Origin of the sequence: Streptomyces sp. NPDC007856, from assembly GCF_042868225.1 — a bacterium.
GTDB lineage: Bacteria > Actinomycetota > Actinomycetes > Streptomycetales > Streptomycetaceae > Streptomyces.
In genome coordinates this window covers 1-49590 of record NZ_JBIAEC010000031.1, presented here as the reverse complement: position 1 = coordinate 49590, position 49590 = coordinate 1, and the positions used below count along the sequence as shown (strand labels likewise).

The following is a 49590-nucleotide window of genomic DNA, read 5'->3' as shown; positions in this document are numbered from 1 at the left end:
AAGGCCGCAGGACATGCGGTCTCGGCCTGTGGAGACCTCGGCACCAGCCGGTCCGTGAAGCAGGAACCCGTAGGCCGGGCGACCGGCCGAACCCCTCATAGGGAAATCCCCGGGCCTCAGCCCGGGGAGGAAGTGAAGTGTCGGTGATGCTGCGAGACGGGCTGCGAACCCGCTCCCGGGCCTGGGACTTCGTGCGCTGGTTCGCCGAAGCGTGGATGGGGTGCCGGCTGCGAGGGGAAGACGGTTGTGCCGAGGACGAGTTGGCGGCTGCGGAGGCTGATCTGGGCTTCGAGCTCCCGGCTGCCTTGCGTGAGGGTTTCGCGCTCTTCGGCCGGCGGGACGACCTGACCCGGCGGCAGGATCCCCTGGTGCCGCCGTCGGGGCTCTACGTCGATGATGCCCTGAACGGTGTTCTGGTCTTCCGGCGGGAGAACCAGGACTGCGCGTACTGGGGGATTCCCCTGGACCAGATCGAGCAGCCGGATCCGCCGGTGGTGGTGGAATCGCGGGAGGGATGGATACCGTTCCTCGATCGGATGTCCCTGGCCTGGGTGGAACTCGTGCTGAGCGAGTCGCTCTTCGGGGCGGAGGCGGACAGCCTGTACGACGCCTGCGAGCTCCCGGACGCGCTGCTGCCGAACCTCCGCGCCCGCTATGCGCGGGTGGACCTGCCCGGCCATCCCATGTGGGCGAGCGCGGACGACTCGCCGGTGCGCTGGTACGCGGCGCCCGGGCGGCTGGTGCGCCGGGACGGCATCGAGGACCGGTCCTGGATCCACGCGCGTGGGCGTACGGCTGCCGATCTCGAAACGATTCGCGCAGAGCTGCCCGGTCCGTGGGTCCGCTGACCGCGCGCTCGTCGACGATGCGAACCGGTTCGGTACGCAGGTCCCGGAACGGGAGTTCTTGCGCTCTCACGCCCGGGCCCACCGACGCGCTATGAGAACGGTGGGTCGTCGAAGATCCCCAGCAGCGACTTGGAGCTCTGCTCGGCGCCGGGGCTGGTGCCCGACGGGTCGGGGAACGTGCGGCCCCAGGACGCGGCGCGGCCCAGGATGCTCAGGCGCCAGGCGAGACGGGCGGCACGGCGCAGGTCCGCGGACGTGCGGCCGGCGCCCGTCCAGGGCTCCAGGTAGGCGTCGAGGAGCCGCGCCAGGACCTGCGGCCCGTACCGTGCGCAAGCCTTCTCGGCGGGGACCCGCAGGCTGCAGAACGGATGCGAGACGACCGCGTCGCCCCAGTCGAAGAAGGTGAACCGGCCCGGCGCCGGACGGAACAGCTGGCCGTCGTGCAGGTCCGCGTGGTCGAGGGTGTCCTCGACGCCGAGGGAGGCGAGTTCGGCGCACCAGTCGGTGAGCCGGGGTCGCAGCCGCTCCAGCCGCTCGCGTGCCTCCCGGGGCAACGCGGTGCTCCGCGTGAGCAGTTCGTCGAAGGTCTCGGGCAGGTCGGGGGTCCGTGTGGCGGGCACCCCGAGCTGTTCGATCTCCCGCGCGTGCGGAGTGAGGGTCCGCTGCAGGCACGCGTACTGGCGCAGCAGTTCCTCCCAGGTCCGCGGCTCGACCGGCTCCCGGGCGAGCACATCGCGGAACAGCTCTCCTCCGTCGGGCAGCAGCACCCAGGCACGCCCGGCGTCGACGGCCAGCGGCCGCAGCACATGCTCCGGCACCCAGTGGGCCAGTGCGGCGGTCAACGGTCCCTCGAAGGCGCTGGCAGGCGGATTGGCCTTGAACCAGACGGCGTCCCGCTCCTGGACGGGCACCCGCACCAGCACGGACCACGGCCGCAGCCGCACCCGCAACTCACCGCTTGCCCGCAGGCCGTGCGCGGCGAGCTGCTCCGCCACCCAGTCGAGGGCCGAGGCCCGCCACGCTTCCTGCTTCCAGGGAGTCGGCGCGTACTGGTGGTTGCTCCGGTCCACGACGATCGAAAACTCTCGTAGCACCGTGCCATCTCAACATCACGGCCGCCGAGCCGGCCACCCATTTCGGCAGGTGACGCGCCGCACGGCGCCATCGGACGCGAACGCGCCCCCGGTCACCGACCGGGGGCGCGTCGCTGTGAGCGGGACCGCGGGATCAGGCCTGCTGCTTGCGGCGCAGCGTCAGGTACGTGCCGGTCGCACCCGCGGCCAGCAGGGCGCCCACGCCGAGACCGACCGGGAGGGTCGGGAAGCCGGAGGCGTCCGTCGTCGCGGCCGTGTTCTGCATCGCCGGGCCCGGGGTGATGCTGGTGGACACCGGAGCGACGTGCTCGATCGGGCCGACGTGCTGGACCGAGCCGTCGGAGTTCAGCAGCACCTGCTTGTTGTTCGGGTGCCGGAAGTCGAACATGCCCGCGAGGGAGCCGGCCGTGGCGTCGAAGGAGTGGTCGCCGACGCGGCCGGTGCGCCAGTTGTCCTCGATGAACCGGGTGATGGACGCCTGGTTCGTCAGGGTGTGGTCGACCTTGTTGACCTTGCTGTACGGGGAGATGACGAGCAGCGGCTGGCGGGTGCCGGGGCCGCAGCGGTCGGCGTAACCGCCGGACGCCTTCGGGCCCTCCTGGCAGGCCGGGCTGTCCGTGGCCTTGCCGTTGGAGCCGAGCGAGGTGTCCGTGGAGCCGTTGCGCGGGGCGACGTAGGCGTGGTCGTACCAGCCGTCGGAGTCGTCGTAGGCGACCACGATCGCGGTGGACTTCCACTGCGGCGAGCTCTGGATCGCGTTGATCTGGTTCACCAGGAAGTGCTGCTCGTCGGTCGGGTCGGAGTAGCCGGCGTGGCCGTCCTGGTACTCACCGGCCTTGACGAAGCTGACGGCCGGCAGCTTGCCCGCCTTCAGCGCGGCGGAGAAGTCGGTCAGGTCGTAGTTGTGGTTGGCCTGACCGTTGTGGCCGATCTCGGAGACGCTCTTCGGCGCGAGGTGGTGCGGGTTCGCCGTCGACTTGTAGTACGAGAACGGGTTGTGGTGCGGGCTGTAGTCCGCCACGGCGGCGCCGCCCAGGTTGGTGTGGGTGGTGTCGCACTTGGCGTAGGAGCCGGACGTGCCGTTCCACGCGGTCGACGGACGGAAGCCGCCCTGGAACCAGCCCCAGCTCACCTTCTTGGCGTTGAGCAGGTCACCGACGTTCTTGCCCTGCAGCGAGGCCAGCGCGTTGGTGCTGGTGTGGTCCTTGTCGGAGCAGTCGTCGTAGGCCGGGTCGGGGTCGTTGATGACCGTGCCCACGCCCTTGGCGTCGGGGGACTTCACCGTGTAGGCGTCGGGCGTCGACGTCTGCTTCGGGTTCTCCGTACCGCTGGACGGGTCCATGGAGATCACGCCGTGCGTCTGACCGGAGATCAGGTTCAGCGCGCCCGGCGTGGAGGGGCCGTAGACGGAGCTGAAGTTGCGGTCGGACAGGGAGTAGTGCTGGGCGTAGTTCCACAGCGCGGTGACGGTGTTGCCGTCGTAGTAGTCCATGACCAGGCCGGGCTCGCCGAACAGGCCGCCGCTGCACTTGTCGACCTCGGTGTTCTGCACGTACTGGTCGGCCTTGCCGCCGTTCGCGGCGTACTGCTCGGCGCCGTAGTTGTGGTTCTGGTCGCAGGTCATCGCCTGGGACGGGGACAGTCGCTTCGGCGCGTACTGGTTCGGGTTCTTCGTCAGCAGCCCGGCGTGCGCGAGGGTGTCGATGTCCTTCGGGGTGTTCTTCGACGCGGTGAACTTCGTGCCGTCGGTGTTGGCGGCCTTCGGGTACGTGGCGAAGTAGTGGTCGAAGGAGATGTTCTCGTCGAAGAGCACGACGACGTGCTTGATCGGCGTCGCGGTCGAGGAGTGCCCGCCCGGCGCCGCGGCGGGCGCCGCCGCCCAGCCGGGCGCGTTGCTGCCGAGCACGGTGAGCGCCGCGGCTCCCGCGAGTGCGCCCAGGCTCCGCATCGCGGCTCGTCTTCCTCTGCTGGCCATGGTGGTTAACCCCTCCGGACAGAACGTCTGTGCGTCGTACGAGCAGGGATGCTGCGCCCGTTGCGGGGCGCGTCGGCGGAGTCATGATGGCGCGCGGGTGAACACCGAGTCAGGGATGCTAGGGCAAAACTTGACTGTGTATTGACCCATCCGGCGGGCCGAGTTGTCCGGACAGGTTCAGCCGAACAGGGCGCGTCCGTACCAGTCCTGGGCGTCCCGTACGCCGGGCAGCGCGAAGAAGTAGCCGCCGCCGAACGGGCTGATGTAGTCGGTGAGCGGTTCGCCTGCCAGCCGGTGCTGCACCGTCTCGAACTGCCGCTTCAGGTCCTGCTGGTAGCAGGAGAACAGCAGGCCCATGTCGAGGTTGCCGTTGGCGTCCATGCCCCGGTCGTAGTTGTACGCGCGGCGCAGCAGGCGCTGGTCGGCGGTGGCCGGGGTGCGCGGGTTGGCGAGCCGTATGTGCGCGTCCAGCGGGATGACGTCACCCTTGGGGTCGTCGGCGTACTTCGGCGCGTCGTGCTCGTGGTCGCCGTCCAGGGGCGCGCCGGAGGAGCGTGCGCGGCCGAACATCCGCTCCTGCTCGCTGAGCGAGACCCGGTCCCAGAACTCCACCAGCATCCGGATCAGCCGTACGACCTGGTAGCTGCCGCCGACCGCCCAGTCCGGCTCGCCCATGCCCTTGCCCACCCACACCAGGCGGTCCATCTCGCGGGTACTGGTGGCGTCCGGGTTCGCGGTGCCGTCCTTGAACCCCATCAGGTTGCGCGGGGTGCCGGAGGGCCGGGGCGGGCTGGAGAAGCCGTCCAGGCGCCAGCGGACCTGCGCGGCGCCCCGGGTGTGCCGGGCGATGTCGCGCAGCGCGTGCAGGGCGGTGTCCGGTTCGTCGGCGTGCAGTTGGAGGCTGAGGTCGCCGTGGCACCAGTCGGGCTGGAGGTCGTCGTCGGGGAAGGCGGGCATGGCGGTCAGCCGCCGGGGCCGGAGGGCGGCGAGCCCGAACCGGTCGTCGAAGAGCGAGGCGCCGACGCCGACGGTGACGGCCAGTCGACCGGCAGGCAGCCGGTCGCCGAGGACGCCCGAGTCGGCGGGCGGGGCGGTGATGCCCACCGGGGACGGCGTACCGCCCGAGGTGAGGAAGCGGGCCCGGTCGGTGAGCGTGCGCAGCAGGTCGGTGAGTTCGGCCCGGTTCTCGGCGGTCACGTCGAGGGAGGCGAACACGCAACAGCGGCGCGGCGTCGCGATGGCCGAGGCCTGGTGGACGCCGTGGAAGGGGGCGACGGACGCCGTCGCGGCTGCCGGTGCCGCCGCCGGGGCGGCGGCACCGGTGGCGAGCCCGGCACCGGCCAGCGCGGCACCGCGCAGGAAGCCGCGCCGGCCCAGGCCGTCGGGTCGTTCGGCGGTGACTGCAGGGTCGCTCACACGGTCCTCCGCGGGTCGCACAGGGTGGCCACCGACGCCAGGCGCTCGACCAGGTCGCCGAGCACCGCGTTCACATCCTCGCGCTGGGTGCGGGTGAGACGGTCCAGCGGGGTCCAGGATCCGCCGTGACGGAACCCGTCGAGGGTGTGCTGGGCACGGTCCAACTCCTTCTGGAGTTCCGGAAGTGCGGCGTACCGGGTGGCCAGCAGGGGCCTCAGCCGGGACAGCACCTCGCGGGTGCCGTCGAGGTTGGCGCGGGCCGTGGCGAGGTTGCTGCCGCTGCCGTAGTCGGTGCGGCCGGTCAGCTCGAACTGCACGGTGTTCTCCAGGATCTCGTGCACGCGCAGCCCCAGCTGGGCGGGGTCCATACGGGTCTGCGACCAGTTGTCCCGCAGCCCGGTCACCGCCTTCACCAGCGCCGCCGCCGGGGCGCGCAGCCCGTCGGCCGGCTCACCGTGCCACAGCCCGTACTCGACACGGTGGAACCCGGCGAAGCCCTTGTCGTGCACCCCGCCCGGCAGGCCGGCGTCGGTGCCGTTGACCGCCGCGTCGGCGTCCCCGAAGGCGTCGTACGCCGCGCCCAGCCGCTCGTACTCCAGATGCGCCGGCAGCCAGGCCGACCGGGCGGCGGCGAGGTCGCCCCGGTCGATCGCGTCCTTGAGCTTCGTCGTCAGCCGGACGACCTCCCCCAGCCCGGTGCCGACCCACTCCTGGTAGGAGAGGGCGGGCGGGATCAGGTCGTGCTCCGAGACCGGCGCGGCGCCCGGGCCGCGCTGTCCGCCGGTGATGTGCACGGTGGGGCCGGTGACGGCGTCGGCGTCGTCGGGCACGCACTTGAAGGCGTACGTCCCCCGGCCGAGCCGGACCGTCAACTGCCGTGTCGTACCGGGCCCGATGCCCTCCACCTCGCCGTACACCAGCCGGCTGGCCGGGTCCTCCAGGTAGACCTCGGCGGCGCCGTCGGAGGAGTTGTGCAGGTCGAAGGTGCGCACCCCGGGCTCGGGCCGGGTCCAGCCGCGGCCGCAGTGGCTCTCCGACACGTCGATGACGACGTGCCCCGACGGGGCGCCGGCGGTCCCGCCGTGGGGCCGGCCGCCGAGCGAGTGCGCCACCAGCGTGCCCGCGAGGGCCGCGGCGAGGGCGACGAACACGGCGGGCGCCGTCCGGGGACGAGCGGACCGCGTGCCGAGGCGAGGCAACGGCATGGCGAGCCTTTCCGGGACGACGTAGTACGCAGCGGCCTCATGGTAGGCACCCCTCCGGATCCGAACAGTCGTCCCAGTACTTCGATGACCAAGATTTCCCCCGGGGTTCACCGGCGGTTGGCCGGACACGGCCGTACGGCCACGACATCGGGCGGCCGGTCACCTTCACCGACCCCGGTGTCGCTCGCGGCCTGATCGCCTTCCCGGAGAGTCCGTTCAGCGCACCGGGAAACCGAAGGAGTAGCCCTGCTGCTTGAGCCACGGCAGCAGGGTGCGCAGCGCGGCCACCGTCTGCGAGCGGTCGCCGCCCGCGTCGTGGAAGAGGATCGTCGGCCCGTTCGTCAGCTCCCGCTGGACGGTGGCGACGATGGCGCCCGTGCCCGGCCGCTCGAAGTCCTTGGAGTCCACGTTCCAGCCGAGCGGACGCATGCCGTGCGCGGCCGCCAGATGCCGGCTGTACGGGGTGAAGGCGCCGCCCGGAGCCCGGTAGTACACCGGCCGTACCCCGCCGGACGCCTGGGTGATCTGCTGCTGGGCCTCCAGGATCTGCTGCGACTGGTAGGCCTCGGACTTCTTGTCCATCGTCGTGTCGTGCGACACCGTGTGGTCGCACAGCCGGTGCCCGGCCGCCACCACCTGCCGGACCAGCTCCGGGTGCGCCTGGGCCTGCGGGCCGATCATGCAGAACGTCGCCTTCACGCCGTTCTCGCGCAGCACTTGGAGCACCTGCGGGGTCCAGACCGGGTCCGGGCCGTCGTCGATGGTGATGTTGACCGCGTGCTCGCCCGCCTCCGAGGCATGGGCGATCTCGGCGGACACGGTCACCGTCCGTGGCGCGGCGTGCCGGGCCGGGGCAGCCGCACCGGCCGAACCGCCGTCCGGCTGGCCCGCCTGCGCGCTCCACACCGACGTGGCGGCCGCCACCGCGGTGACCCCGACCGCCGCCGCAAGCATCCGGCCGTACCAACCCCGCCCATTGTGCCGCGCCATGCCCCGCCCCGTTCCGTGCCGTGTCCCTGTGCTCTTGTGCACCCGTGTTCCGTGCATCTGTCAGGACGGCCGGGGTTGATCGCGGGATCCGGCTGTTACCGATCACGGACAATTCCGGGGCGCTTCCGCGACAGATGCCACCCATGACCAACGGCGGCGGAGCGGTGAAGGACACCGCGGAGAGCGCAGTACCGCGTCCTACGACAGACGCAGTACGACGGCTCGGGCCCGAAGGGCGGGGTGATCCGGACGCCACGCATGTCGTGGATCAGCCGTTACGGGCGCCCGGGAGGGCGCTGGGGTGCCCGGATGGCCCTCTATCCGGAGACCGAACCGTACGCGCACGGCATGCTCGACGTGGGCGACGGCAACCACGTCGACTGGGAGACCTGCGGCAACCCCTACGGCAAGCCCGCCGCGTTCCGGTCCCAGGTGGCCGCCGGTGAGCGCGACGGCAACCTCGCCGCCGCCTACAGCCGGCTGCTCGAATCACCCGACCCCGAGGTGCGGGAACGGGCCGCGCGGGCCTGGACCGACTGGGAGACCGCCACGATCCCGGCGCCACCGCGTTCCGTCGCCCGTTACGAGGACCCGGTCTTCCGCATGGGCTTCGCCCACACCGTCACGCACTACTGGGGCAACGACCACTTCCTCGGCGAGGGCGACGACGGGCGAGGGCGACGACGAAGGAGTGGTGCAGCGCGACGCCCACCTGCTCAAGGGCGTCCTCGGGACCCTCGTCCAGGGAAGCCTCGACTTCGGCAATCTCCTCGGCATCGTGTGGCGCCTCCAACAGGCCTGGCCCGACAGCGAGTTGGTGATCGTGGACGACACCGGCCACAATGCCGGTGCGCCCGGCGTGGCGGAGGCGCTGGTAGCGGCAACCGACCGGTACGCGGCCCGCGGCCAGCCGCCGAAGGGGCGCGGCCGCGGGGCGGCTGCGGGGCGGCTGCGTCAGGCCGGCCGGTCGGCGGAAGCCCGCCCCGCACGGGGTGCCGTACCGGCTCGAACAGGAGTCGGCCCCTCCGGAGAGGAGTGTCCGATGACGACCACACCGCCCCGACTGGTTCCGCTGCTGGACCAGTTCGACTTCGCGGGGGAGCGGCTGCTGCGCCGGCTGGCCGGGCCGGTCATGGACAGCGGCGATGGCGGGGAGACCAGGGTCGAGCCCATGACCGACGACGAGTACTTCTGGGAACCGGTGCCGGGCTGCTGGTCGGTCAGACGACGCGCAGACGGGCCGGGACCACGGGCGGCCTTCCTGGCCGGCGGCGGCCCGTGGGGGCGGGACGCCGCGCCGTACCCGCACCCCTGGCCACCGCCCGTCACGACCCTGGCCTGGCGGCTGAGCCACCTCACCGAGACGCTGTCCCTGCGCGCCGACCACACCGTCGGCAGCCGCTCGGCGACCCGGGAGAACCACCCGGTCAGCGGGGACGCCGCCGGCGCGGTCGCGGCCTTCGAGACCGGCGCCGCCGCCTGGCGTCAGGCACTGCTGAGCGTCGACGACGCGGCGCTGGACACGGTCGGGTACTGCACCTATCCGTACGGCAGCGACGCGGAGGAGCCCTTCCTCGACATCGTGTGGTGGGTCAACCAGGAAGTGCTGCACCACGGAGCCGAGATCGCCCTGCTCCGCGACCTCTACCGGGCGCACCGGCGCACCTGACGGCCGCGTCGGCTCACTCCGCGGCCAGGGCCATTCGTACGATCGCCGCGGCCGCCGTGCCCGCGGCCCGCACCGGTTCGGCGCTGCGCGCGGCCCGCCCCAGCATGAAGGCGCCCTCCAGCAGGGCGATGACCGAGCTCGCCGTCTCCCGGGCGGCGGGCTCGCGCATGCCGCCTTGGGCGTAGTAGGCGGCGAGGTGGTCGATCCAGCTGTCGAAGACCTCCGAAGTGGCCCGCCGCAGCGTGTCGTTGGTGCCGGCGACCTCCATGGCGACCGTCGCGATGGGACAGGGGTCGGCGAAGTCCAGCTCGGCGAGGGTGTCGGCCGCGGCGGCGAAGGCGTCGGCGGTGGCCGCCACCCGGTCCTCGTACGGCGCCATGAGCGTGGTGATCAGGCCCAGATACGCGGCCCCCGAGGTACGGATCACCTCCTCGCCCAACTGGGCCTTCCCGCCGGGGAAGAAGTGGTAGATCGAGCCGAAGGGCGCCTCGGCGGCCTCGGCGATCTGCTTCATCCCGGTGCCGGTGTAGCCCGAACGCCGGAACAGCTCGGTGCCCGCGTGCACGATGCGCTGCCGGGTCTCATGCGTGCTGATGGCCTTGCCGTCGCTCACGGTGGCACCTCCGGGAAGCCGCTGTTGCCAAAGGGCGGTCGGCGCCTATTCTGTCACTAGAACGATCTATCTAAGTCGGGGCGGCCGTCCGAAAGCGGAGGCACGGGCATGCCGGAGATCGAGCTGAGCGCGGGAACCATCGACTACCAGGACACCGGAGGTGACGGGCCCGTCGTGGTCCTCGCCCACGGCCTCGGCTTCGACGACTCGGTCTGGGCCGATGTCGTCTCCGCCCTGCGCCCCGACTTCCGTGTCGTGGTCCCCGTGCTGCCCCTGGGCAGCCACCGGCGCCCCATGCGGCCGGACGCGGATCTCTCCGCGCACGGCATCGCCCGGCTGCTGGCGGAGTTCATGGACCGCCTGGACCTGCCGGACGTCACCCTCGTCCAGAACGACACCGGCACGGCCCAACTCCTCGCCGGCGTACGGGACGAACGGCTCGCCCGGCTCGTCCTGACCTCCTGCGAGGCGCTGGACAACTACCCGCCCGGCATCCAGGGCCGCATCCTGAACGCGGCCTGCAGGATCCCCGGTGGAATCTTCCTCCTCCTGCAGTCCTTCCGCTTCCCCTTCCTCGCCCGCATGCAGACCTCGCTCGGCGGCATGGCCAGGAAGCGGCTCCCGAAGGAACTCATCGCCCGCTGGTACGGCCCTTTGCTGACGGATCGTCATATCCGCCGTGACTTCGCCAAGTTCCTGCGTACGACCCGGAAGGACTGCTACCTGGAAGCGGCCCGTAACCTCCCGAAGTTCACCCGTCCGGCACTGGTCGCCTGGGGCGCCGAGGACCGCATGATGCCGCCCGCGACGGGCCGCCGCCTGGCCGAACTGCTGCCGGACGCCCGCTATGTGGAGATCCCCGACGCACGCACCCTGGTCCAGCTGGACAATCCGGTGGCGCTCACGGAGGAGATCCGCCGTTTCGTCAAGGACAACCGCCTGCCCAATGAAGGCTGACTCCGCGGGCCGGCGAGGACACGGGCTCGCCGGCCCACGGAGGTCACGCGTCCAGGGAGACGTACAGGCGTGTGCCGCCGGGCCGGAAGCCGACCCTCTCGTACACACGGCGGGAGCCCTCTCCCGAGTACTCCAGCCACACGGATCGCGCTCCCCGCCCGAACATGGTCCCGGCCAGGGTCGCGGTGACCGCGGCGGCGATGCCCCGCCCCCGGTACTCGGGAAGCGTGCCCACACCCGCCAGCTCCGCCGTGCCCTCGGCGGGCGCCGAGCAGAGCGCGCCGCCGGCGCAGCCTCCGCCGGGAGCGCGGACGAACCGGACGGCTCCGCCGCCCTCCGCGGTGCGCCGCAACCGTGCCGCACCCTCCGGGGACGGGGGCCACTCGCCGCCGAAGGCTTCGGACAGTGCGACATCGATCGCGGTGTAGTCCGCGTCCGTGACCGGTGCCGCCACCTCGACCGGGCCCCCCGAGCCAGGGCCGGAGCGGGGCATGGCCAGCATGGCGGGGGTGCAGACCAGGTATTCGTGGACCGCCTCCGTGCCGAAACCGGCCCGGAGCAGCGCGGGTTCCACGGCGGGGGCGGAGTCCGGGGCGAACTCCAGCCGGGGCTTGAGCCCGCGCTCACGGAACGCGGCGATCAGGTCGGCGACGTCCCGGTCGGTGGGCTCGGCGCCGGGGAAGGGAGTGGCGTAGTTGACGTACGGGCTGGTCGTCGAGGGGTCGAACCCCACGACGAAACCGCCGACTTCACGCGCCGCCGGGCGGCGCAGGAGGTGGGCGACGGTAAAGCTCTGGACATCGGTGCGCACGATGAAGACCTCATGGTGTGGGCCGGCACAAGGACATGGCCTCTGCGAGGAGGCGGGCGGTGTGCTGGACACCGCGTCGTCGGGCCGCCGTGAGGAGACGCGAAAGGCACTGGGCGGGGCTGCCATCGGGCAGGCGGCTCAGTACCGGCGGCGGCCGCTGGGGGACGCCGGAACCATGGACTCAGTCCTTCATGACGAGTGGTCGGATGCGCTTTCGAACTCGTTGGATCTTGCCACGGCTACGAGTGCATGACAAGTAGGGCTTTTCCCAGTGGAGTGACCACGGAACGAAGGGCGGAGAGGGCAGGATTCGAACCTGCGTGGGCCCCCTGAGGGGCCCGACCTCGAGTCGAGCTCGCCGGTCCCCGATCAACCACTCCGGGCACCTCTCCTCGTTCCCGGCTTCGCAGTCCCGCGCCGCCGTTCACAAGGAATACGGTGCCGTATCCCGCTGACACGGGCCTGACACGCCCCGGCGCGCCCCCGCCCTGGCGCCTCAGCGGCTCGAACGCTGGGCGGCCACGATCGCGTTGACTGTCGGCTCGGCCCCGGCCAGCCGCTGCACCCGCTCCGCGAACCCCGGGAACTGCGACGCGACCTTGGTGAGGAACCGCAGCTCCGGCGGCGCCACGTTGACCTCGGCGAGATCGCGTTCGATCGCCCGCGCCACGCCCTTGCAGACCTGCGCGGGCGAGACGGTACGCACACCGCCGGGTGTCGCCGAGCCGGTCTTGGCGAACATGCCCAGGTCGCGTACGAAACCCGGCTGGACGATCGAGACGCCGACGCCCGTGCCGTGCAGATCCTGGCGGAAGGCCAGCGAGAAGCCGCGCAGCCCGAACTTCGTCGCGTTGTACAGGGACGAGGACCTGGTGGCGGCCATGCCGGACAGCGACCCGACGAAGCAGATGTGGCCGCGCCCGGCGGCCACCATGCCGGGGGCGAGCAGCCGGGCGAGGATCGCCGGGGCCCGGAGGTTCACGGCCAGGGCCCGGTCGATCTGCTCCGGCGTGTAGTCGAGGACGTCGCCGCTGGAGGGCAGGGCCGCGTTCGCGATCAGGATGTCAGTGCCGGCGGCCTCCTCGGCCAGCCGCCGCACATCGTCGGGCTCGGCCAGATCGGCCGCGATCGTGCGGGCGCCGTAACGAGCGGCGAGGGGTTCGAGCGCCTCCAGCCGGCGACCGGTGAGCACGAGACGGGCGCCACGGGCGGACAGATCGGCGGCGAGGGCGCCGCCGATGCCGCCGGTGACACCGGTGAGCAGAACGGTTGACCCGGCAATGTGCACGACTACCACCCTTCGATCCTGTTCGTTCGAACGAACGATAGGGAGATCGGGCAGCCCTGTCCACCGCCTGGGCAACCCGGTGATGGAAGAATGCAGGCCATGTCGCACGCCGCCCCTTCCGCCCCGATGCGCCAGCGCATCATCACCGCCGTCCTGCAGATCATCGGCGAGGACGGAGTCGCGGCCGTCACGAACCGGCGGATCGCCAAGGAAGCGGGTGTGTCCCTCGGTTCGGTCACCTACCACTTCGAGACCCAGCACGAGCTGCTGCGGGAAAGCCTGCTGTACTTCGTGCGGGAGGAGACACGGCACTTCACCGAACTGGCCGACCAGTGCCAGACGGAGGGCCTGGACGTCGAGGACGCGGCGTCGCTGGCGGGGCAGGTGGCCTGCGGCTCGGCGCTGGACAGCGCCCATCCGGCGCCGTTCGAGCTGTACCTCCAGGCCGGTCGTGACGAGCGCCTGCGCACGGCGGCGGCCGAGGCCTTCCGGGCCTACGACCTGCTCGCCGCCCGGATCCTCACCGCGCTGGGCGTCCCCGACGCGGACCGCCTGGCCGCCACGACGGTCGCCCTGGTGATGGGCCTGCAACTGCGGCGCCTGGCCACGGGCAGCCCCGAGGACGACCTGGTCGACGCCCTCCTGCTGCTCGTGCGCGGGTCCGCCGACCGGCCGGCCACGGCCACTCCGGGAGAGCCGACGGCGCAGTAGGGCGCCGGCTGAACCCCAACTCCCTTGGAAGGGCGTGGCCTACAGCGCCCGGGCGATGAGCAGGGCCACGTCGTCGTGGTCGTCGGGGTGGCGCAGGCCGTGCAGCAGGACGTCGCAGGTCTCCTCCAGCGGCCGGCGCGGCTCGTCGAGGAGGTCCAGCAGGGCGTTCAGCCGGTCGTCGATGGCGTGCTGACGGGTCTCCACGAGACCGTCGGTGTAGAGGACCAGCACATCACCGGGGCGCAGGGTGATCGTCGTGGTCTCGAACCGGACATCGCCGACGCCGAGCGGTGCCGCGGGTGGCAGCTCCAGAAGCCTCGGCGCGTCGCCCGGCCGCGAGAGCGCAGGCGGCATGTGCCCGGCGTTGGCGACGCAGCACCGCCCGGTGCCGGGGTCGTACACCGCGTACAGGCAGGTGACGATGTAGTGCTCCAGATCGCAGGTGATCTTGTCCAGGTGCTGGAGCACCGCGCCGGGCTCGAGGTCGAGATCGGCGTAGGCGCAGGTGGCGGTGCGCAGCCGGCCCATGGTGGCGGCCGCGTCGATGCCGTTGCCCATGACGTCACCCACCACCAGCGCCGTCTTCTCGTCGGTCAGCGGGATGACGTCGTACCAGTCGCCGCCGACCTCGCTGGTGGCCTGCGCGGGCTGGTAGCGGGAGGCGAGCTCCAGGCCCGTGTGGTGCGCCGCGTGCTCGGGCAGCAGACTGCGCTGCAGGGTGAGGGCGGTGTTGCGGACGCTCTGGAACCAGCGGGCGTTGTCGATGGCCACGGCGGCCCGCCCGGCGAGTTCGGCGGCCAGGACGACATCGTCGTCGTCGAACGGCGCCGGATTGTCGGTCCGCTTGAGATCGAGGGCGCCGAGCACCTCGCCGTGGGCGATCAGCGGCACGGCCAGATACGAGTGGACCCCGGCCTCGGCGAGCAGGGTGCCGCCCTCGGCGTCCCGGGCGATGCGTGGCAGATCCTGCGGCCCGACATGACGTACGAGAACCGGCCGCCCGGTGTGGACGCACAGGGTGACCAGGCGGTCCCCGTCGTAACAGGCGACGTTGCCCGGAGGGTCGGCGGCGTGCAGCGCGACCGTGGGGTGGGCCGCCTTCAGGGCGAGGGCACGGAACAGCTCCGGGCCGTTGTCCGGTCGGCGCATACGACGGCAGGACAGGGCGGAGTCGAGGACGTCCACGGCGACCACGTCGGCCAGCGCCGGCGCCGCGATCTCCGCCAGTTCATGGGCGGTCTGCTCCACGTCCAGCGTGGTGCCGACCCGCGCGGAGGCCTCCGCGATCAGTGCCAGGCGCCGCCGCGCCCGGTCGGCCTCCGCGGCCGCGCGGTGCCGCTCGGTGACGTCCACGACCGAGACGGCCGCGCCCAGCACCCGGCCGCCCGGATCCTCCAGCCGGTAGAAGGACAGCGACCAGGCGTGCTCCTGGCCGGTGTCGGCCGGTGCACGGCCGACGTGGTACTGGTCCAGCAGGGGCGTTCCGGTGGTGAGCACCTGGCGCAGCGCGGACTCGACCGTGTCGACGTCCGGGAACGGCAGGGTCTCCCGCAGATGGCGGCCGATGTGGTCCTCGGCGGGAGTGCCGTCGATCCGCTCCAGCGCCGGGTTGACCAGGAGGTAGCGCAGATCCGGGTCCAGCAGGGCCAGACCGATGGGGGACTGGTTGATCAGCCGCTCGCACAGCGCCAGGTCGGTCTCGACGCGCTGGAGGAGGGTGTGGTCGGCCGCGATGCCCAGGGCGTAGACGTCCCCGAGGTCGTCCAGCAGCCGCATGGTCCGGAACTCGGTCAGCCGGCTGCTGCCGTCCTTGTGCCGGACCGGGAACGCGCCGGCCCAGCCCCGGCCGGTCTCCAGCACCTCGGCGAACAGACTCACCACGGCCTGCAGATGCTCCGGGTGCACCAGCAGGCGCGCCGCGGACTTGCCGAGTGCCTCCTTCGCGGAGTAGCCGAAGAGGTCCTCGGCCTGCGGGGTCCAGAAGACGATACGGCCACGGGTGTCCAGGGCCACCGCGGCCACGCTCAGCACGTCCAGCAGTCCGGTCGGCCGGGGCGTCTCGTCGCCGTGTCCCTCGTGGCCGGCTTCCAAGGAGTCCACTGCCATGCCGGTTCACCTCCGCCGGCCGGGCGGGCGCGCGCATGCTGACGGCCCGCGCATGCTGACGGCCGGTGCTTCCATGGTCCCTCCGGTCCCGGCCCCGCCCCAACCGTACGGCGCCGCATCCGGGTGGACGCCGCATCTCCCGCCTATCCCTGCACACCGGCGGACAAACAGGCTCATAGTGGTGTAAGGGTGGAACTGATGGAATCTGCGCCAGAGGGCTTCGACGCAGCCACGCCGCAGGGACCGGGTGATCTCTTCGACGCGTCCACCGACGCGGCCGCGGTGATATCGGAACACGGCGTCGTGGTCGGCTGGACCCACAGTGCCGAAGCGTTTCTCGGCCACGCGGCACGGGACGTCGTGGGCGCCTCCGCCGCGCGCCTGCTCGCCATGCCCGAGGATCCCGTACGGCTCGCCGGTGTCGTCGAGCGGTGCCGCGCCGGAAACGGCTGGAGCGGGCAGATCACCGTACGGCACCGCGACGGCCGCAGCCTCGACATCCAGCTGCGGGTCTCGGCCTCGTTCCGTGTCGGCGACACCGAGTGCTTCCTGCTGTCGGCCCGCGAACAGCGGCAGCGGTGGCCCATGGGCCAGTCGGTGCTGGACGGGTTCCTGACCCGCTCACCGATCGGCATGGCCGTCATGGACACCGACCTGCGCTACGTCTGGCTGAACGACACCCTGGAACGGCTCGGCGGCGTCCCCCGGGACGCGCGGCTCGGACGCCGGCTCAGCGAACTGCTGCCCGGGCTGCAGGCGGAGGCCCTGGAGGGCCTGATGCGCAAGGTGATCGCGACGGGCCTGCCGGTGACCGACTACGAGTACGTGGGCTGGAGCTGGGCCGACCCGCACCGCCAGCACGCCTACTCGACATCCTTCTTCCCCCTGGTCGACACCGACGACACCATCACCGGCGTCTGCTACATGGTCCAGGACGTCACCGAGCGGTGGACCGCCCGGCAGCTGCTGACCATGGTCAACGAGGCCGGCACCAGCATCGGCACCACACTCGACGTGATGCGGACCGCCCAGGAGCTCGCCGACTTCGCCGTCCCCCGCTTCGCGGACTTCGTCGTCGTCGACCTGCTGGAACCCGTGCTCAGCACCGAGGGCCACGGGGCGTGGCTGACCGACGCGGGACCCGCGCCCGCCAGGGCCGTGATGCGCCGAGCGGCGCTGCGCTCGGTGCGCGAGGGCACGCCCGAGGCCGTCGTCCGGATCGGCGACCGCGTCGAGTTCATCCCGCCGCCCCAAGTCGGTCACCTGCTCCTCGACGGCGAGCCCCTGCTCATCCCGGTCCTCGACCCCTCCGAGGAACTGTGGGTCGTACGGGACCCGGAGCGCAGGGAACGCATCCGTGCGTACGGCATGCACTCGCTCATCGCCGTGCCGATGCGGGCCCGGAACACCGTCCTCGGGCTCGCCACGTTCGTCCGGTCGCTCAACCCCGTCTCCTTCGGGCCCGACGACGTCCTGCTGGCCCGGGAACTGGTGGCACGCGCGGCGGTGTGCGTGGACAACGCCCGCCGCTACACCCGGGAGCACGCGGCGGCGATCACCCTGCAGCGCAGCCTGCTGCCGCCGGCCCTGACCGGCGGCACCGCGCTGGAGGTGGCTTCCTCGTATCTGCCGGCGGACCCCTCCGGTGGCGTCGGCGGCGACTGGTTCGACGTGATCCCGCTGTCCGGCGCACGGGTGGGCCTCGTCATCGGCGATGTGGTGGGCCACGGCATCGGCGCGGCGGCGAGCATGGGCCGGCTGCGCACCGCGGTGCAGACCCTCGCCGCCATGGAGATGCCTCCCGACGACCTGCTCGCCCATCTCGACGACCTGGCGCTCCGGCTGAGCGACGAGGAGGCGGCCGCCGGCACCTCCGCCCGCAGCACCTTCATCGGCGCGACGTGTCTCTACGCCGTCTACGACCCGGTCAGCAGACGGTGCACGATGGCCCGGGCCGGTCACCCGCCGCCCGTCGTCGTGGCCCCGGACGGACACGCCTACTTCCCGGAGATCCCCGCCGGACCCCCGCTCGGTCTGGGCGGCATGGCCTTCGAGGCCACCGAGATCGAACTGGCCGAGGACAGCCTCTTCGGCCTCTACACCAACGGTCTCATCGTGGGCTGCGACCACGACGTGGAGCGGGGCATGTCCCGGCTCGGAGAGGTCCTCGCCCACACCGGGGACGACCTGGACACGCTGTGCGCGTCCGTCGTACGGCAGCTCGTGCCCGTGCCCCAGGCCGACGACATCGCCCTGCTCCTGACCCGCACCCACACCCTGGGAGCCGACCACGTCGCCTGGTGGGAGGTACCCCCCGACCCGGCAGCCGTCGGCACCCTCCGCGCCCTCGCCACCCGCCAGGTCGAGCAGTGGGGCCTCGGCGAACTGGCCATGACGACCGAACTCGTCGTGAGCGAACTCGTCACCAACGCCATCCGCTACGCCGCGACGCCCATACGGCTACGCCTGCTCCGCGACGCCCGCCTCACCTGCGAGGTCTCCGACGGCAGCAGTACGGCCCCCCGGCTCAGGCACGCCAGGAGCACGGACGAAGGCGGCCGCGGGCTCTTCCTGGTGGCCCAGCTCGCCCAGCGCTGGGGTGCCCGGTACACCGGCGAAGGGAAGATCATCTGGGCCGATCAGGAGATCCCCTGACCCGGATTTGCCTTGGAGCGGACTCCAGCATCCAGACTGACCGTGACGACACTCCGTGCCCAGCGCAGAACAGGACGGCGGCAGCAGATGACAGCGACACACACGGCGGGGCATCCACTGCCGTACGACACCTACCGCGAGGCCGTCGCCCGCGAGACCCTGCGCTACTGCGAGGTGGTCCAGGGCGTCGACCCGACGACCCCGGTGCCCACCTGCCCCGACTGGACCCTGGCCGACCTGACCCGGCACGTCGGAGCACTGCAGCGCTGGTTCTGCACCCTGCTGACCCGACTGGTGCAGGAGCCCCCACGCAGCCGCGACATCGAGCTGGGGCTGCCGGAAAACCTGCGCGACCATCCCGACTGGGTGGCGGCGGGGGTGCCCGGCGTGGCGGCCGTACTGCGGGACACGGATCCCGAGGCACCGATGTGGGTGTGGGGCGAAGACCGGCACGCGCGGTTCTGGGCCCGCCGGATGCTGTTCGAGACGCTGGTGCACCGGGTCGACGCGGAACGTGCGCTCGGCCTGACCTCGGACATCGACCCCGTGCTCGCGGCGGACGGCGTGGACGAGTTCCTCGTGAACCTGCCCTACGCGGGCCTCTTCGCCCCCGGTGTGACCAAGCTGCGCGGTGACGGCGAGACCCTCGCGTTCCGCAGCACGGGCGTCGACGGCGGCCCCGGGGAGGAGTGGCGCATGCGGCTGGACCCGGACGGTTTCCGCCCGGTGGGCCGCGAGGCCGGCGACCCGGAGCACGTCACGGCGGCGGTGCGCGGGCGGGCGGCGGACCTGCTGCTCCTGCTCTACGGGCGGCGGTCGTACCAGGAACCCGCCTTCGAGGTCTCGGGACAGGCCGCGGTCCTCGACAACTGGTTCACCCACACCGCCTTCTGACCCGGGCCGCGCTCACTCGGCCTGCTGCCCGGCCGACGGTTCCACGGGCAGCAGGCAGACCGCGAGCGCCGCGGTGTCGTCCTTGAGGCTGTTGTGGCTGTAGGCCAGCAGGTCGTCGTGGAGCCGTGCGAGCAGCTCCGCCGGCGGGAGGGGACCCCAGGCGCGGAGACGGTCGAGCAGCGGGTAGAAGGCGCCGGTCGCGTCCCGCGTCTCCGTGACGCCGTCCGTGTACAGCAGCAGTTGATCGCCGGGCCGGAACGGATAGGTGTCGAGGTGATACGGGTCCTCGACCAGCATGCCGAGGTTCAGGGGCGGTGCCGGCCGCCCGCTGTCCAGTTCGACCACCTCGTCGGGCCGCAGCCGGATGGGCGGCGGATGGCCGCAGTTGACGATACGGACGATGTGGCCGTCGGCGGGGATCTCGGCGAACACCGCGGTGACGAACCGTTCGCTCGTCTCGGTCCCGCCGAGCTGCGTCGCCCTGCGGCTCATGCTCGTGTCCACCCGGCCGGCCAGAGCGAGCAGATCGGGTTCGTCGTACGCCACCTCACGGAACGCCCCGAGCATGGCGGCCGCGGTCTCGACCGCCACCAGCCCCTTGCCGCGGACGTCACCGATGAGCAGACGGACGCCGAACCGGCTCGGGACCGCCTCGTAGAGGTCGCCGCCGATTCGTGCCTCCGCGGCGGCGGAGAGGTAGAGGCTCTGCAGGCGGAGGTTGCCGATCCGGTGCGGCAGGGGGCGGAGCAGGACGCGCTGCGCGGTCTCGGCCACGAACCGCACGTCGGCGAGCGTGCGTTCACGCCGGATCCGGTGGGCGGCCAGGATCGCGCCGAGGCCGCCCACGAGGGTCGTACAGATGTAGGTGGCGATGTAGTGACGGTCCAGCAGATAGCCGGCGGACCGGCCCGCGCAGCAGGGAGTACCGGCCAGCACCGCCTCGAGGCCGACGGCGAACACCGTGGCGGCGCCGACGGCCACGGGGCCGTGCCCGAACGCGGCCAGTACGGGCACGGCGATCAGGGCGAAGCTCACCGGCCAGTCGAGGGGCGTGACCGGCTCCACCAGCAACACGGCCGCGACGTACAGGAGCGGCAGCCAGCGCAGCCACGCCGGAGGGGCCGGCACCCGGGGCCGTGTGGGTGTGCCGTCCTGCTCCGGCTCCCGGCCGGTCCGTCCGTGCTTCACCCGTCCAGCCTGATGTGCCGCGCCCCCGTACCCCGGTGATTGCTCCACTCAACGGCATGTTTCGGCGGTCAGTTCCCTCCCCGTGCCTGCGCTGCGCCGCCGAAGCCGATCGCGAAGACGTGCAGGCCCCCGGCGGCGACGTCGGACGGCAGACGCACGGTGCTGACGGTCTTGCCCGGACTCAGGGCCACCGGCGCCGTGGCGAACACATACGTCCGCGTGCCGTCGGAAGCGGTGCCCGCGTGGTTGCGGTAGGGCATGGTCACCGCGACGGTGTTGCCGGGGAGGGGTGAGGCGGCGCCCGCGCTCAGCGTCCAGTCGGACAGGCCGACGGGGACCGACTGGGTCGTGCCGTCCGTGTAGGTGACGGTCGCGGTGCCGGACACCGGGCCGTTGTTGGCGGCGCCCAGGAAGGAGATGCTGCCGGAGCCGGAGGTCCGTACCGTCTGCCCGTTCGCCACGTAGTTGTCCGCTGCGCCGGGTGCCACGTCGGGCCAGGTGAAGCCGACCCCGTCGGCGGTGACCTTCGAGCCGGGGGTGACTCCCGCGGCGGCCAGGGCGTGCGCGGAGTAGCTGTAGCCCGCGCCGTCGAAGTTGGCCGAGGCCGCGGCGGTGTCGCCGGACGCCCCGACGTCGGTGTAGCCGGGCGTGCCCGGGTAGGAGCGGGGGGCGGCGGAGGCGTCGGACGCCCAGGACGTGTTGGGCGAGGCGCCGAGGACGTAGGTGAGGGTGCCGCCGCCGGTGAGGGCGCCGTCGGGGGCGTGGGCGGCGTTCCATGCCGTGCCGTTCCAGGTGGCGGACTCGACGTACGGCGCGTCGTCCGCGGCTCCCGTGCCGTTGACGGTGAGGGTGTGGCCGGACGGCAAGGTGATCACGGCCTGGCTGAAGAGCGGGCTGCCCAGGGCCAGGTCTGCGGTGCCGGGGGTCTCCGGGTACATGCCGAGGGCGGACCACACGTACCACGAGCTCATCTCACCGAGGTCGTCGTTGCCCGCGAGTCCGGACGGGCCGTCGGTCCAGATCTGGTCCTGGACCTGCCGGACGACCTTCTCCGTCTGGTACGGGCGGCCGATGTAGTCGTACTCCCAGGGGATGTTGAGGCTGGGTTCGTTGCCCAGGTCGGTGTAGCCGCCGGAGCCGGTCAGCGAGGACAGGTCCGTGTCCAGGTACTTGGCGAGGGCCGCGTCGCCGCCCATGGAGGTCGCCAGTCCGTGCACGTTGAACGGCACCATCGGCGTGTACTGCCAGGAGTCGCCCTCGACGAAGTTCCTGCCCGACGTCGGCGAGAAGCCGGCCGTCCAGGTGCCCGAGGCGTCGCGGGGCTGGATGAAACCGCTGCCGAAATTGAACAGGTTCTGCCAGTCCTGTGCCCGGTCCGCGAACCGGTGCTGGTCCGCGGTGTGTCCGAGGGCACCGGCGAAGGCCGAGACGGCGAAGTCTGCGGAGTTGTACTCCAGCGTGGTGGACGCCGGGCCGTAGAAGTTGCAGCACCCGTACTTGCCGTTGCTGGGCAGTCGGCCGAGCTGCTCCAGATAGGCGAGCCCGGGCCGGTTGTTGTTGGGGTCGGTGGCCTCCGCGATCATGCCCTTCAGCGCGGTCGCGGTGTCGAACTTCCTGGCCCCGAAGGCGTAGTAGTCGGCGATGATCTCGTCCGCCGGATCGCCGACCATGACATAGGTCTCGCCGTTGTTCTCCGACCATTTGGGGAAAAGTCCGGTCTGGCGGTAGTCGTCGACCATCGACTGGGCGGTGTCGGCGGCGGTCTGCGGCGCGACCAGGGCCTCGAGCTGGGCCTGCGAGCGGTAGACGTCCCAGCCCGAGTAGTTGGCGTAGGCGGCGCCGTGGCCCTTGTCGACGGTGTGGATCCTGCCGTCGAAGCCGGGATAGCGGCGGTTGGTGTCACTGATCACGTTCGGATGCAGCAGCGCGTGATAGAGCGCGGTGTAGAAGACGGTCTGCTGGGAGGGCGTCCCGCCGGCGATCCGCACCCGGCCGAGCAGGGAGTTCCAGGCGTCGTGCGCCGCGCCGCGCACCTTGGCCAGGTTCCAACCGCTGTTCTCCGCCTGCCGGTTGCCCACGGCGTCGGCGGCCGACACATAGGAGATGCCGACCTTGGCCTGAACGGCCCGGTCGGTGGTGGTGTCGAATGTGACATAGCCGTCGGAGCCGCTCGTCCGGGGGGTGAAGGTGTGGGGTGTGCGGGGCCCGGCGCCGTGCAGGGTGGGCTTGTTCGGCGCCTCGGGAGCGCTGGGGGAGGCGTTGCTCCTCGGCGTGGTGGGCGTGGCGGCGGCCAGGGCGGTGCCGCCGTGGCGGAACGGCTGGTCGAAGACCATGTCGTAGTAGACGGTGTAGGAGTTGCCCTCGCCGCAGAAGTTGCCGCTGGTGACCTTGCCTCTGACCTCTCTGTCGTTCGCCACGTCGAACTCGGCGGCGGTGTCCCCGTTCTCGCTGCCCGTCAGTTTGAACAGGAGGTTCGCCTGGCGGGTGGACGGGAAGGTGAAACGGGCCATGCCGCTGCGGGTGGTGGCGGTCAGTTCCGTCTTGACGCCGTTGTCCAGCAACACGGTGTAGGAGCCGGGGGTCGCGGACTCGTTGGCGTGCGAGAAGCTGTCGGTGGCGCCCGTGTCGACCGCACCGACGGTCGGCAGCACGGGGATGTCGCCGGCGGCCCGGCAGCCCGGCCCCGCGATGTGGGTGAGGCCGAAGCCGGTGATGGCCGAATCGGCGTACTCGTAGCCGCCGCCGTCCGGCCGGTGCGGGCTGGTGTCGGGGCTCCACTGGACCATCCCGAACGGGGTGTCGGCCCCCGGGAAGTCGTCGGCGGCGTGCGAAGTGCCGATGAACGGGTTCACGAGAGAGGCCGGATCGGTGACCGGCGCGAGCGAGACGGGATCGGCATGGGCGGGGGCTGAGGCGGCACCCAGGACCAGGGCGCCAGTGGCCAGCACGGACAGAAGGCGGAACGGCACCATCGTGACCATGTCCCTTCGACAACGTTGTCCCGAACGTTGCCCCTTCAGCCCCAGCTGTCAAGGCCGCGCGGTACAGAACCAGCCGTTCGCCTGACATGACGTCACATCGAATGTGTAGCCGACGACTTGGCCCAAGTCCAAAACTTTTCATAAGGTCAAAGCAACAAATCTTGACGGCAACCACCACTGTGCGTACGTTCCGCAACGGCCGCCCCGGCGCTCCAACTCGAATGCTCCCAGCCCCGATCCCCCCCACATCGAGGAGCCCAGCATGCGCGGAAGCCCCAGATCGCTCGCGTCGCTCCTGGCCGTCATCGGCCTGGTCCTGGGCGCGTTGCTCGGCCTGCCCGGACCGTCACAGGCCGCGGGTTCGCTGCCCTGTGACATCTACGCCGCCGCCGGCACCCCCTGCGTCGCCGCGCACAGCACGGTGCGCGCGCTCTTCTCCTCCTACGACGGCCCGCTGTACCGGGTCACTCGCGCCTCGGACGGAGCGGGCGCCGACATCGGGCTGCTGTCCCCGGGCGGTTACGCCGACGCCGGCGGGCAGGACAGGTTCTGCGCGGACACCACCTGCGCCATCACGAGGATCTACGACCAGACCTCCCGGCACAACGACCTCACCCCGGGCCCGGCGGGCACCTCCGGCATGGGCGCGGACCGGGGCGCGGACGCCTCCGAGATCGCCGTCACCGCCGGCGGGCACAAGGTGTACGGCGTGTGGATCTCGCCCGGAGTCGGCTACCGGTACACGGGCGCCGCCCCCGGTGTGGCTGTGAACGGACAACCGGAGGGCGCCTACATGGTGGCCAGCGGCACTCACGTGGGCTCCGCCTGCTGCTTCGACTACGGCAACGCCGAGAGCGCACCGGCCGACACCGGCAACGGCCACATGGACGCCGTCAGTCTCGCGACCACCTGCTACTTCGCACCGTGCACCGGCTCCGGGCCGTGGGTCGAGGCCGACCTGGAGAACGGCATGTTCCAGGGCGACAACGGCTCCAACACCGTCAACCGGGGCAACGGCAGCACCTTCGTCACCGCCGTACTGAAGAACGACGGCCGGACGCGGTACGCCCTCAAGGGCGGCGACGCACAGTCGGGCGCGCTCACCACCTGGTGGGACGGCGCCCTGCCCACCCGCGGCGGCTATCGGCCCATGCACCAGGAGGGCGGCATCATCCTCGGCACGGGCGGTGACAACAGCAACTGGAACATGGGCACGTTCTTCGAGGGCGTGATGGTCTCCGGCTACCCGACCGACGCCGCCGAGAACGCCGTCCAGGCGAACATCGTCTCCGTCGGCTACTCCGGCGAGACGAACGTTCCAAACGGCCCCCAGGGCACCATCACCGGCCCCGGCGGCAAGTGCGTCGATGTGGCGGCCGACGACACCGGCACGGACGGGGCGGCCGTCCAGCTGTGGGACTGCCAGTCGTACGCGGAGGACCAGCACTGGACGCATTTCACCGACGGAAGTCTGCGCACGCTGGGCCGGTGTCTGGACATCAACGGCAATGGGACGGCGAACGGCACGCAGGTGGAGTTGTGGGACTGCGATGGTGTGGGTGGGCAGAAGTGGGTGCAGCAGGGTGATGGTTCGCTGCTGAATCCTCAGTCGGGGCGGTGTCTGGACTCTCCCAGTGGTGCGACGGCCAATGGGACGCGGCTGCAGATCTGGGACTGCAACGGCTCGGCGGCCCAGAAGTTCCGGCTGGGCTGACAGCGGATCACCGCTGGGCCGCAGGGCGTTTGGTGGGATGTCGGAGGGGATGTCAGAGGACGTCCTCTTTCTCCGGTACGACGACCTGGTCGATCAGCCGCTGGATCTGTTCGCTGGGCAGGGCGACCGCCATGGCCCAGTAGTAGATGACGAGGCTGAACGCGGACGTGACCCCGATGTCCCACCACAGCGGGAACCAGGGGTGCTTGAGCGGGCCGAAGTCGCTGAGGTAGACGATGAGCCCCATGCCCACCAGGTAGACCGGCAGCCATTGCGCGGCACGCAGGTCGAGCTGGGGAGTGATGGGGTTCATCTTGAACAGCCGGTTCGCGACCAGGATGACGTAGCCGATCAGGATGGCGACGCCGAGCTTCCAGTCGGTGGTCCAACCCGACCAGAGGATCAGCAGGTTGGCGACGACGAAGGCGAGCGGCGACAGCACACCGCCGCCGGGCAGCCGGTAGGGACGGTGGGCGTCGGGCAGCCGGTTGCGGAACACCCCGAAGGAGAGCGGGGCACCGGCATACATCAGCACGCTCGCGCTCGTGATCAGGCCGACCAGGGAACGCCAGCTGGGGAACGGCAGGAAGCAGATGCAGCCCACCACGAAGGCCGTGATCAGGCCCACCCAGGGAACACCGCGCCGGTTGGTGTTCTCGAACGCGGACGGCACATAGCCGTTGCGGCTGAGGCCGTACGACACCCGGGAGGAGCCGGTGATGTAGATCAGACCCGTGCCGGCGGGGGAGATCACGGCGTCGAGATAGAGGACCGTGGCCAGCCAGCCCAGGCTGATGAGCGTGGCGACCTGGGCGAACGGTCCGCTCAGCGCGGTGAACGCGGAGTTGGCCCAGTGGCTGCCGATCTGGGAGGCGGGGAGTGCGGCGAGGAAGGTGACCTGCAGCAGGATGTAGATCAGGATGCCGATGAGGATCGACCCGATCACCGCGCGGGGGATGTCCCGCTTGGGGTTGGCGCTCTCGCCGGCGAGCTGGTCGGCCTGCTCGAAGCCCAGCAGCGCGAAGATGATGCCGCTGGTGGAGACGGCGGACAGGATGCCCTTGGCCCCGTAGGGGTTGAAGCCGTCGGCCGCGGTGAAGTTGCTCGCGTGGAACTGGGCGATGGCGAAGACGAAGATGGTCAGCAGCGGGATGCCGACCTTCCACCAGGTCGCCGCGCTGTTGGTGCGGGCCAGCAGCCGGATGCTGAGGAAGTTGATGGCCGTGATGACCGCCATCAGGCCGACCGCGACGGCGATGCCGGGCGGGGTCAGGACATGCTCGCCGCCCTTGACCTTCTCCCAGCCGTTCGCCCAGGAGTAGTGCTGGCCGTACGTGATCATCGCCAGCACCTCGATCGGCGCCACCGTGGCCGCCTGCAGCCAGGAGAACCAGCCGAACGACGCGCCGGCGGCGCCCCCGAAGGCGTAGTGCGGGAAGCGTGCGGTGCCACCCGAGACCGGATACATGCCGCCGAGCTCCGCATGCACCAGCGCCAGGATCAGGATCGCCAGGCCGCCGATGGCCCAGGAGATGATCGCCGCCGGCCCTGCGGCCGCCAGGGCGCCCTGCGCGCCGAACAGCCAGCCGGATCCGATGATCGAGCCCTCCGAGGCCCAGATGAGACCGACGAAGCCGATCTCACGCCGAAGCCCGGGTTTGCGGGTCTTCGGTCCGGGCGTTGCTTCCGACACGGCCATGGTGCACCCCCTCTATAGGGTGTGAGATGCATCACCATCGTGCCACGCTGACGCGGTCATGGCACTCAACGTGCACATACCGGTTTCTGACGGGGCCACGCATGTCGATGAGCGCCCGTGCCCGTCGGTCAGCCGGAGGCGAGGTGCGGTCCGGCCGGTGGGGCGCCGGTGACCGCCGCAGAATAGAGGGCCTGGGTAGCGGCGCCGAAGTAGGCGCTGTAAGAGATCTGCGGGGTGTTGCCGCCGGTGTGATAGCCGCCGATCACTCCGACGACCGCCCATCCACCGGGCCAGGGCACGAGCATGGGGCCACCGCTGGTCCCGCCCACGAAGGCGTCGCAGGCGATGCGCGGGAACGTGCCCGGGTCGGCCGGGTCGTCGCTGTCCCACCTGGTGGTCCAGCTCCAGCACACCAGGGGCTTCTCCGCCCCCGCCGGATAGCCGATCATCCGTACCGGGAAGTGGTAGTAGCCGGTCCCGGTGAGCAGCCGCACGCCGCCGACGGCGTCCTCCAGGCGTGTTCCGTCCTGGTTGGGCTCGGTGACCGCGAAGGCGAAGTCGTAGCGGGCGCCCGCGTGTTCGCCCAGGTCGTAGTACTGCTGGGCAACGTAGACGCCGTTGGTCCGCACGGGAAAGATCCCGAACGGCTTGAGGCTGTCGTGGTACTGCGGGACGAAGGCCAGGTGCCGCTTGGGCGAGGTGCCCGCATAGCCCTTCAGACAGTGGCCGGCACTCAGAACCAGGTCATGGCCGGGGCTGCGCACGACGGAGCCGCTGCACGTCCGGCCGGTACCGGTGGCGTCCGTCCAGAAGAAGGTGCCGGCCTGGGGGATGCCGTCGAAGCTCCGGCTGGGCGGGATGTACTCACCCGGCCGGGGGCCGTCCACGGCGGGGGCGGAGCCGGTCGCTGTCGTATCGGTGCCGGTGCCTTTGAGGACGTCGGCGGGCAGCGCCGCCTCCATCCGGGCCGGCGTCCAGTACGCGTCGAGCTGGTCGGCGAGCGGGTTGGGGCCCCCCGTGACACCGTCGGCGAACTCGGCGCCGTCGGCGGACTGCGTGGCGCCGTCGGCGGACGCTGTGGTCGTGTCGGCGGGTGCCGCGGCTGTCTCGGCGGATGCCGTGGTGGTGAGGCCGGCACTGATCAGAAGGGCAGCCGCGCAGCCGGCGGCGAATCGCACGATCCTGGTCCCGGGCTCCATCAGTTCCCCTCGGACGGACGCAAGTGACGGCCCACCATAAGCCCGCGGCCGCCGGGCAGCACAGCGTCCGCGGTCGTACAGGGTGCACGGCAGGCCGAACAACCCCCGCCGGGAGGTGCACGCGTGCCGACGCGGACCAACGCGGCGCCCTGCCCGGTGGCGCCGGTCGCCACGAGCTGATGGTCGACCCGGTCGACGACACCTACCGTCGGCTGATGAACCGGCAGCTGACCGTGCGGGGGGCCCACCACCCTGTGGCCCGCGCGATCCGCCACGGCGGCCGGGGCCAGATCCGCCAGGCGTACCGGGAGGGCCAGGAGGACCGGCTCGCCGCCCTCGATCTGGTCCTCAACGCCCCATGGAGGCCGGGCGCCCGACGCTCCGGGGTCGAGGCGAGGAACGCCGAGCTGGGCTCAGCACTGGCTCAACGGCCGCGCGGAGCCCCTAACTGGCACCCTCCTGAACGGGATCCCGGGATTCCGGTCGATCTGGGGCATCGGCCGGGGCGGCGGCATGCAGCGCCGCCTCAACCCGGCGGTTGCTGGTCATGGTCGCGGTGATGGCGGTCATGGCCAGGAGGAGGCCGGCTGCGGTGTAGAGCGGGGTGCGTACGTCGTAGGTGGTGGCCAGCCAGCCGCCCAGGAAGGCGCCGAACGGGGCGGCGCACATGGCGAGCATGCGGGAGGTGGAGACGACCCGGCCCATCAGGTGGGCGGGGACGATCGCCTGTCGGAGGGAGGGGCCGAGCACCATCGTGGCGCCCATGCCCGCGCCGCAGATGGCGAGCGCGAGGCCGGCGGCGTATGGGTTCGGGGCGGCGGCAAGGCCCAGGACGGCGAGTCCCTCGACTGTGGCCGTGCAGGTCAGCGCGGTGCCGGTGCCGAGTCGTCGGCCCAGGAAGGAGGCGATGCCCGCGCCGAGCAGACCGCCGGTGGCCTCCGCCGTGAGGAGCAGGCCGAAGCCGAAGGTGCCGATGCCGAGACGGTCGCGCGCGAAGAGGGCGAGTACGGTCTCCACGGCGAGGAAGGCGATGTTCCCGACCGCCGGACGCAGCGCGAGCCCGAGCAGCAACTGATCCCGGAATACGTACGAGGCGCCGGCCCGCGCCTGCCGCAGCAGCGACTCACGGGCCTGCGGTACGGGCCGGGGTGCGGCAGGCAGCGACCGTACGAGCAGTGCGGAGAGCGCGAACGACACCGCGTCGGCGAGCAGCGGAACCGCCCGACCGAGCGCGAGCAGGGCACTGCCCGCAGGCGGCCCGGCGAAGCCGGACGCGGCGGTCTGGGTGCCGCGCAGGCGGGAGTTGGCGCGCTCCAGGAGCGCGGGGTCGCGGCCGAGCAGATCCGGCAGAAAGGCCGTGGCGGCCGTGTCGAAGAAGAGTCCGCCGAGGCCGAGGAGGAAGGCGACGGCCGCGAGCAGTGGAATGCTCAGCACGTCGAGCGCGGCCGCCGCCGCCGGTATGGCGAGCAGCACCGCACGCGCCGCGTCCGTGACCCACATCGTGCGCCGGCGGTTCCAGCGGTCCACCAGCGCACCGCCGAGCACCCCGAAGAGCAGCCATGGCAGCGTTCCGGCAGCCGTGACGACGGCGAGCGCCATCGGATCCCGCGTCAATGTCAACGCGAGCAGCGGCAGTGCGGCATGCGTCACCCCGTCACCGAGCGAGGACACCGTCTGCGCAGTCCACAGCCGCCCGAAGCCGGGCGGCAGCTTCCGGACGTCTGAGGTCACTTGGCGTCCCCTTCGGTCTGCTCGCGCGATGCCGGGTGGAACAGTGCGAAGACGAGTGACGCGTCCGGCAGCGACGGATCGGACAGCTCCCGGTACTCGTCCGCCAGTGCCTCAAGCCGCGCCCCCAGTTCCGCGAACTGCTCCTCGGTGAGCCGCAGATGCGCCATCCGCACATGCCGCTCGCCATCCACCGGCGCCGCCTCCAGGTCCGCCACCGCATGCCGCATCAGCACATTCGGCCCTCCCTCGCCCGGATCCGGCAGCACGACCTTCCGCGCGGCCATTGCGTAATACCGCTCGGTGACCCCCCGGACCTTCCGCGTCCGGACCACCTTCACCAGGCCGGCCCGTTCGAGCAGCCGTACGTGGTAGCTGGAACTCCCCTTCGCAAGGCCCACCCGCTCGGCGATCTGCGTGATCGTCGCAGGCTCGAAGCGGAGCACGGCCATGATCCGGTGACGCGTGAGATTGGAAACGGCGCGTAGCTGTTCGTCGGTGGTGACGTGGAACGTCTCTGGAAGATCATCGGTAGGCATGCCCCAATGGTCAACACTTATTGACCATTGGGCAAGGGGCTTTTTCGGACTCCCGGTCGTGTGCCACGCCTTCCTCCACCCGGGCGGCCCGCGACCTGCTGACTGACCCCGGCCGCTCCATCACTTCGATCCCCAAGCTCCTCGGCGTCTCCCCTGGCACCCTCTACACCGGCGGCGCACCGGCGAGATCCCCGCCGCGTTCCGGGCCGGGACCCGCGGGACGCATGAGGCGTGACCCGCGGGGTAGGCGCCCGTTCCGGCCATGGGACGGTCATCGGTCCCACCGGAAGGAGAAGGCCATGAAGAAGCTGATACGGAAAGCGGCCGTGGCAGGAGCTGCCACCGCGACGGCTGCGGGCGTGCTCCTCGCCGGCGGCGGTCCCGCGGCGGCCGCTCCAGGGAGTACCGGGCACACCACTGCCGGCGCCTCGGCCGTGCCCGCCCGGCACACCCAGCACCACCACCGCGGTCTGCAGTCCATCGATCCGTGGGTCGCCGGCCAGCTGGCGTGGTTCGACCCCGCCGCCCGGCACCGCCTGGCGGTGTTCGACCCGTGGATCAAGGACCAGCTGGCGCGCTACGCCGCTCCCAGTTGTTAGCCCTTGTGCCACTCCCGCGAGCCGCTCCGCTCCGCGGCGCCACGGTCACTTCACGAACACCATGTCGCAGGCAGTGATCGAAGTAGGCGGAGACGTATGCCTCGTTGGTGCGTATCGCGGTGGCCGGGTCGATGGTGCCGATGTCGTCGGTCCGCTCGCACCGCCGCAGATGCAGCTGTGGCGTGAGGGTCTCCGCGTCGGTGAACGAGCCATGGGCTGAGCCGCGCAGGGAGAGCTGTGGGCGCGGAACGACTTCCAGCCGGGGTCGGTGTCCGTGTCGCCGTCCTTGCCCAGGAGCAGGAGCGGCCGGTCGAGGCCGTGCCGGGCGACGGGCATGAGTGAGCCGTCGATGTAGGTCAGGTTGCCGTCCATGTCGATGCCCGCGGTGATCCGGTGGTCGGCGACCATGGCCGGCGCGGCGGCGGTACCGCCCGTCGAGTCCGTTGCGGGCGGCCTCCGCTATGAGTGGCATCTGCGACCCGACTCTCCTGTCGGCGATCCGGACGACGGCAGCGCACTCCGCCTCGCATGCGGCATACCGGTCGAGTCCGACCAGCGTCTGCGCGTGGTCCGAGCGGAGTTTGAGCGTCGGCGGATGCTCGGCGCCGAACGTCCTGCCGAACACCGGCAGCAGTTCGTCGTAGGCGGCAAGGGCCTCCTTGTGGTGGCCGTGGGCACACATCGCGGGCGCGGCGACGCTCAGGGCCAGCGGCGCGTAGGTATCGAGACGCAGCACCGACCGGGCCTCGGCCACAGCGCGCTCCTCGGCCTCCGCCTCGGCGGAACGCCCCTTCACGTACAGGGTCATGACTTGGGGTCAACGGCGATGTCGCGGTCTTTCCCGCATTGTTTCGGCCACGTGACCGGAAGAACTTCACGCCGGGAGCGTACGGAGGCCGTACACGCAGGCCGGCGGAAGTGGCGACAGAACGCCTCGGGCCACGCCGTGCCCGCCTCCCTCACCTGCCGGGCCGGGGGTCGGCGGGCTCGGCGCGCAGGCCTTGGACCAGGAGCTCCACCAGCCGGCGCGCGTCGTACCGGGGATCGCTCTCCGCTCCGATGCAGAGGTTCCCGACACCCCGCATGAGCTCGTAGGCCCGCAGGTCGGAGCGGATCTCGCCGGCGGCGGCCGCGGCTTCGAGCAGCTCGGTGCAGACGGGGAGGAGCCGGTCGAGGAAGTAGGCGTGGAGCGTGTCGAAGCCGGCGGTGTCGGACTTCAGCACGGCGGCGAGTCCGTGTTTGGTGACCAGGAAGTCGACGAAGAGGTCGATCCACCGCCCGAGCGCGGCGTGGGCGGTGGCACTCGCCTCCAGCAGGCCGGGACCGGCCTCGGCCAGGCTCTCCACCTGGTGCCGGTAGACGGCGATGATGAGATCCGAGCGCGTCGGGAAGTGGCGGTAGATCGTTCCCACCCCGACGCCGGCCCGGGCCGCGATGTCGCGTACCGGTGCTTCCACACCCGAGGTGACGAAGACCGCCGCGGCCGCGTCGAGCAGCGCCTCCTTGTTGCGCCGGGCATCGCTCCGCTTCGACCGGGCCGCGCGCCCCGACCCCTCGCCGCTGTCGCTCACAGCGCCGCTCCTTCCACAGCCGTGCTTGCTAAACGGAACGGTGTTCCGTATCGTCTTTTCCGGAACGACGTTCCGCTTTACTTATGGTGGCAGAGTGCCGGGCCGACCGCCAAGCCGGGCCGCCCGGGGCAGGCCACGCCGTCGCCGCGAGCTCCACCTCCCGCGGTCGGATTCCGCGGCACACCCTTATTCGCCCTCTGTTTCTACGACGCTTCCCCCGCAGTGAGGAGACAGGTCATGCAGTACCGCACCCTGGGCCGCACCGGCGTGCAGGTCAGCTCTCTCGCGCTCGGCGCGATGAATTTCGGCAGGATCGGCCGCACCACCCAGGACGAGGCCACCGCCCTCGTCGACGCCGCTCTCGACGGCGGGATCAACCTCATCGACACCGCCGACATGTACGGCGACGGTGAGTCGGAGGAGATGGTCGGCAAGGCCATCGCGGGCCGCCGTGACGACATCGTGCTGGCGACGAAGGCCGCCATGCCGATGGGTGACGAGCGCAACCACCGGGGCGGTTCGCGCCGCTGGCTGGTCACCGCGCTGGACGACAGCCTGCGCCGCCTCGGCGTCGATCACGTCGACCTCTACCAGATCCACCGGTGGGACCCGAACACCAGCGACGAGGAGACGCTGTCGGCGCTGACCGACCTGCAACGCGCGGGAAAGATCCGCTACTTCGGCTCCTCGACCTTCCCGGCGTATCGCATCGTCCAGGCGCAGTGGACCGCCCGGGAACACCATCTGGGCCGTTACGTCACCGAACAGCCCAGCTACTCCGTCCTGCAGCGCGGAATCGAGAGCCATGTGCTGCCCGTGACCGAGGAGTACGGGCTCGGCGTGCTGGTGTGGAGCCCGCTGGCCTCTGGCTGGCTGTCGGGCGCCATCCGTGCGGGCCGGGACATCACGACCAACCGCTCGGCGTTCATGCCGCAACGCTTCGACATCGGCGTCCCCGCCAACAGGGCCAGGCTCGAAGCCGTCGAGCAGTTGGCCCGGGTCGCCGACGAGGCCGGCCTCACGCTGATCCAGCTCGCGCTCGGTTTCGTCACCGCGCATCCCGCGGTGACCAGCGCGCTCGTCGGTCCCCGCACGCGGGACCATCTGCAGGCCCAACTCGCCGCCGCCGACACCGTGTTGTCCGCGGACGTGCTCGACGCCATCGACGCCGTCGTGGCCCCCGGAGCCGACCTGGCCCCCGAGGAGAAGCACGACACCCCGCCCGCGCTGCTCGACCCGGCCCTGCGACGCCGGTGAGCGCCGTATCCGCCACAGCCAAGTCCTGGACCACCACGTTTCCCGTGCCGAAAGGACCACCAGCTCATGCCGCACCCGTCCCGGCCTCGTTTCGGAATCATGACCGCCCCCTCGCAGGTCGACTACGACGACGTGCTGCGGGTCTGGCGTGAGGCGGACGCGATCCCGGAGATCGAGCACGCCTGGCTGTTCGATCACCTCATGCCGATCTTCGGCGATCCGGACGGTCCGGTCTTCGAGGGCTGGACACTGCTCGCGGCCCTCGCCGCCCACACCCGGCGCCTGCGCGTCGGCGTGCTCGTGACCAGCAACCGGTTCCGGCCGCCCGCGATGCTGGCCAAGATCGCGACGACCGTCGACATCGTCTCCGGCGGCCGGCTCGACTTCGGCATCGGCGTCGGCTCACGGCCCGGCCATCCCCTGGCCAGGCGTGAGTACGCGGCACACGGCCTGCCCTTCCACGAGTCCGCGCACGCCGTGGCGAGCCTGGCCGAAGCCTGCACGGTGATCCGGCGGCTGTGGACGGAGGCCGAGCCCTTCGACTTCCATGGCGTCCACCACCGTCTCACCGGAGCGTTCGGCAACCCCAAACCCGTTCAGCGCCCCCACCCGCCGATCCTCATCGGCGGCCGCTCCTCCGCGACCCTGCGGGTGGTCGCCGAACACGCCGACCTGTGGAACATCCCCGGCGGCGGTGACATCGACGACATCGCCGGCCGCAGTGCGCTGCTGGACCGCTATTGCACGGAGATCGGCCGCGACCCCGCTTCGGTCACCCGCTCGATCCACCTGCCCGTGTCCTACGACCGGCCCGGCAGTGCCCGGGACGCGATCGGCGAGGCGATCGACGCCGGTTTCCGGCACATCGTGCTCGGACTGCCGTCGCCGTACCCCGCCGGGGTCGCCCGGTGGATCACCGACGAGCTCATCAGCCCGTCGGCCTGAGCCGGCCCGCCGACGCCTCCCGGCTGCGGCACGGCGTACGATCATCGCCAAGTCGGGGTCGTACCACAGAGGTTGTACGCCGCGACGGCATCTCGGAGGACGTCGGTTCGAATCCGACCGTCCCGCGCGGGGCCGTGGTCGCGCGGTGGTGGTCGAAGGCCGTGTGATAGTTTCGAATTCAACATCTTTGGGGTGGTCGTCCACCGCAGCCCGAGGAGGCCAGGTTGAGCAGTCCCGTCACGGCCGGTGCCACGCGGCGGATATTCATCGACAAGCAGAGCCCCAAGGCGTATCACGCGCTGGTGCAGACGTCCGAGGCGGTCCGGGCGACCGCCGCCGAGGCCGGCCTGGACCGCACCCTGGTGGAGCTGATCAACCTCCGCGTGTCGCAGATCAACGGCTGCGCCTACTGCCTGCACGTGCACACCCGCGCCGCGCTGCGGGCCGGCGACACCCCGGACCGCCTGGGCGTGCTCGCCGCCTGGCGCGAGACCGAGCTGTTCACGCCAGCGGAGCGGGCCGCCCTGGCGCTGGCCGAGGCGACCACCGCCGCCGCGGACACCGCCGCCCAGGACGCCGCCTACGCTGCGGCCCGGGACGTGCTCACGGACGATCAGCTGGCGGCGGTGATCTGGGTGGCCGTCACCATCAACGCCTTCAACCGGGTCTCGATCATGAGCCGGCATCCGGTACGGCCGGAGCGGTGACCGCACGCGACCGCGTTCAGGGCGCGACCGCGGGTTCTGATCGATCGTCTCCAGCAGCCGTGCCACGCAGGTCGGCCGGGGGAACGCCGACCGCCAGTTCGAAGGCGCCGTCCAGCCGCCGCCGCGCCTCGTCGGCCCACAGCCGGGCCCACGAGGGCTCGGGCCGGGCCCGGTAGAGGGCGTCGCCCTCCGGTGGCTCCCAGGCTCGCACGGCCACCAGCGTGCGGCCGGTTCTCCGCGCCTCCACGATGCCGCGGCGCAACGCGGCCAGTCCGGCGAGCGAGTCGCTCACCCCGACGACGACGTCTCCGGCAGCAGTGCAAGGAAGGCCACCCCACTCGGACAAAGTCCGATCGGCGGAAAGTGGCCTCGAATGCGGGGTGGGGATCGGTGTTCGCAGGCTGCCGGATCAGCGCTCCGCTGCCCGTCGCCCGACGTCGCCCGACAGGCCCTGAGCGCCCTTCGCCGGCCGCAGGAACGCGCTCCACCCGCCCGCCGGCTTCTCGCCGACCTGGAGGCTGCGCAGCTTCGCCTGGATCTCGGGATCCTGGGCGTCGAGCCAGTCCGTGAACTGCCGGAACGAGACCAGACGCACGTCCTCCCGTCCTGCGATCTGCTTGAGCACCTCCTCGGCCGCGTCCATGTAGATGCCGCCGTTCCACTGCTCGAAGTGGTTGCCGATGAACAGCGGCGCCCGGTTGGTCTCGTACGCCCGCTGGAACCCGGCCAGGTACGACTGTGTCGCCTGGGCCCGCCAGTAGGGGTAGTTGTAGGAAGGTGCCCGCGTCGAGTTCTTGGACTGGTTCGCCAGCATGTTGTAGTCCATGGACAGCACCTCGAAGGTGTGCCCCGGAAAGGGGATGCTCTGCAGCGGCAGATCCCAGATGCCGCCCCGCTTCCTCGGCCAGCGTTGCACCCCGCCCGGTGAGGAGGCGTCGTAGCGCCAGCCGAGTTCCCGTGCGGTCGGCAGCAGGTTGTCCTGCCCGAGCAGGCACGGGGTGCGGCCGCCCACGAGTTCCTTGTCGTAGTCGAAGGGGAGCGACGGTTCGTCGTGCCAACCGGTGTGTGTACGCCATGACTTGACGAAGGACCGCGCCTGCTCGATCTCCGCTCGCCACTGTGCGGGCGTCCAGTTGGCCACCGATCCGGGGCCGGTGCAGAAGTGCCCGTTGAAATGGGTGCCGATCTCATGGCCGTCCAGCCAGGCCTGGCGGACGTACTTCAGTGTCTGCTTGAGGTGTCCGTCGGTGAGGTAGCCGATGTCCGAGGCGCCGACCGGGTTGTTCGGCGGGTCGTAGAGCCGCTTCTTGTCCTCCGGCAGGAGATAGAGGCCGGACAGGAAGAAGGTCATGTGCGCGCCGTGCGTGCGGGCGAGCTCCAGGAAACGCGGGAACAGGCCGGCACCCAACTCGCCGGCGCCGTCCCAGGAGAACACCACGAACTGTGGCGGCGTCTGTCCGGGTTCGAGGGCCATGGGTGACGCCGGCTGGTGCGGCTGGCGTCCGGTGTACGACGTCGAGCCGTCCCCGATCAGCCGGACCGCCCCCTGCTCCTCCGGGCTGCCGGGGGAGCCGTTCTGTCCGTCCCGGCCACTGCATGCGGCGAACGACGCGGCGGCCACACCGATGCCGGCGCCGATGCTGAGGCGTGCCGCACTCCGGCGGCTGATTCCACCCACGGCCACCATCCCAACCCGCGCCCTGCCGCGACGCGTTGTGCGCACCCTGAGCCGAAACTCCCGTCACTCGGCACCATAAAGGAAATAAATATACAAACTGGTTAACTGGGTGCGGTGTGGCGCGCAAAGTGATCGACAAGCATCGCTGGCGTCACACGTCCGGCCCTACTGCGCCTCAGGCCGGGGCGCCGCCCCCTGGGAGGCCTGGGGCCGCGTCCGTCGTGAACTCGGCTTCCGCCGGCACCGGTCCCCGCAGCCGGCCGGCGAAGACGTCGACGCCGAGGGAAGGCACGCTGAACCGGGTCTTGGTGGGTGCCAGGGCCGGCAGCGTGGCCAGTGCCTGTACTCGGCCGGCGACAGACAGATGTTCGCGACAAGCCCCTGCGCGGTGCCGAACCGGGCCGCCGGGACCTTCCGCGTGAGTTTCAACTCCATGTCGCCGCAAGGCGACAGGGCACGACGAAGCCTCAGGCGCGCGCCCGTCGGATACCGGTCGGTGATCACTCGGACGGCTGTCACCGCCGAAGGCGCGGCCGGCAGGAAGCGTCGCTCGCGCTCGACACGTCCGTACCGGCCCGGGCGTACGGTGTCGCCGTCGACACATCCCGCTTCCTCGCTCATCGCCCCGGCATCCCAGCCCGGCCTCCGCCGCTCACCGGACGAGCTCGTGGGCATCAGCGGAACGCCGCCACGTTGCGCGCAGCCCACGCGGAGAAGGGGGCCGCGGGGCGGCCGAGCAGGCGCGCCACATCCGTGCCGACCGCCTGCTCCTCCGGGGTGGGGGTGCCCAGGACGGCGAGCGTGCCCTCGGCGACGGCGGGCGGCATGAACCGGACCATCTGTGCGAGGGCCTCCTCGCGGCTCTGCTCCACGAACGTCACCGGCTCGCCGAGCGCGGCGGCGATCGCCGCCGCACGCTGTCGTGGCGTGGTGGGCTCCGGGCCGGTCAGTGTGTACGTGACGCCGTCGTGCCCGTCCTCGCGCAGTACGGCCGCCGCCACCGCGGCGACGTCGTCCGGGTCGACGAACGGCAGTGCCACATCGGCGAACGGCGCCGCCGCGATGCGGTGCCGGCGGACCGGCTCGGCCCAGGCCAGCGCGTTGGAGTCCAGCCCGCCCGAGCGCAACACCGTGAACGGCAGCCCCGACCCGGCCGCCGCCGCCTCGAAGCGCGCCGCGTGCGCGTACATGTCCGGCCGGGTGCCCACGCCCTGCGAGGACAGCAGCACCACCTTCCGCACGCCGGCCGCGGCGGCCCGGCGCAGGATGCCGACCGGATCCTCTCCGGCCACGAGCAGGAACAGTGCCTTGGCGCCCGCCAGGGCGGGGGCGAGGCTCTGCGGCCCTCCGAGGTCGGCGGCGACGGCCCGCACCCCCGGCGGCACGTCCTCCTCGCCGATGTGCCGGGCGACGGCGGTCACCGTCTCCCCGGCCTGGACCAACGCCGCGACCAGGGCCCGTCCGACATTCCCCGTGGCACCCGTGACGACCGTCATGGCAGTTCTCCCAACTGAGTTAGTTGACTAACTAAGACGCGACCATAGTCCGCGCCCGAGTGCGTTGTCTATCCTTAGTCAGGTGACTGACTCAGATTCCGCCGCCGCGACACAGACCGCGTGGCCCGGCCGATCAGGCCGCGGTGGCAAGCGTGAACGCCTGGTGACGGCGGCCGTCCAGGTCTTCCACGAGCAGGGAGTGGAGAAGACCACCCTCGGCGACATCGCCCGTACGGCCGAGGTGCCGCTCGGCAATGTCTACTACTACTTCAAGACCAAGGATCAGCTCGTCGAAGCCGCTGTGGCCGCCCACTGCGAGCAACTGGATGTGCTCACAAGGCAATTGGATGCCCTCCCGGATCCGGCCGCCCGGCTGAAGGCCCTCGTCTCCGGCTGGGTCGACCAGCGCGAGACCGCGGCCCGTTTCGGCTGTCCCTTCGGCACCCTCGCCACGGAGCTCGACAAGCGCGACGACGGTCTGGACCGGGCCGCCGCGAAGGTCATGCGAGCCCTGCTCGACTGGGTGGAGTCCCAGTTCGCCCAGCTCGGTCGCGCCGATGCCGCCGCCCTCGCCGTCGAACTCGTCGCGGCCTACCAGGGCATGTCCGTCCTCACCAACACCCTGCGCGACCCGGGCCTGATGGCCGCCCAGGGTGAACGCCTCCAGTCGTGGATCGACGGGATCGCGAAGCGGTGAGGGACCGGTAGGGAAGTGCGCGCCGCCGGGGGGCGTGCGCGCGGGTCTATTACCGGCCTTCCGGGTGCACCGCAGCGTGTGCCGCATCCGGCCAATCTCCGGCCGGTGAGGCGCCGGACCGCGCTGCGGAGGGCGTCCGCTCCCGTCGCTGAGGTGTCCGGCATCCGGAGTGCCGGCGCGGTGCCCCATCAGGGAAACAGGGCCCGGAGGGGGCCGGGTGGTCACTCGGCTGTGTGCGGGGTCAAGGCGGAGCGCCGGTGAGCGGTGAACGACCGAAATCGACCACACCGCAAGGCAATTGATCACGGCGGCGATTACGCGCGGGCCGGACGAGGGAAGTTTTCCGGAGCCACCGACACATGATCTTCACCGGTGGATTCCGGTGCCGGCGCGTGTCACCCGTCCACCCCCGAGAGGAGGTGCAGTGATGAAGCTTCTCTTCGCCATCCGCAACAAGGTCGCGGCAGCCAAGAGCCTGAAGGCGAGCGCCTGGTACCTCTGGTACTGATTGCGCGCCTCGCCGTACAGGTGAGGTGACATCGTTGTCCGGCCGTGCGCACGGTCACGGCCGGCCGGACAGCGGTGGTCCGTCGTAGTACGGCGCTCGCCTCTGTCCCCGACCGCCCTTCTGCCAACGGGAGCATCCATGCCGCCGTCCTCCGCCACGCGGGTGCGCAGCACCGTGTTCGCCCCACGGCTCGCCGCACTCATCCGCGCCCACACCGGCCAGGACGTCTTCCGGTTGGAACCCGACACGATCGGGGTCGCGGGACACGAGGTCGCCGATCGCATCCTCGCCGCACGCCGGGCGACGGAGACCGAGCGCCCCACCTTCAAGCCGCTGCACGGACGTTCCATCACGCGCACCGAGGCGTCCACGGTCACCCGCACCATGGGAAACGACGTGCGTGACGCGCTCGCCAGGCCCCTGCCGAAGGGCGTCGACCTCGCCGGGTCCTGGCCGCTGACCGGGCATCTCTTCCTGCGGGACCTCATCCTCGGCCAGGATCCCCACCGCCTGCGCATGCTGATGAGCCGCAACCTCGAACTCACGCCGAAACTCACCTGGTCGGTGATCGCGATCGGCGCCGCCCTGCCGGGCTGGCCCCGGCCGAGCGAGCGGCTCACCGGGCTCGCCGGCCGGGCCGCGCGGGCCACCGGCTACCAGGAGCGCCGGTACGCGATGGGCGTGTACCGCAGGGCGGCCGCACCCGTGTGTTTCACCGTCTCGACGCTGGTGGCCAACGCCCTCTGGCTCGGTTCGCCCTTCGACGACACCATGTCCAACCGGAACATCATCCTGGAGTCCCTGCGGCTGCTGCCGCCTTCGTGGAACATCCTGCGCAACGCCTCGCCCGAGTACCCGGCCGTCGACGACCGGATCGGCGAGCGGGACGACGTCCTGGTACTGCCGTTGCTGTCTCATAGAGACCCGGCCCTGTGGCACGAGCCGGACCGCTTCCGCCCAGAGCGCTGGGACGACCTCGACCCCGACACCGCACCGGGGTATCTGCCCTTCGGCCACTCCTCCGAGCGCTGCTGGGGCAGGCACATGGTGATGCCGCTCGCCGAGCTGCTGCTCGACCTGATCCGCAGCGCCGGGCTGGTGGTCGACCCCGCTCAGCGGGTCGGCAAGGTCCCGCTCCTCGGCCTGCTGGGCGTGGAGGACGTACGGCTGGTGCGGCCCCGCTGACGTGCGGGCCCCGCTCAGGTCGCCATGTCCCGTTCTTCCACCGCGACCGGCACCACGACGATGTGCTGGACGGCACGGCTGAGCACCAGCACGCCTCCGATGATCAGGAGGGCGCCCGCGGCCCCCGGGACCAGCCACCAGCCCGTGCGGATCCGCTCCCCGAACAGGGTCATGCCGAGCGTCAGGCTCACCACCGCGTCGCCGATGGTCAGCGCCGGCTGCGCCGCGGCCAGCGGACCGGCCTGGAGGGCGTTCTCCAGCAGGATCACGGCCCCGACACCGGCGAGCGCGAAGCCGTACGTCTGCCAGGAGCGCAGGAACGCCGCGAACCCGTGGTCGGCGAAGGTGCCGCTGGCCGACTTCAGCAGGGCGGCGGTCAGCGCGTTGCCCGTGGCGGAGGCCGCGGCCAGCAGCGCGGCGCGCCGGGCCGGCGAGCGGCCCCGGCCGCAGGACAGCAGCACCGCCGCGGCCATCCCGCCGACGCACAGGCACAGCGCCGGGATCCAGCGGCTGAGCGGCGCCTGGTCGACGGCGCCGTGCGGGGCGGCGGCGATCAGCAGCACGGCGAGACCAGCCACACAGGCGCCGACGCCCCACCAGCCCGAGTGGGGCAGCCGCCGGTGCATGAGCGGGGCGGCGACGAGCAGCGCGAAGGGCAGCTCCAGGACGAAGAGCGGCTGGACCAGCGCGAGCGGGCCGTTGACCAGGGCCAGGCTCTGGAACAGCGCGGCGCCGACCACAGCGCACATGCCGATCACCCAGAAGGGCCGGCGCACCAGCTCCGCGAGGAGCCGGAGCCCGCCGCGGCTGCTCGCCGACGCGGCCTTGCGCTGGAAGGCGGTGCCCACGGCGTTGCTCGCCGCGCCCGCGACGGCGAACGCCGCGGCGAGTTCGATCACGACCGTCTCCTGCCTGCGGGAGGCCTCCCGTAGGAGCTTCGGATCTCTTCAGCCTACGGAAGGGGGCGTCCGGACGCCGGTCGGAACGGTGGATCAGCTCAGGGTGAGATCGTCGGCGTAGACCGCGCCCTGGCCGTACCAGCCGTGGACGTACACCCTGACCGTGCCCGAGGCGCCGGTCGTGAACGGGACCGTGAGCTTCGCCCACGACGAGGAGGAGGTCCAGGTGCCGGCCGTGGCGCCCCCGCTGACGCCGAGGTAGGCGTACGGACCCTGCACCCAGCCGCTCAGCGTGTAGGAGGTGTCGGGCTTCAGGGCCAGGGTCTGTGCTGACCAGGTCGCCTCCCGGCCCATCGTGCCCTTCGCGTGGCCTGCTCAGGTGGCCCGGGTGCCACCGCCCCGGCGGATACGGCCCAGCAGGTCCCGGTGATAGGCGGCGAGTTGCCCGGCGGGCACGGGCGCGGGGCTGCCGGCGAGGGTGTACCAGGTGTCGCTGCCGGAGTGCTGGACGGCGACGCGCACGCTGTGGCCGTCGGACAGCAGGATGGTGGCCACGGTCAGGTCACCGGTGATGACGCCGACCTCCTCGGTCATCGCCCCGCCGGGGCCGGCGGTGACCCGGTCGACGTAACTGTTGATGCTCGGTGGGGTGTGCATGGGGCGCAGGCTTCCATCAACCCGGGCGGCGAGTCCCGCACCGCGCAGGTGTCGCCCGCGGGTGTCCCCGTGTTGGGCGTGTGATCTGCGCCGGCCGGCACCGAGAGGGGGGGGTCAGCCGAACAGCGGGAACCGGTCGGCCGCCGCGCCCAGCGAGGCGCGCTCGGCCTCGGTCAGCGCGGTCCGGCCGGTGCCCACGCGGGCGTAGTGCGCGTCGCTCCACTCCGCCGGCGCGGGGCGGCCGAGCAGACCGTCCAGGGTGGTGCGCACCGCGGCCAGTCCCTCGGGTGCCGGTCCGGCCGCGTGCGGGAGCCGGACGGTCAGATCCAGGTGGTGGACGGTCGCCTCCACCGCGAGGGTGCTCAGCAGATCCCCGGCCGTCAGCACATGTCCCTGCGTGCCGACGTGCTGTGCGGGGTCGGCCGTCTCCGCCGCGTGCACGGCCGCCGCCAGCGTCTCCAGATACAGGCCCTGGAGCTGACCGAAGTCGAGGAACATGCTCGCGTTCACCCGCACCCAGCGCCGGCCGTTCGCCGCCCCCACGGTGTCCGGCCGCCAGTCCTGCCAGTACGTCACCGCGTCCCGGTCCACCGGCGCCCGCGTCGGCGTGTGCAGGGCCACCAGAGCGCGCTGGGCGTCCGTCAGGCAGTGGAAGACGAGATCGCGGACCGCCCAGCCGGTACAGCCCGTCGGCAGCCACGACTCCTCGTCACCCAGGTCGGCGGCGACCGCCGAGGCGGCCTCGTAGGCCGCGCACAGCGCCTTCGTCGGGACGACCGCATCCACAGAACTCATGCCTCCCCCTGTTCGTCCGCCGTACAGACCGTCACACCCGGCTCGACGTCGCCGTGTCCGCGGACAGCCGCTGGGCTACGTAGATCGGGATCACCGACAGCAGGACGAGTACCGCGGCCACGACGTTCACCACCGGTGCCTGCTGCGGCCGGGTCATGTTGTCGAAAATCCAGATGGGCAGGGTCTCGATGCCGGGCCCCGCGGTGAACGTCGTCACCACGATCTCGTCGAAGGACAGGGCGAAGGCGAGTAGACCACCGGCCAGCAGCGCGGAACGGACCAGCGGGAAGGTGACGTCCGCGAAGGCGCGGAAGGTGGTCGCGCCGAGGTCCATGGCCGCTTCCTCGTACGAGGCGTCCGTACGGCGCAGCCGGGCCACCACGTTGTTGAAGACGATCACGATGCAGAAGGTGGCGTGCCCGACGATCACCGTGAACAGTCCGAGCCCCACGCCGAGCGGTTCCAGCACCGTGCCGAAGGCCGAGTTGAGGGCGATGCCGGTGACGATGCCGGGCAGCGCGATCGGCAGGACCACGATGAACGACACCGTGTCACGGCCGAAGAAGCGGTGCCGGGCCACGGCGAACGCGATGAGCGTGCCGAGGACCAGCGCGATCGCGGTCGCCCCCAGCCCCGCCTTCACCGAGACCCACAGGGCCTGCCGGGCACCGGAGTCGTGCCCGGCCACCGACCACCAGCGCCAGGTCAGCCCGGGCGGTGGCCAGCTCGCACTGCGGTCGGGATTGAGCGAGTTGACGAGGACGAGCAGCAGCGGGACGTAGATCACCGCGAAACCGAGCCCGGCGCCGGTGCGCAGGGCGATGCGCGCGGTGCGGCTGAGATGCATGGTGCTGTTCTCCTCCAGGTCCTACAGGCTGTTCAGGGCACCCGTACGGCGGATGGCCAGCAGATACAGGACGATCACGACGACGGGCACGGTGCCGAGCGCGGCGGCCATGGGCAGATTGAGCTCGATGTTGGAGTAGACGAGGTTGCCGATCAGCTGGGTCTTGCCGCCGACGATCTGCACGGTGATGTAGTCACCGAGGCTGAGCGAGAAGGTGAACACCGAACCGGCCGCGACCGACGGCAGCACCATCGGCAGCACCACCGAGCGGAAGGTCCGCCCGGCCCGCGCCCCGAGGTCGGCCGAGGCGTCGAGCAGGTTGGCGGGGAGCTGTTCGAGCGCCGTGTGGATCGGCAGGATCATGTACGGCAGCCACAGGTACGTCAGGGTGAGGACGGTGGCCGGCAGGCCGAAGCCGGGGCCGCTCAGCCCGAACGGCGCGAGCATCCAGTCGGTGAGGCCGCCCTGGGACAGGATGAGCCGCCAGGCGTACACCTTGACCAGGTAACTCGCCCACAGGGGAGTCAGGATGGCGACCACGAGCAGGGGGCGCCATCTCGGCCGGGCCACCCGTGCGGTGTAGAAGGCGACCGGGAAGGCGATCACCGCGCACAGCACGGTCACCGCGAGCGCCACGCCCACACTGCGCAGGATCACCTGCCGGAAGACGGGCGTGGTGAACAGCTCGTGGAAGTTGTCCGTCGACCAGACCTTCACCACCTGCGAGGTGAAGGAGTTCGTCGTCCAGAACGCCGAGATGAAAAGCACCGCCAGCGAGCCGAGGTAGAGGACGGCGAGCCACAGCAGCGGGGCGGTGAGCAGCAGGGTCAGCCGCAGCCGGGGCCTGCGGTGCAGGGTTCCGGCCAGCCGCCGGACGGTTCCCCGGCCGGCGGCGGTCGTCATGTCGGTCGTCACGGCTCAGCCCTTGATCTCGGTCCAGGCCTGCACCCACTTGGCGTACGGCACGCACTTGACGTCCTTGCGGCCGTCCAGGCACTGCTCGATGGGCGTGTTCCAGAAGGCGATCTTCTTCCAGTAGTTCTCGTCGGCCGCGTGGTAGACGGTGCAGAAGTTCTTGTCGCTGGTCTCGGCGCAGGCCTTGGAGTTGGCCGGAGCCTCGCCGAAGTACTCGGCGACCTGGGCGTTGACCTTGGGCGAGACGATCCAGTCCAACCACTTGTAGGCGCAGTTGGGGTGCTTGGCCTTGCTGTAGACCATCCAGGTGTCGGACCAGCCGGTCGAACCCTCCTTCGGCACCAGCGCCTTGACCTTGGCGCCCTCGGAGGCGGCGAGGCTGGCGATGACCTGCCAGGTGGTGCCGACCACCGAGTCACCGCTCTTGAAGGCGGACACCTCCTTGAGGTAGTCGCTCCAGTACTCGCCGACGTCCTTGTTCTGCTGCTTGAGCAGGGCCACGGCCGCGTCGAACTGCTTCTGGTCGAGGGCGTAAGGGTCCTTGATCTTCAACTCGGGCTTGGTGGCCTTGAGATAGAGGGCCGCGTCGGCGATGTAGATCGGCGAGTCGTACGCGGTGACGTGCCCCTTGTACCGGGAGGCGCCGTCGAAGACGGCGGACCAGGAGGTGGGCGCGGGCTTGACCTTGTCGGCGTTGTACATCAGCAGGTTGGCGCCCCGGCCGTGCGGGATGCCGTACATCTGGCCCTTCACCGAGTTCCAGGCGCCGTTCTTCAGCCCGCTGAAGATGTCCTTGTAGTTGGGGACCAGGGCGGTGTTCACCGGGGCCGCGTCCCCGGCGGCGATCAGGCGCAGGGAGGCGTCCCCCGAAGCGGAGACGGCGTCGTACTCGCCGGTCTTCATCAGCTTGACCATCTCGTCCGAGCTGGCGGCGACCTTGGAGTGGACCTGGCAGCCCGTCTGCTTCTCGAAGTCGCCGACCCAGTTCACCTTCGGGTCGTTGGAGCCGTCCTCGACATAGCCGGCCCAGGCGATCAGGTTGACCTGGCCCTCCGTCCTGCCGAGCTTCGTCGGGGCCTTGAGGTCGGGCGGGTTGAGCCCGGTGGCGGACGAGCCGCCCGAGCCGGAGGAGTCACAGGCGGCGGCGAGCAGCAGCGCGGCGGCGCAGGCCGCGGTGCGCAGGACACGGGTGGGACGCACGGCGTTCTCCATGGGGACGTAGAGGCGGGGGAGAGGTCAGGAGGGCAGCCGGACGGCGTGCCGGCGGTGCCAGGTCAGGCGCACCCGGGTGCCGCGGTAGGCGGCGACGTCCTCGGAGGAGGTCTCCAGGTTCTGCTGGAGCGTGGTGAGCCGGCCGCCGCCGTCGAGGTCGACCAGGAAGCGGGTGGCGTCGCCCAGGTAGACCACCTCGGCGACGGTTCCGACGGTGCTCGTGTGCCCCGGCTCGTCCACCTCGGCGGACTCCTTCAGGACGCGGATCTTCTCCGGCCGGATGTTGTACGTGCCCGGGCTGCCGACGATCCGGTGCGCCGCCTCGCCGTCGAGAAGGTTCGAGGTGCCGACGAAGGAGGCGACGAACGGGGTCGCCGGGCGTTCGTAGATCTCCGCGGGCGTGCCGACCTGGGCGATACGGCCCTGGTCGAAGACGGCGATGCGGTCGCTCATCGTCAGGGCCTCCTCCTGGTCGTGGGTGACGAAGACGAAGGTGATGCCGACCTCCCGCTGGATGGCCTTGAGTTCGACCTGCATCTGCTCGCGCAGCTTCAGGTCGAGGGCGCCGAGGGGCTCGTCCAGCAGCAGGACCCGGGGCCGGCCGACGAGCGCGCGGGCGAGGGCGACACGCTGGCGCTGCCCGCCGGAGAGCTGGGCCGGACGCCGCTGGCCGTAGCCCTCCAGGCGGACCTCGGCGAGGGCCTTGCGGGCGCGGACGAGCCGTTCGGCCTTCGGTACCTTGCGGACCTTCAGCCCGTAGGCGACGTTCTGCTCGACCGTCATGTGCGGGAAGAGGGCGTAGTCCTGGAAGACCGTGTGCACGTCCCGCTCGAACGGGGCGAGGCCGGTGACCTCCTGCCCGGCGAGTTCGATCCGGCCCTGGTCCGGTGTCTCGAACCCGGCGACCAGCCGGAGGACGGTCGTCTTGCCGGATCCGGACGGGCCGAGCATCGAGAAGAACTCGCCGTCCCGGATCTCCAGGTCGACCCCGGCCACGGCGGTCGTCCCACCGAACGACTTCCGCAGGTCCTGCAGCCGGATCGCAATTCCCTCCATAGGGGAACCTTTCTGGCGCGCTGTACATTGAACCGTTGACGGTAAACATATGAAGTCATAGTTCTAAGTTCAAGATCCCCTTAGGGTAAAGCTTGAGTCAATGCACGAGGTGGTGACCGTGAGGCAGTACGAGATCGAGGGCGGCGCCCGCAGGGCCGTCTTCAGCCCGGTGGACAACCGGGCCCGCGTGGACGCGGTCGTCCGCCGCATCGGCGACGCCATCGAACTGGGTCTGCTGGCCGACGGCGAGCAGCTGCCCGGCGAGACCGAGCTGGCCGGACAGCTCGGCGTCTCCACGGTCACCCTGCGCGAGGCGCTCATGGCCCTGCGCCAACAGGGCCTCGTCACCACGCGCCGGGGCCGCGGCGGCGGCAGCTTCGTCTCGCTGCCCGAAGTCCCCGCCGACGACCGCCTCAAGGCCCGGCTGCGCGGCTGGAGCACCGAGGAACTGCGCGACCTGGGCGACCACTGGGCCGCCCTGTCCGGCGCCGCCGCCCGGCTCGCCGCCCAGCGCACCGAACCCGAGGACCTGCACCAACTCCGCCGTACCACCGATGAGTTGACCCGGGCCGAGGACGCGGCGGCGCGCAGCCGCCTGTACGGCCGCTTCCATGTCGAACTCGCGGCGGCCGCCCAGTCCGCCCGGCTCACCCGTGAACAGGTCGCCCTGCAGAGCGAGATCGGCGCACTGCTGTGCCTGGTCCTGGCCGACGACGCATGTCGTGAAGAAGTTGCGGAACGTCACCGGGCCGTGATCTCCGCCGTGCAAGATGGTGCCCACGAAACGGCCGGCACATTGGCCGAGCGGTGCGTCAGGGAGTCGACGGCGCGGCTCGTCGCCGTGCGCCTCACCCTCTGACCGCACCGCGTCAGGTTCCCGTCCGCTGGAGGACACGATGGGCCGGAGTACCGCGCTCGCCACCTTCGACACGGAAGCCGAGGCGTGGGTGGCCGCACAGGTCGGCAGTGCGCTGGAGGCCGTCTTCCGGACGGTCGCCGCCACTCGCACCGACACCGAAGCCCTGCTCCGCCGGGTGGTGGCCGAGGGCCGGCGGCCGGCCAGTGCCGACCTCGCCGCCCTGCGCCCCGGGCTGCACGTCCACCTGACGCGCGAGGAACTCGTCTCCGGCGTCGGCTTCGTCGCGGCGCCCGGCCTGCTGACGGACGTGCCCGCCTGGCTGGAGTGGTGGCAGTCCGGCGCCGACGGCGACGTACGCCCGCTTCTGCTCGACCTCGATCCCGGCCAGTCGGCGTACTCCGACTACACGCACTGGGACTGGTTCGCGCTGCCCCGCGACACCGGGCGCCGGGCGGTGGCCGGACCGTACGTCGACTACCTCTGCTCCGACGAGTACAGCCTCACCCTCTCCGAACCCGTCCTGATCCAGGGCCGGTTCGCGGGAGTCGCCGCCGCCGACGTCTACCTGCGGCACTTCGAGACGGCCGTCCTGCCCCTCCTGCGGCGCCTGCCCCGCCCCGCCCACCTGGTGAACGCCAGGGGCCGGGTCGCCGCCTCCGCCGACCCGGCCCACCTGGCCGGCTCCCTCACCAAGGGCCCGGACATCGGCGAACTCCTCGGCGCGGCGCGGCCCGGCACGTACGACGGCATGCGCCTGGTGCCGTGCCGGGGCGTGCCATTGGTGCTGGTGCTCGCCTGAGCCGAGCAGGCGGACGGCTCAGGCGCGGACGTCGTTGCCCCAGAGGATCAGCCGCTGTGCGCGGCGCTGACGAGGTCGGGTAGGAGCTTCGCCGCGTTCGGCGTGCCCAGTCCGGTGACGGGGTCCCACCCTGTGGTGGCCGAGTAGCCCGGGACCGAGGTTTCGGCGGTGTTGTTGCCCACGGTGATGTCGTTGAAGTCCGCCGCGTATGTGGCCGGGTCCGACGCGAGCTTGTACAGAGTCGGGTTGATGAGTCCGAGTCCACCGCCGTTGATCTGGTCGGCGAGGGAGACCAGGCCCGCCCACTGGGGACATGCCAACGACGTGCCGCCGATGTCGTACCAGCCCGTGCTGCACGGTGTGCTGCCACACTTCAGCCCGCTCTGGCCGTCGGGCGGGAGGGACAGGTACACCAGCGCTCCCGTGGACGGGCTCGCCTGCAGGGAGACGTCCGGAACGCCGCGCGTCGCACCGATGGAGGTGCTGCCGGCCGGCATCGCGCCCGACTGGTAGTCCGGCTTGGCGAAGACGCTGCTGTAGCCGCCGCCGGAGCCGATCCAGCCGATCTCCGACTGGCCGGCGGCCTTCTGACAGGCCCCCGGCGGGGAGGCGCTGTCCACGACCCTGC

The 49590-nt window shown here is 71.3% G+C and carries 43 protein-coding genes and 4 pseudogenes; 18 read left to right on the top strand and 29 right to left on the bottom strand.

Annotation, left to right across the window (positions count from 1 at the left end):
- Positions 1 to 146: 146 nt before the first annotated feature.
- Positions 147 to 848 (top strand): SMI1/KNR4 family protein, encoded by a 702-nt coding sequence (locus ACFYOH_RS40770; protein WP_388636397.1) that lies wholly within the window; start codon positions 147 to 149, stop codon positions 846 to 848.
- Positions 849 to 937: 89 nt separating this feature from the next.
- On the opposite strand, the gene ACFYOH_RS40765 is transcribed toward ACFYOH_RS40770, so the two are convergent.
- The 5 genes from ACFYOH_RS40765 to ACFYOH_RS40745 all read right to left on the bottom strand — a co-directional run bounded on the left by ACFYOH_RS40765 (position 938) and on the right by ACFYOH_RS40745 (position 7528).
- Positions 938 to 1918 (bottom strand): phosphotransferase, encoded by a 981-nt coding sequence (locus ACFYOH_RS40765; protein WP_388636389.1) that lies wholly within the window; start codon positions 1916 to 1918, stop codon positions 938 to 940.
- Between the two features lie 157 nt (positions 1919 to 2075).
- Positions 2076 to 3890, bottom strand: coding sequence for a phospholipase C (locus ACFYOH_RS40760; protein WP_388636387.1), 1815 nt, complete (start codon positions 3888 to 3890; stop codon positions 2076 to 2078).
- Positions 3891 to 4094: 204 nt separating this feature from the next.
- Positions 4095 to 5333 (bottom strand): iron uptake transporter deferrochelatase/peroxidase subunit, encoded by a 1239-nt coding sequence (efeB, locus tag ACFYOH_RS40755; protein ID WP_388636385.1) that lies wholly within the window; start codon positions 5331 to 5333, stop codon positions 4095 to 4097.
- A complete protein-coding gene (locus tag ACFYOH_RS40750; RefSeq protein ID WP_388636383.1) occupies positions 5330 to 6538 on the bottom strand; it encodes an EfeM/EfeO family lipoprotein in 1209 nt (402 codons plus the stop codon). The genes efeB and ACFYOH_RS40750 overlap by 4 nt, the downstream gene beginning before the upstream one ends.
- 216 nt (positions 6539 to 6754) lie before the next feature.
- Positions 6755 to 7528, bottom strand: coding sequence for a polysaccharide deacetylase family protein (locus ACFYOH_RS40745; protein ID WP_388636381.1), 774 nt, complete (start codon positions 7526 to 7528; stop codon positions 6755 to 6757).
- A gap of 309 nt (positions 7529 to 7837) precedes the next feature.
- On the opposite strand from ACFYOH_RS40745, the pseudogene ACFYOH_RS40740 reads away from it, so the two are divergent.
- Both ACFYOH_RS40740 and ACFYOH_RS40735 read left to right on the top strand, forming a co-directional pair.
- Positions 7838 to 8435: pseudogene (locus ACFYOH_RS40740) on the top strand (prolyl aminopeptidase); the annotation flags it as partial.
- A 135-nt stretch (positions 8436 to 8570) separates the two neighbouring features.
- Positions 8571 to 9197, top strand: coding sequence for a DinB family protein (locus tag ACFYOH_RS40735; RefSeq protein WP_388636395.1), 627 nt, complete (start codon positions 8571 to 8573; stop codon positions 9195 to 9197).
- Between the two features lie 13 nt (positions 9198 to 9210).
- On the opposite strand, the gene ACFYOH_RS40730 is transcribed toward ACFYOH_RS40735, so the two are convergent.
- Positions 9211 to 9810 (bottom strand): TetR/AcrR family transcriptional regulator, encoded by a 600-nt coding sequence (locus tag ACFYOH_RS40730; protein ID WP_388636379.1) that lies wholly within the window; start codon positions 9808 to 9810, stop codon positions 9211 to 9213.
- 108 nt (positions 9811 to 9918) lie between these two features.
- On the opposite strand from ACFYOH_RS40730, the gene ACFYOH_RS40725 reads away from it, so the two are divergent.
- A complete protein-coding gene (locus ACFYOH_RS40725; protein WP_388636377.1) occupies positions 9919 to 10767 on the top strand; it encodes an alpha/beta fold hydrolase in 849 nt (282 codons plus the stop codon).
- A gap of 43 nt (positions 10768 to 10810) precedes the next feature.
- Here the strand turns inward: ACFYOH_RS40725 and ACFYOH_RS40720 are convergent, their stop codons facing one another.
- From ACFYOH_RS40720 to ACFYOH_RS40710, 3 genes and pseudogenes are all read right to left on the bottom strand, one after another.
- The gene (locus tag ACFYOH_RS40720; RefSeq protein ID WP_388636375.1) at positions 10811 to 11578 is read right to left on the bottom strand and encodes a GNAT family N-acetyltransferase; all 768 of its coding nucleotides are present in this window, start codon (positions 11576 to 11578) and stop codon (positions 10811 to 10813) included.
- A gap of 295 nt (positions 11579 to 11873) precedes the next feature.
- Positions 11874 to 11970 (bottom strand): annotated as a pseudogene (locus ACFYOH_RS40715).
- A gap of 104 nt (positions 11971 to 12074) precedes the next feature.
- The gene (locus tag ACFYOH_RS40710) at positions 12075 to 12866 is read right to left on the bottom strand and encodes an SDR family NAD(P)-dependent oxidoreductase (protein ID WP_388636373.1); all 792 of its coding nucleotides are present in this window, start codon (positions 12864 to 12866) and stop codon (positions 12075 to 12077) included.
- A gap of 99 nt (positions 12867 to 12965) precedes the next feature.
- Between ACFYOH_RS40710 and ACFYOH_RS40705 the strand changes: the two genes are divergently transcribed.
- Complete coding sequence (locus tag ACFYOH_RS40705; RefSeq protein WP_388636371.1) at positions 12966 to 13577, top strand: TetR/AcrR family transcriptional regulator; 612 nt, start codon at positions 12966 to 12968, stop codon at positions 13575 to 13577.
- A 39-nt stretch (positions 13578 to 13616) separates the two neighbouring features.
- On the opposite strand, the gene ACFYOH_RS40700 is transcribed toward ACFYOH_RS40705, so the two are convergent.
- Entirely contained in the window at positions 13617 to 15683 is a 2067-nt protein-coding gene (locus tag ACFYOH_RS40700) for a SpoIIE family protein phosphatase (RefSeq protein ID WP_388636369.1), read from the bottom strand.
- Positions 15684 to 15881: 198 nt separating this feature from the next.
- Here ACFYOH_RS40700 and ACFYOH_RS40695 point away from each other — a divergent pair, with 198 nt between their 5' ends.
- Both ACFYOH_RS40695 and ACFYOH_RS40690 read left to right on the top strand, forming a co-directional pair.
- A complete protein-coding gene (locus ACFYOH_RS40695) occupies positions 15882 to 18338 on the top strand; it encodes a SpoIIE family protein phosphatase (RefSeq protein WP_388636367.1) in 2457 nt (818 codons plus the stop codon).
- A gap of 87 nt (positions 18339 to 18425) precedes the next feature.
- Positions 18426 to 19232 carry a maleylpyruvate isomerase family mycothiol-dependent enzyme gene (locus tag ACFYOH_RS40690; protein WP_388636365.1) on the top strand — a complete coding sequence of 269 codons (807 nt, stop codon included), beginning with the start codon at positions 18426 to 18428 and terminating at the stop codon, positions 19230 to 19232.
- Positions 19233 to 19244: 12 nt separating this feature from the next.
- Here ACFYOH_RS40690 and ACFYOH_RS40685 read toward each other — a convergent pair whose 3' ends face one another.
- Positions 19245 to 20420, bottom strand: a complete 1176-nt coding sequence (locus tag ACFYOH_RS40685; protein WP_388636363.1) for a PP2C family protein-serine/threonine phosphatase — start codon at positions 20418 to 20420, stop codon at positions 19245 to 19247.
- A 68-nt stretch (positions 20421 to 20488) separates the two neighbouring features.
- Positions 20489 to 23401, bottom strand: a complete 2913-nt coding sequence (locus tag ACFYOH_RS40680; protein WP_388636361.1) for a lectin — start codon at positions 23399 to 23401, stop codon at positions 20489 to 20491.
- 262 nt (positions 23402 to 23663) lie between these two features.
- Between ACFYOH_RS40680 and ACFYOH_RS40675 the strand changes: the two genes are divergently transcribed.
- The gene (locus ACFYOH_RS40675; protein WP_388636359.1) at positions 23664 to 25115 is read left to right on the top strand and encodes an arabinofuranosidase catalytic domain-containing protein; all 1452 of its coding nucleotides are present in this window, start codon (positions 23664 to 23666) and stop codon (positions 25113 to 25115) included.
- A 52-nt stretch (positions 25116 to 25167) separates the two neighbouring features.
- On the opposite strand, the gene ACFYOH_RS40670 is transcribed toward ACFYOH_RS40675, so the two are convergent.
- Positions 25168 to 26814 (bottom strand): APC family permease, encoded by a 1647-nt coding sequence (locus ACFYOH_RS40670; RefSeq protein ID WP_388636357.1) that lies wholly within the window; start codon positions 26812 to 26814, stop codon positions 25168 to 25170.
- Positions 26815 to 26942: 128 nt separating this feature from the next.
- Positions 26943 to 28013, bottom strand: a complete 1071-nt coding sequence (locus tag ACFYOH_RS40665; RefSeq protein WP_388636355.1) for a trypsin-like serine peptidase — start codon at positions 28011 to 28013, stop codon at positions 26943 to 26945.
- Positions 28014 to 28192: 179 nt separating this feature from the next.
- Here ACFYOH_RS40665 and ACFYOH_RS40660 point away from each other — a divergent pair.
- A pseudogene (locus ACFYOH_RS40660) lies at positions 28193 to 28369 on the top strand (Tn3 family transposase); the annotation flags it as partial.
- An 88-nt stretch (positions 28370 to 28457) separates the two neighbouring features.
- Here ACFYOH_RS40660 and ACFYOH_RS40655 read toward each other — a convergent pair.
- Both ACFYOH_RS40655 and ACFYOH_RS40650 read right to left on the bottom strand, forming a co-directional pair.
- The gene (locus ACFYOH_RS40655) at positions 28458 to 29744 is read right to left on the bottom strand and encodes an MFS transporter (protein WP_388636353.1); all 1287 of its coding nucleotides are present in this window, start codon (positions 29742 to 29744) and stop codon (positions 28458 to 28460) included.
- The gene (locus ACFYOH_RS40650; RefSeq protein WP_388636351.1) at positions 29741 to 30280 is read right to left on the bottom strand and encodes an ArsR/SmtB family transcription factor; all 540 of its coding nucleotides are present in this window, start codon (positions 30278 to 30280) and stop codon (positions 29741 to 29743) included. The genes ACFYOH_RS40655 and ACFYOH_RS40650 overlap by 4 nt, the downstream gene beginning before the upstream one ends.
- A gap of 299 nt (positions 30281 to 30579) precedes the next feature.
- On the opposite strand from ACFYOH_RS40650, the gene ACFYOH_RS40645 reads away from it, so the two are divergent.
- Complete coding sequence (locus tag ACFYOH_RS40645; protein WP_388636349.1) at positions 30580 to 30879, top strand: hypothetical protein; 300 nt, start codon at positions 30580 to 30582, stop codon at positions 30877 to 30879.
- 959 nt (positions 30880 to 31838) lie between these two features.
- Here ACFYOH_RS40645 and ACFYOH_RS40640 read toward each other — a convergent pair.
- Positions 31839 to 32450 (bottom strand): TetR/AcrR family transcriptional regulator, encoded by a 612-nt coding sequence (locus ACFYOH_RS40640; protein ID WP_388636347.1) that lies wholly within the window; start codon positions 32448 to 32450, stop codon positions 31839 to 31841.
- A gap of 237 nt (positions 32451 to 32687) precedes the next feature.
- Between ACFYOH_RS40640 and ACFYOH_RS40635 the strand changes: the two genes are divergently transcribed.
- From ACFYOH_RS40635 to ACFYOH_RS40625, 3 genes are all read left to right on the top strand, one after another.
- Positions 32688 to 33707 (top strand): aldo/keto reductase, encoded by a 1020-nt coding sequence (locus tag ACFYOH_RS40635; protein WP_388636345.1) that lies wholly within the window; start codon positions 32688 to 32690, stop codon positions 33705 to 33707.
- A 66-nt stretch (positions 33708 to 33773) separates the two neighbouring features.
- Complete coding sequence (locus ACFYOH_RS40630) at positions 33774 to 34652, top strand: LLM class flavin-dependent oxidoreductase (RefSeq protein WP_388636343.1); 879 nt, start codon at positions 33774 to 33776, stop codon at positions 34650 to 34652.
- A 224-nt stretch (positions 34653 to 34876) separates the two neighbouring features.
- Positions 34877 to 35359 carry a carboxymuconolactone decarboxylase family protein gene (locus ACFYOH_RS40625; RefSeq protein WP_388636341.1) on the top strand — a complete coding sequence of 161 codons (483 nt, stop codon included), beginning with the start codon at positions 34877 to 34879 and terminating at the stop codon, positions 35357 to 35359.
- 16 nt (positions 35360 to 35375) lie between these two features.
- Here ACFYOH_RS40625 and ACFYOH_RS40620 read toward each other — a convergent pair whose 3' ends face one another.
- The 3 genes from ACFYOH_RS40620 to ACFYOH_RS40610 all read right to left on the bottom strand — a co-directional run bounded on the left by ACFYOH_RS40620 (position 35376) and on the right by ACFYOH_RS40610 (position 38533).
- Positions 35376 to 35651: a hypothetical protein gene (locus ACFYOH_RS40620; RefSeq protein WP_388636339.1), complete on the bottom strand. Its 276-nt coding sequence runs from the start codon at positions 35649 to 35651 to the stop codon at positions 35376 to 35378.
- Between the two features lie 117 nt (positions 35652 to 35768).
- Positions 35769 to 37046: a hypothetical protein gene (locus ACFYOH_RS40615; protein WP_388636337.1), complete on the bottom strand. Its 1278-nt coding sequence runs from the start codon at positions 37044 to 37046 to the stop codon at positions 35769 to 35771.
- Between the two features lie 665 nt (positions 37047 to 37711).
- Complete coding sequence (locus ACFYOH_RS40610; protein ID WP_388636335.1) at positions 37712 to 38533, bottom strand: SDR family oxidoreductase; 822 nt, start codon at positions 38531 to 38533, stop codon at positions 37712 to 37714.
- 82 nt (positions 38534 to 38615) lie between these two features.
- Between ACFYOH_RS40610 and ACFYOH_RS40605 the strand changes: the two genes are divergently transcribed.
- The 3 genes from ACFYOH_RS40605 (at position 38616) to ACFYOH_RS40595 (ending at position 40923) form a co-directional block, all read left to right on the top strand.
- Positions 38616 to 39230 carry a TetR/AcrR family transcriptional regulator gene (locus tag ACFYOH_RS40605; protein ID WP_388636333.1) on the top strand — a complete coding sequence of 205 codons (615 nt, stop codon included), beginning with the start codon at positions 38616 to 38618 and terminating at the stop codon, positions 39228 to 39230.
- A gap of 427 nt (positions 39231 to 39657) precedes the next feature.
- Positions 39658 to 39738, top strand: a complete 81-nt coding sequence (locus ACFYOH_RS40600; protein ID WP_388636393.1) for a tryptorubin family RiPP precursor — start codon at positions 39658 to 39660, stop codon at positions 39736 to 39738.
- A gap of 138 nt (positions 39739 to 39876) precedes the next feature.
- Positions 39877 to 40923: a cytochrome P450 gene (locus ACFYOH_RS40595; RefSeq protein WP_388636331.1), complete on the top strand. Its 1047-nt coding sequence runs from the start codon at positions 39877 to 39879 to the stop codon at positions 40921 to 40923.
- Positions 40924 to 40937: 14 nt separating this feature from the next.
- Here the strand turns inward: ACFYOH_RS40595 and ACFYOH_RS40590 are convergent, their stop codons facing one another.
- The 8 genes from ACFYOH_RS40590 to ACFYOH_RS40555 all read right to left on the bottom strand — a co-directional run bounded on the left by ACFYOH_RS40590 (position 40938) and on the right by ACFYOH_RS40555 (position 47304).
- On the bottom strand, positions 40938 to 41822 hold the full coding sequence (locus ACFYOH_RS40590; RefSeq protein WP_388636329.1) for a DMT family transporter: 885 nt from the start codon (positions 41820 to 41822) through the stop codon (positions 40938 to 40940).
- Between the two features lie 93 nt (positions 41823 to 41915).
- The gene (locus ACFYOH_RS40585; RefSeq protein WP_388636327.1) at positions 41916 to 42176 is read right to left on the bottom strand and encodes a hypothetical protein; all 261 of its coding nucleotides are present in this window, start codon (positions 42174 to 42176) and stop codon (positions 41916 to 41918) included.
- Between the two features lie 21 nt (positions 42177 to 42197).
- On the bottom strand, positions 42198 to 42479 hold the full coding sequence (locus tag ACFYOH_RS40580; RefSeq protein ID WP_388636325.1) for a hypothetical protein: 282 nt from the start codon (positions 42477 to 42479) through the stop codon (positions 42198 to 42200).
- Positions 42480 to 42593: 114 nt separating this feature from the next.
- Complete coding sequence (locus ACFYOH_RS40575) at positions 42594 to 43274, bottom strand: maleylpyruvate isomerase N-terminal domain-containing protein (protein WP_388636323.1); 681 nt, start codon at positions 43272 to 43274, stop codon at positions 42594 to 42596.
- A 31-nt stretch (positions 43275 to 43305) separates the two neighbouring features.
- The gene (locus ACFYOH_RS40570) at positions 43306 to 44121 is read right to left on the bottom strand and encodes an ABC transporter permease (RefSeq protein ID WP_388636321.1); all 816 of its coding nucleotides are present in this window, start codon (positions 44119 to 44121) and stop codon (positions 43306 to 43308) included.
- A gap of 21 nt (positions 44122 to 44142) precedes the next feature.
- Positions 44143 to 45024, bottom strand: coding sequence for an ABC transporter permease (locus ACFYOH_RS40565; protein WP_388636391.1), 882 nt, complete (start codon positions 45022 to 45024; stop codon positions 44143 to 44145).
- Positions 45025 to 45039: 15 nt separating this feature from the next.
- A complete protein-coding gene (locus tag ACFYOH_RS40560) occupies positions 45040 to 46236 on the bottom strand; it encodes an ABC transporter substrate-binding protein (RefSeq protein ID WP_388636319.1) in 1197 nt (398 codons plus the stop codon).
- A 36-nt stretch (positions 46237 to 46272) separates the two neighbouring features.
- The gene (locus ACFYOH_RS40555; protein WP_388636317.1) at positions 46273 to 47304 is read right to left on the bottom strand and encodes an ABC transporter ATP-binding protein; all 1032 of its coding nucleotides are present in this window, start codon (positions 47302 to 47304) and stop codon (positions 46273 to 46275) included.
- Between the two features lie 118 nt (positions 47305 to 47422).
- Between ACFYOH_RS40555 and ACFYOH_RS40550 the strand changes: the two genes are divergently transcribed.
- On the top strand, positions 47423 to 48163 hold the full coding sequence (locus ACFYOH_RS40550; RefSeq protein ID WP_388636315.1) for a FadR/GntR family transcriptional regulator: 741 nt from the start codon (positions 47423 to 47425) through the stop codon (positions 48161 to 48163).
- A gap of 37 nt (positions 48164 to 48200) precedes the next feature.
- Positions 48201 to 48962, top strand: a complete 762-nt coding sequence (locus ACFYOH_RS40545; RefSeq protein ID WP_388636313.1) for a cache domain-containing protein — start codon at positions 48201 to 48203, stop codon at positions 48960 to 48962.
- 47 nt (positions 48963 to 49009) lie between these two features.
- Here ACFYOH_RS40545 and ACFYOH_RS40540 read toward each other — a convergent pair.
- Positions 49010 to 49590: pseudogene (locus ACFYOH_RS40540) on the bottom strand (hypothetical protein); the annotation flags it as partial.

Bases quoted from the DNA above. Each gene is read 5' to 3' on its own strand.
- ACFYOH_RS40770 (WP_388636397.1), top strand. From the start codon at position 147: ATGCTGCGAGACGGGCTGCGAACCCGCTCCCGGGCCTGGGACTTCGTG.
- ACFYOH_RS40680 (WP_388636361.1), bottom strand. From the start codon at position 23,401: ATGGTCACGATGGTGCCGTTCCGCCTTCTGTCCGTGCTGGCCACTGGC.
- ACFYOH_RS40585 (WP_388636327.1), bottom strand. From the start codon at position 42,176: ATGGGCCGGGAGGCGACCTGGTCAGCACAGACCCTGGCCCTGAAGCCC.
- ACFYOH_RS40650 (WP_388636351.1), bottom strand. From the start codon at position 30,280: ATGCCTACCGATGATCTTCCAGAGACGTTCCACGTCACCACCGACGAA.
- ACFYOH_RS40615 (WP_388636337.1), bottom strand. From the start codon at position 37,046: ATGGTGGCCGTGGGTGGAATCAGCCGCCGGAGTGCGGCACGCCTCAGC.
- ACFYOH_RS40595 (WP_388636331.1), top strand. From the start codon at position 39,877: ATGCCGCCGTCCTCCGCCACGCGGGTGCGCAGCACCGTGTTCGCCCCA.
- ACFYOH_RS40670 (WP_388636357.1), bottom strand. From the start codon at position 26,814: ATGGCCGTGTCGGAAGCAACGCCCGGACCGAAGACCCGCAAACCCGGG.
- ACFYOH_RS40645 (WP_388636349.1), top strand. From the start codon at position 30,580: ATGAAGAAGCTGATACGGAAAGCGGCCGTGGCAGGAGCTGCCACCGCG.
- ACFYOH_RS40570 (WP_388636321.1), bottom strand. From the start codon at position 44,121: ATGCATCTCAGCCGCACCGCGCGCATCGCCCTGCGCACCGGCGCCGGG.
- ACFYOH_RS40555 (WP_388636317.1), bottom strand. From the start codon at position 47,304: ATGGAGGGAATTGCGATCCGGCTGCAGGACCTGCGGAAGTCGTTCGGT.
- ACFYOH_RS40665 (WP_388636355.1), bottom strand. From the start codon at position 28,013: ATGGAGCCCGGGACCAGGATCGTGCGATTCGCCGCCGGCTGCGCGGCT.
- ACFYOH_RS40635 (WP_388636345.1), top strand. From the start codon at position 32,688: ATGCAGTACCGCACCCTGGGCCGCACCGGCGTGCAGGTCAGCTCTCTC.
- ACFYOH_RS40700 (WP_388636369.1), bottom strand. From the start codon at position 15,683: ATGGCAGTGGACTCCTTGGAAGCCGGCCACGAGGGACACGGCGACGAG.
- ACFYOH_RS40580 (WP_388636325.1), bottom strand. From the start codon at position 42,479: ATGCACACCCCACCGAGCATCAACAGTTACGTCGACCGGGTCACCGCC.
- ACFYOH_RS40610 (WP_388636335.1), bottom strand. From the start codon at position 38,533: ATGACGGTCGTCACGGGTGCCACGGGGAATGTCGGACGGGCCCTGGTC.
- ACFYOH_RS40760 (WP_388636387.1), bottom strand. From the start codon at position 3,890: ATGCGGAGCCTGGGCGCACTCGCGGGAGCCGCGGCGCTCACCGTGCTC.
- ACFYOH_RS40745 (WP_388636381.1), bottom strand. From the start codon at position 7,528: ATGGCGCGGCACAATGGGCGGGGTTGGTACGGCCGGATGCTTGCGGCG.
- ACFYOH_RS40565 (WP_388636391.1), bottom strand. From the start codon at position 45,024: ATGACGACCGCCGCCGGCCGGGGAACCGTCCGGCGGCTGGCCGGAACC.
- ACFYOH_RS40750 (WP_388636383.1), bottom strand. From the start codon at position 6,538: ATGCCGTTGCCTCGCCTCGGCACGCGGTCCGCTCGTCCCCGGACGGCG.
- ACFYOH_RS40725 (WP_388636377.1), top strand. From the start codon at position 9,919: ATGCCGGAGATCGAGCTGAGCGCGGGAACCATCGACTACCAGGACACC.
- ACFYOH_RS40695 (WP_388636367.1), top strand. From the start codon at position 15,882: ATGGAATCTGCGCCAGAGGGCTTCGACGCAGCCACGCCGCAGGGACCG.
- ACFYOH_RS40735 (WP_388636395.1), top strand. From the start codon at position 8,571: ATGACGACCACACCGCCCCGACTGGTTCCGCTGCTGGACCAGTTCGAC.
- ACFYOH_RS40675 (WP_388636359.1), top strand. From the start codon at position 23,664: ATGCGCGGAAGCCCCAGATCGCTCGCGTCGCTCCTGGCCGTCATCGGC.
- ACFYOH_RS40600 (WP_388636393.1), top strand. From the start codon at position 39,658: ATGAAGCTTCTCTTCGCCATCCGCAACAAGGTCGCGGCAGCCAAGAGC.
- ACFYOH_RS40690 (WP_388636365.1), top strand. From the start codon at position 18,426: ATGACAGCGACACACACGGCGGGGCATCCACTGCCGTACGACACCTAC.
- ACFYOH_RS40630 (WP_388636343.1), top strand. From the start codon at position 33,774: ATGCCGCACCCGTCCCGGCCTCGTTTCGGAATCATGACCGCCCCCTCG.
- ACFYOH_RS40575 (WP_388636323.1), bottom strand. From the start codon at position 43,274: ATGAGTTCTGTGGATGCGGTCGTCCCGACGAAGGCGCTGTGCGCGGCC.
- ACFYOH_RS40705 (WP_388636371.1), top strand. From the start codon at position 12,966: ATGTCGCACGCCGCCCCTTCCGCCCCGATGCGCCAGCGCATCATCACC.
- ACFYOH_RS40545 (WP_388636313.1), top strand. From the start codon at position 48,201: ATGGGCCGGAGTACCGCGCTCGCCACCTTCGACACGGAAGCCGAGGCG.